35 protein-coding genes (1 of these 35 only partly in view) are annotated in these 41,963 nt (G+C 40.1%); 13 read left to right on the forward strand and 22 right to left on the reverse strand.

Annotation, left to right across the window (positions count from 1 at the left end; all coding sequences use genetic code 11):
• The 11 genes from ACTHN6_RS07735 to ACTHN6_RS07785 form a co-directional block, all read right to left on the reverse strand.
• Positions 1 to 688, reverse strand: partial view of a hypothetical protein gene (locus ACTHN6_RS07735; RefSeq protein WP_440435167.1) — the 5' end (the start) only. The gene continues 3,089 nt to the left of window position 1, outside the view; only the first 688 of its 3,777 coding nucleotides appear in the window; its start codon is at positions 686 to 688; its stop codon lies off the left edge, out of view.
• Entirely contained in the window at positions 688 to 1,095 is a 408-nt protein-coding gene (locus ACTHN6_RS07740) for a GPW/gp25 family protein (protein WP_440435168.1), read from the reverse strand. Before ACTHN6_RS07740 ends, ACTHN6_RS07735 begins: the two co-directional genes overlap by 1 nt.
• Position 1,096: 1 nt before the next feature.
• Positions 1,097 to 1,387 (reverse strand): PAAR domain-containing protein, encoded by a 291-nt coding sequence (locus ACTHN6_RS07745; RefSeq protein ID WP_440435169.1) that lies wholly within the window; start codon positions 1,385 to 1,387, stop codon positions 1,097 to 1,099.
• A 133-nt stretch (positions 1,388 to 1,520) separates the two neighbouring features.
• Complete coding sequence (gene vgrG, locus ACTHN6_RS07750; RefSeq protein WP_440435170.1) at positions 1,521 to 3,314, reverse strand: type VI secretion system tip protein VgrG; 1,794 nt, start codon at positions 3,312 to 3,314, stop codon at positions 1,521 to 1,523.
• Between the two features lie 3 nt (positions 3,315 to 3,317).
• The gene (locus ACTHN6_RS07755) at positions 3,318 to 4,052 is read right to left on the reverse strand and encodes a CIS tube protein (protein WP_440435171.1); all 735 of its coding nucleotides are present in this window, start codon (positions 4,050 to 4,052) and stop codon (positions 3,318 to 3,320) included.
• Complete coding sequence (locus tag ACTHN6_RS07760; RefSeq protein WP_440435172.1) at positions 4,052 to 4,222, reverse strand: DUF5908 family protein; 171 nt, start codon at positions 4,220 to 4,222, stop codon at positions 4,052 to 4,054. Before ACTHN6_RS07760 ends, ACTHN6_RS07755 begins: the two co-directional genes overlap by 1 nt.
• A 39-nt stretch (positions 4,223 to 4,261) precedes the next feature.
• A complete protein-coding gene (locus tag ACTHN6_RS07765; protein ID WP_440435173.1) occupies positions 4,262 to 4,786 on the reverse strand; it encodes a phage tail protein in 525 nt (174 codons plus the stop codon).
• Positions 4,787 to 4,789: 3 nt separating this feature from the next.
• Positions 4,790 to 5,221: a phage tail protein gene (locus tag ACTHN6_RS07770; protein ID WP_440435174.1), complete on the reverse strand. Its 432-nt coding sequence runs from the start codon at positions 5,219 to 5,221 to the stop codon at positions 4,790 to 4,792.
• Between the two features lie 38 nt (positions 5,222 to 5,259).
• Positions 5,260 to 6,771 carry a phage tail sheath family protein gene (locus tag ACTHN6_RS07775; RefSeq protein ID WP_440435175.1) on the reverse strand — a complete coding sequence of 504 codons (1,512 nt, stop codon included), beginning with the start codon at positions 6,769 to 6,771 and terminating at the stop codon, positions 5,260 to 5,262.
• Between the two features lie 25 nt (positions 6,772 to 6,796).
• Positions 6,797 to 7,972, reverse strand: coding sequence for a hypothetical protein (locus tag ACTHN6_RS07780; protein ID WP_440435176.1), 1,176 nt, complete (start codon positions 7,970 to 7,972; stop codon positions 6,797 to 6,799).
• Entirely contained in the window at positions 7,969 to 8,571 is a 603-nt protein-coding gene (locus ACTHN6_RS07785; RefSeq protein WP_440435177.1) for a DUF4255 domain-containing protein, read from the reverse strand. The genes ACTHN6_RS07780 and ACTHN6_RS07785 overlap by 4 nt, the downstream gene beginning before the upstream one ends.
• 275 nt (positions 8,572 to 8,846) lie before the next feature.
• On the opposite strand from ACTHN6_RS07785, the gene ACTHN6_RS07790 reads away from it, so the two are divergent.
• The 5 genes from ACTHN6_RS07790 to ACTHN6_RS07810 all read left to right on the forward strand — a co-directional run bounded on the left by ACTHN6_RS07790 (position 8,847) and on the right by ACTHN6_RS07810 (position 13,875).
• A complete protein-coding gene (locus tag ACTHN6_RS07790) occupies positions 8,847 to 11,324 on the forward strand; it encodes a glutaminase domain-containing protein (RefSeq protein ID WP_440435178.1) in 2,478 nt (825 codons plus the stop codon).
• 152 nt (positions 11,325 to 11,476) lie between these two features.
• A complete protein-coding gene (locus ACTHN6_RS07795; protein WP_440435179.1) occupies positions 11,477 to 11,887 on the forward strand; it encodes an OB-fold protein in 411 nt (136 codons plus the stop codon).
• A 46-nt stretch (positions 11,888 to 11,933) separates the two neighbouring features.
• On the forward strand, positions 11,934 to 12,329 hold the full coding sequence (locus ACTHN6_RS07800) for a c-type cytochrome (protein ID WP_440435180.1): 396 nt from the start codon (positions 11,934 to 11,936) through the stop codon (positions 12,327 to 12,329).
• Between the two features lie 17 nt (positions 12,330 to 12,346).
• A complete protein-coding gene (locus ACTHN6_RS07805; protein ID WP_440435181.1) occupies positions 12,347 to 12,898 on the forward strand; it encodes a YceI family protein in 552 nt (183 codons plus the stop codon).
• A 47-nt stretch (positions 12,899 to 12,945) separates the two neighbouring features.
• Positions 12,946 to 13,875, forward strand: coding sequence for a DUF5777 family beta-barrel protein (locus ACTHN6_RS07810; protein WP_440435182.1), 930 nt, complete (start codon positions 12,946 to 12,948; stop codon positions 13,873 to 13,875).
• 3 nt (positions 13,876 to 13,878) lie between these two features.
• Here the strand turns inward: ACTHN6_RS07810 and ACTHN6_RS07815 are convergent, their stop codons facing one another.
• On the reverse strand, positions 13,879 to 14,853 hold the full coding sequence (locus tag ACTHN6_RS07815; RefSeq protein ID WP_440435183.1) for a hypothetical protein: 975 nt from the start codon (positions 14,851 to 14,853) through the stop codon (positions 13,879 to 13,881).
• Between the two features lie 139 nt (positions 14,854 to 14,992).
• On the opposite strand from ACTHN6_RS07815, the gene ACTHN6_RS07820 reads away from it, so the two are divergent.
• Together ACTHN6_RS07820 and ACTHN6_RS07825 are read left to right on the forward strand one after the other, a co-directional pair.
• Positions 14,993 to 16,630: an amidohydrolase gene (locus ACTHN6_RS07820; RefSeq protein WP_440435184.1), complete on the forward strand. Its 1,638-nt coding sequence runs from the start codon at positions 14,993 to 14,995 to the stop codon at positions 16,628 to 16,630.
• Between the two features lie 85 nt (positions 16,631 to 16,715).
• Positions 16,716 to 17,105 carry a DUF1801 domain-containing protein gene (locus ACTHN6_RS07825; protein ID WP_440435185.1) on the forward strand — a complete coding sequence of 130 codons (390 nt, stop codon included), beginning with the start codon at positions 16,716 to 16,718 and terminating at the stop codon, positions 17,103 to 17,105.
• Between the two features lie 133 nt (positions 17,106 to 17,238).
• Here the strand turns inward: ACTHN6_RS07825 and ACTHN6_RS07830 are convergent, their stop codons facing one another.
• The 3 genes from ACTHN6_RS07830 to ACTHN6_RS07840 all read right to left on the reverse strand — a co-directional run bounded on the left by ACTHN6_RS07830 (position 17,239) and on the right by ACTHN6_RS07840 (position 18,658).
• The gene (locus ACTHN6_RS07830; RefSeq protein WP_440435186.1) at positions 17,239 to 17,784 is read right to left on the reverse strand and encodes a DUF2975 domain-containing protein; all 546 of its coding nucleotides are present in this window, start codon (positions 17,782 to 17,784) and stop codon (positions 17,239 to 17,241) included.
• 137 nt (positions 17,785 to 17,921) lie between these two features.
• On the reverse strand, positions 17,922 to 18,128 hold the full coding sequence (locus tag ACTHN6_RS07835) for a helix-turn-helix domain-containing protein (protein WP_440435187.1): 207 nt from the start codon (positions 18,126 to 18,128) through the stop codon (positions 17,922 to 17,924).
• A gap of 2 nt (positions 18,129 to 18,130) precedes the next feature.
• Positions 18,131 to 18,658 (reverse strand): DUF2975 domain-containing protein, encoded by a 528-nt coding sequence (locus tag ACTHN6_RS07840; RefSeq protein WP_440435188.1) that lies wholly within the window; start codon positions 18,656 to 18,658, stop codon positions 18,131 to 18,133.
• 128 nt (positions 18,659 to 18,786) lie between these two features.
• On the opposite strand from ACTHN6_RS07840, the gene ACTHN6_RS07845 reads away from it, so the two are divergent.
• Positions 18,787 to 19,224: a hotdog fold thioesterase gene (locus ACTHN6_RS07845; RefSeq protein ID WP_440435189.1), complete on the forward strand. Its 438-nt coding sequence runs from the start codon at positions 18,787 to 18,789 to the stop codon at positions 19,222 to 19,224.
• 91 nt (positions 19,225 to 19,315) lie between these two features.
• Here ACTHN6_RS07845 and ACTHN6_RS07850 read toward each other — a convergent pair whose 3' ends face one another.
• Complete coding sequence (locus ACTHN6_RS07850) at positions 19,316 to 21,688, reverse strand: TonB-dependent receptor (RefSeq protein WP_440435190.1); 2,373 nt, start codon at positions 21,686 to 21,688, stop codon at positions 19,316 to 19,318.
• 227 nt (positions 21,689 to 21,915) lie between these two features.
• Here ACTHN6_RS07850 and ACTHN6_RS07855 point away from each other — a divergent pair, with 227 nt between their 5' ends.
• Together ACTHN6_RS07855 and ACTHN6_RS07860 are read left to right on the forward strand one after the other, a co-directional pair.
• The gene (locus tag ACTHN6_RS07855) at positions 21,916 to 25,464 is read left to right on the forward strand and encodes a leucine-rich repeat protein (RefSeq protein WP_440435191.1); all 3,549 of its coding nucleotides are present in this window, start codon (positions 21,916 to 21,918) and stop codon (positions 25,462 to 25,464) included.
• A 215-nt stretch (positions 25,465 to 25,679) separates the two neighbouring features.
• A complete protein-coding gene (locus ACTHN6_RS07860; RefSeq protein ID WP_440435192.1) occupies positions 25,680 to 27,227 on the forward strand; it encodes a SulP family inorganic anion transporter in 1,548 nt (515 codons plus the stop codon).
• Here the strand turns inward: ACTHN6_RS07860 and ACTHN6_RS07865 are convergent.
• Both ACTHN6_RS07865 and ACTHN6_RS07870 read right to left on the reverse strand, forming a co-directional pair.
• Positions 27,224 to 27,937, reverse strand: coding sequence for a lysoplasmalogenase (locus ACTHN6_RS07865; RefSeq protein WP_440435193.1), 714 nt, complete (start codon positions 27,935 to 27,937; stop codon positions 27,224 to 27,226). The genes ACTHN6_RS07860 and ACTHN6_RS07865 overlap by 4 nt on opposite strands.
• Before the next feature lie 7 nt (positions 27,938 to 27,944).
• The gene (locus ACTHN6_RS07870) at positions 27,945 to 28,790 is read right to left on the reverse strand and encodes a hypothetical protein (RefSeq protein WP_440435194.1); all 846 of its coding nucleotides are present in this window, start codon (positions 28,788 to 28,790) and stop codon (positions 27,945 to 27,947) included.
• Positions 28,791 to 28,896: 106 nt separating this feature from the next.
• On the opposite strand from ACTHN6_RS07870, the gene ACTHN6_RS07875 reads away from it, so the two are divergent.
• Positions 28,897 to 29,235, forward strand: a complete 339-nt coding sequence (locus tag ACTHN6_RS07875) for a hypothetical protein (protein ID WP_440435195.1) — start codon at positions 28,897 to 28,899, stop codon at positions 29,233 to 29,235.
• 35 nt (positions 29,236 to 29,270) lie between these two features.
• Positions 29,271 to 29,744 (forward strand): FKBP-type peptidyl-prolyl cis-trans isomerase, encoded by a 474-nt coding sequence (locus tag ACTHN6_RS07880; RefSeq protein WP_440435196.1) that lies wholly within the window; start codon positions 29,271 to 29,273, stop codon positions 29,742 to 29,744.
• Positions 29,745 to 29,775: 31 nt separating this feature from the next.
• Here the strand turns inward: ACTHN6_RS07880 and ACTHN6_RS07885 are convergent, their stop codons facing one another.
• From ACTHN6_RS07885 to ACTHN6_RS07900, 4 genes are all read right to left on the reverse strand, one after another.
• Positions 29,776 to 30,801: a PorP/SprF family type IX secretion system membrane protein gene (locus ACTHN6_RS07885; protein ID WP_440435197.1), complete on the reverse strand. Its 1,026-nt coding sequence runs from the start codon at positions 30,799 to 30,801 to the stop codon at positions 29,776 to 29,778.
• Positions 30,802 to 30,809: 8 nt separating this feature from the next.
• The gene (locus ACTHN6_RS07890; RefSeq protein ID WP_440435198.1) at positions 30,810 to 34,442 is read right to left on the reverse strand and encodes a DUF7948 domain-containing protein; all 3,633 of its coding nucleotides are present in this window, start codon (positions 34,440 to 34,442) and stop codon (positions 30,810 to 30,812) included.
• A gap of 53 nt (positions 34,443 to 34,495) precedes the next feature.
• Positions 34,496 to 36,703 (reverse strand): ATP-dependent DNA helicase RecG, encoded by a 2,208-nt coding sequence (gene recG, locus ACTHN6_RS07895; protein ID WP_440435199.1) that lies wholly within the window; start codon positions 36,701 to 36,703, stop codon positions 34,496 to 34,498.
• 401 nt (positions 36,704 to 37,104) lie between these two features.
• Entirely contained in the window at positions 37,105 to 40,737 is a 3,633-nt protein-coding gene (locus tag ACTHN6_RS07900) for a DUF7948 domain-containing protein (RefSeq protein ID WP_440435200.1), read from the reverse strand.
• Between the two features lie 286 nt (positions 40,738 to 41,023).
• Between ACTHN6_RS07900 and ACTHN6_RS07905 the strand changes: the two genes are divergently transcribed.
• Positions 41,024 to 41,963, forward strand: a 940-nt coding sequence (locus ACTHN6_RS07905) for an aminotransferase class I/II-fold pyridoxal phosphate-dependent enzyme (protein WP_440435201.1), incomplete at its 3' end; no start/stop codon positions are given.

A 41,963-nucleotide genomic window follows, 5' to 3' on the forward strand; every position in this document is an offset into this window, starting at 1 on the left:
TGATGTCAATGTTGGGAATAATATCTGCAGTTGTATCAAGCGTAATACCCGGTGCAGTAAAGGAAGCGATTTGCCAGGATGGGCTGTTTAAACCGCTTATATCAAACTGTTCTGAGAATACAATATTATCAACAGGTATTTGCGGGTCAACATAATCAACACTTTCATTAATAAGATTTAATCCGCTTGCTTTAAAATCATTATAGTATTGCCATAAAGCATTTAATGGCAATGAAAGATTTGATGCGATAGCAATACTTAAATACCCTTTAAATGGAATATCATTGGTTAACTTAAACAAATAATTATCGAGATGCGTGGCTAAAGTAAATGCAAAATCGAATAATGTTTTAAAGAGGTTTTGTGCATCTGTATTGTTTGTTTCTGATTGCAGCGTGGCGGTTACATAATCCGTATATGGAATAAAATCTTTTGTTTTCCAGTTAGTGATCGCCGCAATTATTACAGCCGGATCATTACCCATAAAAGGCTGCCAGTCTCCATCAATTTCATTATTGACCGCGTAATAATTTAAGTAAGCAGCATAATTTTTAGCAAACAAAATAAGATCAGCAGGCGTTCTTTCGTCAACCGGTGCATAGCTGGCAGCCAATGCATCCAATATACGCTGCAACTGACTGGTGCCGCTGTATGCCAAAAGGTTATTATCTAAACAGGTATTTGCCATTAGCTTAATTCAGTTCCTTCGTTCATGTAATAAGGATAAACAAAATTGAATCTCGAGTTGGTGGTTCTTATGGTGTAATCAAGCGCAATAACAATCACACCCTCCGTTTGCCGGCTGTCATCGACCGCAACATTGTTCAGGTTTATACGCGCTTCATAGTAAATAATTGCCGTGCGTATCATTTCCCTGATGTAGGTTTTAAATGTTGTCGTCATTGGCTCAAACACCATTTCGTCGAGGTTGCAGCCATAATCGGGCTGCATTACACGTTCGCCTTTTTTTGTAGCCAGCAATATTTGCAGGCTGCGCTGTATATCCAGTTCATCGCTTGTTAACTCTACTGTTCCGGCAGCGTTATTAAATGCCGGCGGAAAGCTCCAGCCTGTACCAAGAAAAGATGTGTTCATATTAACCTCCTATAATTACGGTTGGACAACCCACCACAATCGTTCCTCCGTGTGCAGTTGTATCGCCCATTCTTGCGGCAGGTTTGCCGCCAATTAAAACTGTAGCAGAGCCTTTTACAATACTATCTGGTGGCCCGGCGCATACGCACATATCGCCAACACAGGCCGCAGGCAAACCGCCAATTAAAACCGTGGGTGCCCCCGGCGGAAGTACCGGCCCGCCTACATGCGGCGATGGCCCGTTAAACATGGGGCAAACATGCATATCAGAAATTCTCGCAGCTAAAGCCATAGGTTTAAATTTGTGTTTTTCAAGCCAGCTACGCTGTCTTTTTTATTTATATTTCATGGCAGTCCACCCGGCGGATCACTCCCTTGTACTGATGTAATTTATGGCAGCGGTTTCCTCGTTAATTTGTGAACTTTTAATTAATCATCACCACACCGCCTTTTATTGTAGTTGTGCCTGATCCTTCAACCGTAACGGATGGTGCCGACATTTTAGCGCTGCCGCTGCCTGCACTAAGCGATGCGCCCCCTGCACTCATCGAAAAATTAGCAGAAGGAGCAAGCGTTATATTCACGGCTTCTATTTTTAAATCGCCACCTGCTTTCAGGCTCATATTGGCTGCGCTTTCAATACTCACCGCAGTTTGCTCCATTGAAATTTTATTACCGTTCTCGTCTTCAAACTTCATTATATTATCAGACTCACTTATAGTAATTTTTTTACCGGCAGGCGTTTCTATTTTTAAAGATTTTTCATCATCGTTAAATATCATTTTCATGCCGCTGCGCGAAACATATCCTTTTTCATTGTTGGCATTGGCAGCTTGTAACGGCGCCGGTTTTGAACTGCTATTAACCATGCCCAGCACAACCGGATTGCGCGGATCGTTATTCAAAAAACCAACAATCACTTCATCGCCTATTTCCGGCCTGAAGAAAGTACCGCGGTTATTGCCTGCATCCAAACAGGCAATCCTGCTCCAAACACCATCTTCATTGGCATCAATAATCGGCAGGCGCACACGGATTCTGTCCTGGCTGTTTGGATCATTTTCAAGATCAGTAACTACGCCAATCTGTAAACCCTGTATGGCGGGCAGCATGTTGGCTGCAGGCGGTGCATTTACTTCCGGCTGATTGGTAAATGGTTCATTGGTTAAGCCAAACTGAACATCGGTTGTCCAAACGCCGTTTACTATTTCATGCCGAACGCCTGATACAAACACTTTACCGTTAAACCGCTCTCCCACTCCACCAATATTTATTAAATCACCCGGATTTATTTGCCCATAGCCTCTGAAACGTACGCGCCCTCTCAGGCGCGACATGCGGGCTTTAAGCAAACGCCCGTCGGCAAGGCTTTGCAGTTCGGTTTCCGTAATATCTTCTCCTGAAAACAAATCATATTCAGCGATCTTTAAAACGTTACCAAGATCGCTGCTTGGAATATTTCCATTTTCTTCAAAGCCGGGCTCTGCCGCATCAACAGACGTTACAGCCTGGTTTGAATAATCCCATGTTTTTGCCTTCAGGCTTTGATATTGATTGCGTGCATCAAGATCGGCATCAAACTCAAATATTGTAGCGCCAAATACAGCATCAAGCACAGTTGCCGAAGAAAAATCGGGTTTTTTTGTTGTAAGTTTTCCGCCATCAATAAAACATAGTTTACCATTTGCTTCCATGCGCGATACAATAAAATCCCAGTCGGTACAATTGTATTGAACAATGACTTCATGCTGCACACTGGTTGATTCTATGTCTGTATCAAGCTGGTAAGTGCCGGCAATCGTTTCAACAGCATCGCTGTCTGTTGTATCATTAAAATATTTGTTCTTTCTCGCCACCGTCATGGCAACAGCTTTATCGCGGCATTCCAGCATCAGCATCGGTGAGCGGTCGTTTCGTATTTTCAAACTATGTTTAAGGATAATGCCTTTGTAAATAAGCGTTTCATCTGAATGATAACCCGCATTAATTTCTATTTCTGTTCCGGGAACAAATGTGGCTTCATTACTTACGGCAAAATCCTGATCGGATGCATTGCCATCAAATATTACCAGCTTTGCCCAGGGGATTTTATTCACTTCCTTTGATACAGAAATGGATGCAACCTGGTACTGCGTGCTTAAAGGAGCTCCGTTAACTTTCAACGTAAAAGTTACAAGATCTGTTTGCTGCGTACCCGGCAATGATTGGCTTAAAGGCATTGCTTAATTATTGGCTAATGGCGGGAACAATAACTTCGCTCCCGTTTTTAAATTTTTAAAATCAATTAAATTATTAAACTGCGCAACCTGGTAGTAATATTTACTGTCGCCATATTCGCGGTAACACATGAGCGATAAAGTATCTCCTTCCTGCACGGTGCGTATGTGTGTAAGATCGGGTGACTGCCTGTTTTCAATTCCGGCCAGTTTCTTTTCATCAATAACCCCTTCAAAGCTGCAATCTGCTTCAGCACGCAATGGTGAGCCATCAGGCTTAAACAATTTAAAATTGATGGTCATTGTTTTCAGCTTGCAGTTATACAACAGCAAGCCCCATTGCAGTTGCACATATGGCGGCTCGTGCGTTTCACTGTTATAATCGTACACCACTTTCTTAAAATCAGAAAGCATTTGTGCCACATCAGGCGGATTGGCATTCAAGCCTGGTATAGCCAGTCCGGATGCAAGCCCCGACAATAAGCCTTCATCTTTTTTAATAACACCTGTGCCATCAAACAAAAATTTAAAGCTTAATGTTTGCGCAAGCCTGTTACGAAATGCACTTTGCGTCTCGCTGCTGCCCTGCGCCGTTTGATCTGTGCTTGCTGTGCCATACGTTATCGTATAGCTTTCGGGGTTTATTAAAACCTCGTAAGGAAGCAGGCCAGGCACCTTTGTTTGAAAGGTGTTATCTGTATAAGCAACAAGCGTCATTTTCTGTAACTGGCCAAGGCTCATCAGCGTTCATTTTTTCGTTCTAAAATTTCAAGCACCTGTTCCACGCAGGCCGCTACAATAGCATCGTTATCTGCTGCCGGGGAGGAAGAAGCACTGCTTGTTCCCTGTTGTGAAGGAGGTGTTTGCTGAACGGCAACTTTAATTTGCAGTTCACGAATTTCAATAGGCATGCCTGAAGTTTGTACGTTATAAAATCCCTGCTTAAATTATTATGGTACAGATATGCTTACACTTGCGCTTCCGCCCCCGAGTAAATCACCAACAGCGCTGATACCTGCTGTTACGGCTGCTGAAAGGTTAAGCGTAGTGTAATATTCATACCGTAAGGTCAGCGATTCAATTACTATATGATTTTGTTCTGCATTAAAGCCTGAAATATCATATTTGATGGGAATCGCATTCTTTATATACCACGATGATACCGGCAAGTGATCTTCATTTAAAAGCGATATCAACATGTTTGTTGGCTGGTAATTGAAATTCTGAATAGCATCAATGCACCAGGCTGTAACGCCTGAAACAAGCGTCATTCCGCGTTTCAAAACAAGGTCAGCGTATTTTGTTCTTCCGGGAAGACGGTGCACAAACCTGTTTTCGCCGCCTTCGTTATAAGTATCAAGGTTTATATCAACCGATAACCCTGTTACTTCCTGGAAACGAAAATCGTTTGGCACCTGCGGAAAGATTTCAAATACCACCAGAAAATGAAATCCAACAAAAGGATATTCAAACATGCATTAATCGTTTTGTATGGTTAACCCTTCGTGCGCAAGATCGAGTTGTTCTATTGCCACATCATTACCATCCGCCTTAAGATCGGTTGAGGTAACTTTTGTTGGCCATGCATTCTTCACCTTCCACACAATTACAGGATTGAGTGTTTCATCCAGCAGGCTTATAGTTATATCGCGGCGTTCAACTGTATTCATATTGATTGTGTTGAACCAGTTATAAAACTCATTGTCTGATTTAAATATGCCACGTTTCAAAACAATGTTGCTGAATTTGCGCTGTCCCGGCATTTTTATTTTATGATATTCTGGGCTTGCGCCGTCGCGGTATTCAATAATATCATTGGTTATATCAAGTCCGCTCACATCTGTAAAACCTATTTTGGTTCCGCCCCATTCTACCTGGAAGTGAAATTTGGGCAGTGGATAGTTTGCCATAGATTAATTTTTATTTGAAAGATTTTTTAAATCATTAATTAAGCCTGTTGTTGTATTTGTGAAAAACGGAGTATGATAAATTCTGCAGGGCGAACGGGCGCCATGCCTATTTCCACTATCATGCGGCCGTTAAGAATATCATCAAACGTCATGGTTTGGCCAAGCCCTACTTTTACATAAAATGCCTGTTCTGGTTTTGAGCCAGCCAAAGCGCCAAGCCGCCATAAATTGGTAAGATAATTTTCAATCATAGCGCGTACCTTAACCCAGGTGTTGCCATCATTCGGTTCAAATACAAATACATTGGCTGCTTTCTTAGCAGATTCTTCCACCATTATATAAAAACGGCGTACAGAAATATACCTGAAATCGTTGCTGTTACCATCCAGGGTACGGGCACCCCAAACCAAAATGCCTTTGCCGGTAAAAGCACGTATGGCGTTTACAGATTTGCCTGAAGTAGCATCAATATTCATATCGCCCTGCACCTCATCTGAAATTTGGAATGTGGTGGCGAATACATCTTTTAATCCAACATTTGCCGGCGCTTTCCATACACCGCGGGATGCATCAACAGAAGCATATACACCTGCAACGCCCGGTGATGGCGGCAATACAACAGGAAACTGTGAACTTAATGCCTGCTTAATGGCATTGTACGCACTCAGGCTGTAATAAGACGGCGGTGCAGGAGGTGAATCCGGCGGAGATGCAGGTGCAGGCAATGTGCCTATTTCGGCAAGCGAATGGCCGTCGAGCGGGCCTGCAGCGCCATCAACCGTGTGATTAACAATGGTTGATGACGGATCATAATCATAAGCGTAAGTTGTTTTCAGGTTCGGAAAATAAACAGCGCCATAGTTATTGCTTTCAGAAGCAAATCCATTCCTGAAATTGGAAATAGCTGTGGTTACGTCACTATTGGTAACTAAAGATTCACCGGTATCATAAACATCCATTATACAAAACCTGTCCTGCAAATTTCCGCATTGCGCCAACGCCTGGTTAAGCAAAGAATAATAACTGTTTTCCGGCATGCTTTGCCCTTCAGGGAAAACAATTAAAGTGGGTTCGTCTTCTTTGGCAAGCGCTTCCAAACCGTTGCCGGTTCCGGGATCGTAGAAGTCTGTAAGATCAAGCCCGCCGCTGTCAATATCGGTGTATGGCCCTACCGATACAATATAACAGGGGCCTCCGCCATTTGCATAAAAGAAACGAACGGCCGAATGCATGTTATGTTTTGATTTGTTGCCATCAAACTCAATAGAAATAGTGTCTGTAGTCGTTTTTCCAATAGTGGTTTGATCGTAGTTGATAACAATATTAGTTTCCGGCTGTGCTTTACCAAAATACAGCTCATACTCCAGCATGGAGGTAATACGTGTTGGCTTGTTGGTAAGATCATTTCCACGCATGTCCTGGGCAATTTGCGTGTAGCCTATAAACGCAGGTATGGCAGTAGCAACCTGTGCTATGGAAGGCGGGAACGAGGGAATTTCATTTACATAAACTCCCGGCGTTTTAATGGCGTTTTCGTTTATTTGTGACATAGATTAGAAATTTTAATGTTTATGATTAGTGATTTAAAAAAACTTCTGAACAGGCATATTTATCAGGCCCGTTTGTAAAACTGGTTAATCTTGATGGTGAGGGACAGGCAACATCAGGAACTGTTATGTTCACATTATCGTTATCAACAACCGTTAAGGCAAGACTTACATTCAAAGGTGTTTCATTCAATGGAATTGGCGATTGTGAGATAATAACATCCGATGCTGTTGCCGGAAAATCAAATCCTGCAGGGGTTATCGTTATTTTTCCTTTTGAAGTATTCTTCAAAATATATTTCCATATGGTTGCCCTGTTTAAAAAATTGATCGTGTATACCGGCGAGTTTAAAACATCTCCGTTCAATAGTTGATATGGTGGGGCAATACTGCTATCATTAAATATTTCAATTACACCAAAAACAGGTCTTGCACTTAACGCATCATTTATATAAATAAATTGTTCGTTACTATTGATTTTCAGCTTATACTTACCAGGGGCAAGTGAAGAAAGATCAAGTTTGAATTGTTTTGCAGGATCTTTAAAAGCAATGCTTTCTGAAATAACATGATGGGAAAATGCATTGTCAGCAAGGTTGAAAGCCCAGGCATCTATTGTAACATCTGGTTGCAATGTTTCGAAGGTGTAGGTTGAAATGGAAGGCATCCATTGCACAGCATCCTGTTCAGAAACATACTGGTTTTTGTCAATTTTCATCCAGTTGGTATCGTTGGCATCTGATGGTGTTACATTCTTGCACCCTTTTATACATTGGTAAATAGTTCCACCGCCAATTGCAATGTCTCCGGGCACATAATCTTTATTGTTATCATAGAGTACGGATTGTGAGATAAATTTTTTTCCATTAACGGCATTATTATTCCTGTTGGAGAAATAATACAGTTTGCCCGGTTTAAAAACAGAAGGCAGGTTAGTGTAATTGTAAAATAACCCGCTGTTTAATTGCATAAAAAAGGTTAGCTGCAGTTTATCAGAAGGCACCATAAAAGCTTTATTATCATCATCCGTTTGCAAAGCCGTGTATAATGTGTTGCCGTATTGTTTGGCAAGCATCTTATTGCCTTTAATTGCGGCCTGCGTTTCTGCTGAAGGTGTAATGATGAAATCGTTGCATAGATTGTTTGCAAAATATTTATGCAATAATTCTATCCTGAAAAAATAACTGTAATTAATACTTATCATTGCTGCAAGCTTTTGTCATTAATTGCAATCTTTTGTATTAATCCTGCATCGCCATAAGCAAAGTCTTCATTTATATTAATCATGCGTACTTTATACATTACAGAAGGCAAATACCTTGAACCGAGAATACCCCACAGGTTATTTAAATCCTGGTAAGAAAGGGTTACCAGGTCAACAATCAACTGGTCTGTGCCTTTTGGAATAGATGGATAATTAAGCGGTGTAAAAACATTCTGGTATTGAAAAAACTGTATGATATATGACAAGCGTTTTAATGATTCTGAATACGATGCAAGATTTACAGCAAATAAAATATACAGGTTAAGAAAGATCTTTGGATTCTTATATATTACGCCACCCTCAACTGAACGAACAAAATTTTCCGGTGATTTGCTTATGCGGTCTTCCTCCACATTAATAAGGCTTAAAAATGCGTTCTGCGGATCATTGGTTTCGCCGCCACTGTTTGGCTGCGTTTCATTTAACTGTGAAACATTAGACAATATAATAGCTATATCATCTTGCGGAGCCGGTTCCAGTTTGGTTAGCAGATAGCTGTTCAACTGCTTACAAATAAAATCAAGCGCTTTATCAATCATACAATTGATTTTCGATTTTATAAACGCATCAATATCCAAATCTTCGGTGCTGTTTGCTTGAAGTTAGTTTCAAGAAGACAGTGTTATCATGAGGTTGCTTGAACAAACGTAAAAAAACAATTTGGTATTTTCAACCAAATCCAAAAATAATTTTTCAATCCACTCTAATAATTTTCCTTTTATGTTTAAGTTATACAACTTAACGCAGTATCCCTTCTTATCAATCGGGAAAAAACTATTATGGAAAACATACTTTAGCAAAAATTATTCAGGACATGCATTTCATAAGGCGAAAGTTATTGGTGCAATTTTTTTTACTTTTTCTCGCAACGAACATTTCAGCACAGGTAAACAAAATGCCGGCTTACCCGCTCATAACGCATGATCCGTATTTCAGCATCTGGAGTTGTACAGATACGCTTAATCAATCAAACACAAAACACTGGACAGGCAAAGAGCAGGCTTTAACCGGCCTGCTGAGGGTTGACGGGAAAGTATATAATTTTTTAGGCGAATCATTATCAACATTGCAGTGGATATCGCCCCTTAGTAATGAAAAGGTTTATGCAGCAAAATATACAGTTGAGCAACCTGCTGACGGTTGGATGAATGAAGACTTTAACGATGCTGGTTTTACACCGGCCACTTTCCCGTTCGGTACCAAATACGGCAATCCGTCTACAGTGTGGAATACAAAAGAAATATGGGTGCGCCGCAATTTTGATGTGTTCGATACAAACATCAGCAACTTGTTTTTATACCTGAAAAACGATGACAAGGCTGAGGTTTATATAAACGGTGAGAAAGCGTTTGAGTGCACAAACGTTAATAACAGTTATGCTGAATATGAATTGCCACAATCTGTTATAAAAAATTTACACAGGGGCAGAAATTTATTAGCAATACATTGTACCAATACCGGCGGTGAAGCCTGGCTTGATGCGGGGCTTGCTACCAAAACAACATCTCCTGGCATACTGCAGGCAAAACAGGAAGCTGTGAGCGTTACAGCCACACAAACAAAATATTTGTTCAGTTGCGGTGCAATAAATCTTGAAGTAGATTTTTTGTCGCCTCTAATTGCCGGCAACATTAACCTGCTTTCACGGCCTGTTTCCTTTGTGCGGTTTGCCATAACAGCAAAAGATAAGGGCATTCATAATGTAAACATTCTATTTGGAGCAAACAGTTCGCTTGCTGGCAATACAGGCACGGAAATAATGAAAGCCGCTGCTTACCAAACAAAAAATCTAACTGTATTAAAATGCGGCACAGAAGCCCAGCCTGTATTACAAAAAAAGGGAGATGATATAAGGATTGACTGGGGCTATTTTTATCTCGCCACACCAAAACAAAAGCAGTATGAAGTGAAACTTACATCCATAGCTAATATTATAAAAGATTATGTAAGGAACGGTTTTTTTACAACATTATATAACGATAGCAGTGCACTTGATAAAGACATTTTACTTGCATCCAATATTTCTCTTTTTACGGGTATGAACAATAACAGCAACCGGGCTGTTGTAATGCTTGGATATGATGACATTTATTCCATACAATACTTTAATAAAAACCTTGAGGCGTGGTGGAAAAAGAATTATAAAACAATGGATGACCTGCTGGAAGCCTCCGCGCAACAATATCCTGCCATACAATCCACTTGTGATTCTTTTGATAATAAATTATATACAGATGCGGCGCAGGCGGGCGGCGAAAACTATGCAAAGCTTTGCGTGATGGCTTACAGGCAATCGCTGGCTGCACATAAACTGGTTCGCGGGCCAAACAATGAATTGTTGTTTCCTCAAAAAGAAAACTTCAGCAATGGTTCCATATTTACGGTTGATGTAACGTATCCTTCTGCGCCTTTATCATTGGTATATAATCCTGCATTATTAAAGGGCATGCTGAATGGTATTTTTGATTACAGCGAAAGCGGTAAATGGTCAAAAGATTTCCCGGCACATGATATCGGCACTTATCCATTGGCAAACGGGCAAACTTACGGGGAGGATATGCCGGTTGAGGAAGCGGGCAATATGATTATTCTTACAGCCGCTATTACAAAAGCAGAAGACAATACAAATTATGCTGCCAAACATTGGCAGAGCTTAACCAAATGGGTAAATTACCTGGTGAATGATGGTTTGGATCCGAAAAACCAGTTGTGCACAGATGATTTTGCAGGCCATCTTGCGCGCAATGCCAACCTTTCCGTTAAAGCAATTGTGGGCATCGCATCCTATGCAATGATGGCGAAGATGATGGGTGATAAATCGGTAGCGGCTTACTATGATTCTGTTGCGCATAATTATGCAATGCAATGGCTTGATCTGGCTGAGGACAATGATCATTATTCACTTGCATTCGGTGCAAAAAATACATGGAGCCAGAAATACAATATGGTTTGGGATAAATTATTTCATCTTAACCTTTTCCCGCAAACTGTTTATGATAAAGAGATCAGTTATTACCTCGCACACCAAAACAAATTCGGCCTGCCTTCAGACAGCCGCAAAACCTATACAAAAAGCGATTGGATATTATGGACTGCAACACTGGCTTCTTTTCAAAATAATTTTGAAGCTTTAATTAACCCTGTTTATTTATACGCAACACAAACGCCAACACGTGTACCGTTAAGCGATTGGCACGAAACAACAACTGGTAAACAGGTTGGCTTCCAGGCACGCAGTGTTGTTGGTGGTTATTTTATAAAAATGCTTGACTGGAAGTGGAAAAGTAAATGAAGAAACATTAGCTACTGACGCATGACTTTTGGATAAACTTCCGCCTTGTTTTACCAATCCGTTTTTCAATATAATTTTTTTATCGGCAATGGCAACCTAATTCTTTCTATGCCTGTTATACTTTATTCAGTAAAGAAAACAGGCGATGTTGTATGAAGCACTGGAAAAAAATTCTTATCGCAGTTATTTTATTGAGCGCATTGGCAGGTATAGGTTATGCTTATTATGTCTGGAATAAACCAGCAAGAAATGTTGCCAATGAGGAAGCAATTAAAATTACAGCAACAGCGCTTTATGATTCATTCGCGCATAATGAACAGGCAGCCAATGCAAGCTTCCTGAATAAAGCCGTAGAGGTTACCGGCATAGTAAATAGTATAAAGAAAAACCAGGCAGGCGAAACGGTTGTTTACCTGCAATCATCCGATATTGTATTTGGTGTGAACTGTACATTTAAACAGCCGCCGAAAGCTATTAATAAAGGAAGCACCATAACATTCAAAGGTATTTGTACAGGTTATTTAAGTGATGTTATTCTGAATGAAGGCATATTGATTAAATAGGCATTCCAACATATCAAATCTTTTTTTACAATTTAAAAAACTATCAATGAATAGAAGAAATGCTATTGCATGCACATGCATCATAGCCTGTGCATTAATTGTACAAAGCTGCGCCCATAACAAGGCTGATATTGATTACCCGGGGCAGCCCAACAATAGTTGCGATACTGTAAATATGCGGTACAGTGTTGAAATAAAAGCCATACTTGACGGGCATTGCAAATCATGCCACGATGGCGCTGCTATAACAGGATTTGATTTGTATGATTATGCTACCATATCAGGTTTAGCACTTGACGGAAATTTTACTTACGGCACCTTGCTTTCAGCGGTGATGCATAAAGGCGGCGCACCGGAGATGCCGAAGGGCGGGGCGAAATTATCTGATTGCGATATTAATAAAATTACAGCCTGGGTAAATGCAGGAGCGCCTAATAACTGATCTATAAAAACAAGCGCATGAAAAAAATAACAGCCTTAACATGTTTTGTTTTTTCTTTTTGGCTCACGGCTTTCAATCAAACTTACTTAACGCGCAATGGTAATATTTCATTCTATTCCCATACACCGCTTGAAGATATAAAAGCGCAAAACAATGAAGCTGTAAGTGTACTGAATGCTGCAACAGGCACTATTCAATTTAAAGTTGCCGTTAAAAGTTTCCATTTCGCTAAAACAGCTATGGAAGAACATTTTAATACAGATGATTATATGGCTTCTTCAAAATATCCAAAAGCCGGGTTTGACGGGAAGGTTGATAATATAGCTGCGGTTGATTTTTCAAGAGATGGAAGCTATGCTGTTATGGTAAGCGGCAATCTTACCATTCGCGATGTAACAAAACCTGTTACGGCAAAAGGCACAATTGTAATTAAAAACGGTAAGCCAACAGTGACGGCAACATTCACTGTGAAACGGAAAGATTATAATGTGACAGGCGAATCTTTTGTTCAGAAAAAAATTGCAGAAGACATCCAGGTAACCGTGAATTGCGAATATGAAGCTCAATAAACGGAAACCTGTTATAATTCTCCATAACTAATCAAAACAAATTAATAATGCAAAAACCTGCATGGTTATTTTTAATAGCATTCTGTTTTTCATTGAATGCATTTAGCCAGAATGTAAACCTTGATTCAATGCTTGACGTGCAAACGCAGGTAAAAGATACCGGCAAAATACAGCGCGCCGAAGCCACTTTTATTACAACAAGGTTAATTGACGGGCATACTGTTGAAACCACACAGGGCGGCGTGCTCGACTTGAAAATATCACATCGCTTCGGCCAGCTGAATGATGGGTTTTATAACCTGTTTGGTTTGGATCTTGCCAACATCCGCATAGGTATGGATTACGGTCTTACCAACAGGCTTACTGTTGGCGGCGGAAGAAGTTCGTTCGAAAAACAATACGACCTTTTTCTGAAGTACAGGTTGCTGCGCCAGGCGGAAGGCAATAAAGGCATGCCGCTTTCTGTTACATTGTTTACTTCTGCAATGCTGCAAACAGATACGGCATTGCTTAAAACAGAAAAGAAAACAGATGCCAAACTAAGCACGCAGGATAAGCTTTCTTATGCATACCAGGTTTTAATTGCAAGAAAATTTACACCGGGCTTTTCATTCCAGTTAATGCCTTCACTGATTCATGAAAACCTTGTTGACAGCAGCTTTAACTCTAATGATATTTTTGCAATAGGCGCAGGTGCAAAACTCAGGGTAACAAAAAGATCAGGAATAAGCGTTGAATATTATTACGTGCTGCCCGGCACCAAATTGCCCGGCACCTATAATACGTTTTCTATTGGTTATGAAATTGAAACCGCCGGCCATGTGTTCCAGGTGCATTTAAGCAATTCCACCGGCATGACAGAAAGGGCTTTTATTGCAGAAAACCCCGGCAGGTGGAAAAAGGGTGACATTCATTTCGGGTTTAATATTTCAAGAAATTTTACACTGCGAAAAGCAAAGAAGCTGCAGCAGGATTAATTATTAATTGTTATGCACAGCCTGGCTGATAAAATAAATATTCAGCCGGAGGTAAACTACGAGCAACACCTGTGCAATAATCATATCAAATTTGTTGGAATTATATATTCTTTTGTTTTGCTTCAAAAGCTGCAGCGACCATGTATTTGCCGCAACCACACAAAGTATAAAGAACAGGGTAATGCCGTGCAGTGTATCAACCAGCGTAAACGTAAGGCTTTCAGGCAATGATGCATCTACAATGTACTTATTACCTATAACAGCAAACAAAGCGCCCACGCTTAAGCTAAAGCGGGAATCAATGCTATCTGCATGAATATAAAAACATACATAGGCAATAAGAAAAGCTACATACATACCTATAAATAATTTCCAGAATAAGCCTATTGCATTGCGTTCAATGCTTACCCTTACCCTGAATGAGCTGTATTCTGTATGCGGCGTTGAAAGGCTTTCATCGCCAAAAGTGGTTTCATAAGCTTTGGTGGCAACCATTACGCGAAATGTATCAATCGTCCAGTTAGGCAAAGTAAAACGCGGGTCGAAATGCTTACCCAGGGTATCGGGTAAAAACACCAGCGCTTTCGAATCATATTGAGAGTTTTCTATTGAAAGCCTCAGTGTTTGTTTATCAAAAGGGAAATTGGTTATGCGCCACGAATCTTTCATTACGCATTGCAGTTTCATTAATATAGAGACCTTTCCTTCTGCAGTATCTACAGTTTCAAAATACCTGTCAACCGTTTTTGCAAGTGGTATTTCAAGGTTATGCGAAAAATCAAAATCAGGGTTTTTATATTTCAGCCATAACCAGAAGTCAACTGTATATTCCTGTTCTTTAAAATCTATATCATGGATACTCGTTACATAAATACCTGTTTTAACGGTATCAGGTGTGATTTGCTGCGCATGCAATTTACAGGCAAACAAAAAATGTAATGAGATCAGCAGCAGGAATGCAAAAAATTTCTTGCTCAATATATAGCTTTAGAAATGGCAAGATAAAGCAGATTTTTAATAGACTGTTATGTCAATAAAGTTTATGTTGAATGTTGCACAACATCCAATTCCTGTTAATATTGTATCTATGCATGCACAACAACGAATAACCAGTTTTATGAAAAATATAGCTTCAGCAGTATTGGCTGTTATCCTTTTCACAGCCTGTTCTTCCAAAAAAACAGTTGATCTTATTGTTTACAACGGGCAGGTTTATACGGTTGACAGCGCATTCAGCACGGTGGCCGCTTTTGCCGTGAAAGATGGTAAAATTATAGCCACAGGCAGTAATAATGATATCCTGGAAAATTATACGGCGGCCGATACAGTAAATGCAAATGGCCAGGCAGTTTACCCCGGCTTTAACGATGCACATTCGCATTTTATTGGCTACGGGGAATCCTTATATGCTGTAGATCTTTTTGATTGCAAAAACATGGATGAAGTTATCAGCCGTATACAAAAATTTATACAGGCAAACCCCGGTGAAGTATGGATACGCGGACATGGCTGGGACCAGAATAAATTTCCGGGCAAAGCTTTTCCAACCAATGAACAGTTGAATAAACTTTTTCCCAACACACCTGTTTTGCTGGAACGTATAGACGGGCATGCCATTTTAGCCAATGCGAAAGCGCTTGAAATTGCCGGTATAAAGCCCGGGCAAACCATTAGCGGCGGTTCAATTGAAACAAAGAATGGAGCGCTTACAGGAGTATTGATCGATAATGCAATGAATCCTGTATATGGAAAAGTACCTGCTCCTTCAAAAGAACAATTTCAAAAATGGCTGCAATCGGCGCAGCAAAATTGTTTTGCACAGGGGCTTACAACCGTGAGTGATTGCGGTATAAATTATGTTGCCGCCAACATGATAGATACACTTCAAAAAGAAGGCAGGCTTGATATGCGCATGTATGTTCTGCTGAGTGACGATAAACAAAACTATGATGCCTATTTGCCCAAAGGGCCATATAAAACAGACAAGCTGTTTATAAAAGGTTTCAAGTTATATGCTGATGGTGCGCTTGGCAGCCGCGGCGCCTGCTTATTGCATCCTTATAATGATAAACCGGGATGGTATGGTTTTATGATAAACAGTGCAGCACATTATGATTCGGTGGCATCGCTGCTTTCAAAAACTGACTTCCAGGTTTGCACGCATGCTATAGGCGACAGCGGCAACCGTGAAATACTGAAGATATACAACAAATACCTGCAAGGGAAAAATGATAAGCGCTGGCGCATAGAACATGCACAGATCATTAACCAGGCAGACTTTGAGTTGTTTGGAAAAACATCTGTTATTCCATCTGTGCAGCCCACACATGCCACAAGCGATATGTATTGGGCTGCAGACCGCATTGGAACAGAACGTTTGAAAGGAGGTTATGCATTCAAACAATTATTGCAACAAAATGGATGGCTGCCATTGGGCACCGATTTCCCGGTGGAAGATATAAGCCCCTTCAAAACCTTTGTGGCTGCGGTTTTCAGGCAGGATGCAACGGGTTTTCCCGCCGGTGGCTTTCAAATGGAAAATGCATTAAGCCGTGAAGAAGCCATTCGCGGCATGACCATCTGGGCGGCAAAGGCAGAATTTCTGGAAAAGGAAATTGGCAGTATTGAAGCCGGTAAAAAAGCAGATTTTGTTATACTGGATAAGGACCTGATGAAAGCCAACCTTGCCGATGCATTAAACACAAAAGTTATAGCTACCTATATTGATGGAAAGAAAGTGTATGGCAGTAAATAATACCTGTTTGATCAAAACTTAATTGCCGTCATCATTATAATACCAATGTAAAACATTGAATTGCTAACCCGTTTAAATAAAGCAAATGAACACAGACATCAAAGCATATAATAATGCCCAAAACAATGAGGACAAAAAGATATGCAATCTGCTTGCAAAAGAAATAAGCAATCATTTACCTGAAGCAGAAAATAAGATATGGCATGCACATCCGGTGTGGTTTTTAGATGGAAACCCCATTGTAGGTTATAGCAAATTGAAAGATAATGTGCGCCTATTATTCTGGAGCGGGCAATCGTTTGATGAAGCCGCTTTACAAAAAGAAGGAAAGTTTAAAGCTGCAGAAATGCGTTATACAGCGGTTCAGCAAATAAATAAAGATGATTTAAAACGATGGCTTGAAAAAGCAAGGCAAATTCAATGGGATTACAAAAACATCGTTAAGCGGAAAGGTGTGCTTGAAAGATTGAAATAAAGCTGCCTGGCCCTGGATTTTCGTGATGCAAGGATTATCCGATTGGTCGCTTCAATATCTTTAAATATTATTCCCTGTATGCGCTCTTGCTCTGTGCGAAATAACCAATTCATATTTTAAAATATAAATAAGCTCATATTGTTAACTCATTTTCCTGCTGAAGCTCTATTCCCCTCTTAAAAATTTGAGCGATCACAAAAAGTATAACACTCATAAACAGCCACACATCTGCACCGCCCAGATGCATGTATTGTATATCGGGCATTTTTATACCTTTTTCAATCAGCCAGGCCGTGCAATTAGCGCCTGCTTCAGAAAACAAGCCTATGAATAAAGCCAGGTAAGATAGTTTAAAAATAAAGCGCCGGACATCTCCACTGAAAGGTTGCGACAGGTTTAATTTTTTATTATGAAGCATTGCGATGATGCAGTAAAACAGCAAAGCCTTCATTACCGCTACAATACTCATAACCAGGTTTATTACAAAAAAATATCCGCGGTCGTGTTTAAAAAGATCAGATAAATCTACCTGCTGCCAGAGATATTTAACAACCGTTGGATCCTTTATTGCAAAAAAAGCATTTACTATAAAACCGCCTGCAACAATACCTAGTCCAACGAATATGATCCAGGAAAGGATATACAATACCCTCAATATTTGAATAGTACTAATTTTCATCTGTATAATTTTTTATTTTTTATTGTCAGATGGAATTCCCCATAAAATTTTCATCGCTTCCGGTATAAAGTTGCCCGAAAATTTTTATGGTTCATTTCATAATTGTTTGTTTTAAAATAGAGATTGATTTAATAGATTTAGTCAGCCACATATTCCAGTATATCTGCAGGCTGGCAATCCAGCACTTTACATATTGTATCAAGCGTACTGAAACGGATTGCTTTTGCCTTGCCCGTTTTAAGAATAGACAGATTGGCCAGTGTTAAACCAACTTTTTCAGATAGCTCGTTCAGCGACATTTTGCGCTTCGCCATCATTACATCAAGGTTTACTACTATTGCCATAGTTATACAGTTAATTCGTTTTCTGATTGAATTTCCATACCACGTTTAAATACCTGTGTAATTATAAATACCAAACCGGCCATAAACAGGAAATTATCTGCATCAATTATTTGCAGCAACTCCCCGCCTGTTCTTTTATTAACAAAACCGGCAAGTATATTATACAAAAAACCTGTTGCCCATATTGCAATCAAAACGTTGCTTACCCTGGTTAAAAACTGCATCATTTGCGGCTGAAAAGGGTTATCCATTTTTAAGTGCGATAACATATTCAGTACCTTTTGCCACACCTGCGCTTTTAAAGCGGCAATACTGAACAGAAAGATTACAGTCAGATAATAAGCCCAGTCTCCATAAGCTTTTAGCTGATGCAGGTCTAATCCTTTATAAATGTTTTTGGCACTATCAGGATTAAAAAAACTTACAATAAAAGATATAAGAATATTTCCTGCTTCAATAGTAAACCCAACAAAAGCAAGCAATGCAAGTAATCTTAAAACCTGAAGTATTACGGTTGTTCTAATTTTCATGATTCAGTATTTACAATGCAAATATCAATATATTTTTATCGAAAAACAATAAAAATATATTTTTTCTCAAAAAATTTTTATTAATAAGCTGATTTGCAGTTTACAATGCATTGTGTTTAATTTGCGATATGAGCATCTGGTACAATAAAGAAATTTCTATAAACGATTTCCAGGGATGGAGCAGGAACACGCTTGCAGGTCATCTCGGCATACAATTCACTGAACTTGGAAAAGATTTTCTCAAAGCTACCATGCCTGTAGATGAGCGCACGCATCAGCCTTATGGTTTATTACATGGCGGCGCTTCAGCAGCACTGGCCGAAACATTAGGCAGCGTATGTTCAGCATTGGTAATAAACAGGCAGAAGTTTATATGTGTAGGCATAGAAATAAATGCCAATCATATACGCAGTGTGAAGTCAGGCATCGTTACAGGTACTTGCACACCTGTACATATTGGTGGCAGCACGCACGTTTGGGATATTCGTATACACGACGAACACAACAGGCTTATCTGCATCAGCAGGTTAACGGTGGCTATTTTAAAGAAACTGCAAAAACAATAAGAAGTTATTAGAAATTTACGGACAGTATTTATTTGATCGTTTTCATTACAAAACTTTATACATCTTCTTTAATAAATTCTTTACTATATCTTCAAGACTTAGATGATTTATTAAAGATGCAATCTACTCTTAAGGTTACACCATACACTGCCGGGTCGCCAAGATGTGCAGCGCCAAAATCATACGCATAATCCACATAATGCTTGTTGAAAATATTTCTGCCCCACACATAAAAACCAATCTTAGAAAAATTAACGCCGGCCTGCACATTTACAAGGTTGTACGCATTTTGTTTTAACTGATTGGCCAGATCAAAGTATTGTTTGCCAACATACATCCATTCCGCTCTTGCGGTTGCCGTAACGGTTTTACTAAATACATAGCTGTATTGGGCTGCAAGGCTGGATGTTACATTGGGCGTAAACACCTGTTTATTGCCATCAAGCTTTACAGATTCTCCGTTTGAAGCAATGTTTAAAGATGTGTAATGCGCATCTGTATAACCAAAGCTATAATTTATATTAAGGCCTTTAACAGGCTTTGCACGCACTTCGGCCTCCACGCCTTTCGTAACAAGTTTGCCGGCATTTTTTGTTACAGTAATGGCATCAGGTAAAATCAGTGCCGGCACCTGTGCATCTGTTATATGGGTATAAAACGCAGCAATGTTTAACTGCAGTTTTTTATCAAGAAGATCGTTTTTCAACCCTATTTCATAATTATTGCTATGCTCAGGTTTATAAATAAATAAAGGAGGTTGTGACGGGTCTGAAGAAAGCTGGCTTATGCCACCGGGCCTGAAACCTTTGCTGAATGTGGCATACACCAATTGTTGCTGATTTATTTGATAGGATACGCTTAGCCTCGGTGAAAAGGCATTGAAATGCGCACTGGCGGCCGTATCAGGTTGCGTTATCATAGCCTCTGCCCCATCCGGTTGAAAAGCACCTTCCACGTTTTGCTTTTTATGTTCGTAATCATAACGGGCGCCAAGCGTTATTAAAAGTTCATTTGTTATTGCATAACCTGCCTGCGCATAAGCTGCAAGCCCGTACCCTTTTAATATATTGGTGTTGATGCTTGAAAAATCTGTAAGCGGTGAACCAACTGCAGCTGCATCTTTGCCAAAATGCGTTGCCTGTTTTACAGGATTGTTTTGAATAAATCCATATAAGCCGCCAAGCCACTTTAGTTTGCTGTTTCCGGAAGGAGAACTAAAACGAAACTCCTGCGTTCCTACTTTTACATTATTCCATTTATTGCCATAATTATTGATAATGCTAACAGCATCAAGCGGTGAAAAATCACCATCCAGCGGATCTGTATAATACCGGTAATTATTCTGATAAGCAGTTTGCGATGTGAAGTTGAATGCATGGCCTGTGTAACTTGCACTTAATGATGCATTGAAAGTTTTATCATGCATAACAGACGTTGCATCCTGGTTAATCATATATGGATCTTTCAAAGCTTCATCCATACCGGAAACCAGTTGAAAAGGGCCATGATTATTTACATCCAGATGTTTTGCATTCAGTGTAAAACTTAGTTTATCGCTGGCCAGGTATTTAATAAAATAGTTGCCCATCCAGCTATGCTGTTTGTCAAATTTTGAATCGTTATAAGTATTGGTATAAAAACCATTCCGCCCTTCATACATACCGCTGGCGCCTATAAATAATTTATTATTGATAACAGGCAATGAAAATCCTGCATTGTATTGCTGCAGGCCATATTTACCCGCATTAATTTCAGCAAAAACCCTTGCCTTATTCGTTGGCCTTTTTGTAATGATATTGATGATGCCGCCCGTTGAATTACGGCCATACAAACTGCCCTGCGGCCCGCGCAATACTTCTATGCGTTCCACATCAAGCAGGCGGGCAATATAAGTATCAAGGCCAAACTGGTTAACGCCATCAATATAAGTGGCAACAGCCGGATCGTAAGATGTAGTGGTAATACCGCGAATGGAAGTTATGTTCCTGTTGTCGCCGGGATTGGAAACATACATATCCGGTACAATAGCCGTTAATTGTTTTGTATTCCATAATTTATAATCAGCAATATCTTTGGCGCTTAAAGCCGTTATGCTTAATGGAATTTTTTGCACATCCTGTTCCGTTTTTTCTGTTGACACCACCACGTCATCCAGCTTATTTACGGATGGAGCAAGTTCTAGATTAACCGTAGTATCATTTAAAAAAGAAATGTTCTGTATGGTGGTTGCATAACCGGTATGCGAAACCTGTAATGTATATTTTCCTTCGTTTAAAGAAAGTATCGTATTGCCCGATGCTCCTGTAACAACGTTCATATTGGAATTAAGTACGTAAATACTGCAATCCGGAAGTTGCTGATTTTGTTCATCGTAAACGTTTACTGTTACCTGTTTGGTTTGCTGGGCCTTTGATAGAACGGGATAAAAAATAAGTGCAAGGAAAATAAGAAAAAAATATTTCATGAATGAAGTGCTTACTCAATTATAAAAAATAGTGATGCGTGTAAAAGTACAAGCTTGATTAACACTTTCATCTGCTGGTGAACAATAAGAGGAATTATATATATTTCTTTAACAATTACCTGATGATTGTGCCATCTTTCGCACCTGTAATAAACATCGCAATCAATTTTAATTACAAACAAAACATTTATAAATTAGCTGGCTAAACTTATTAAACCAGCTAACTTATGAGCAGTTATAATATTTCTCTTGCCGAACAGCTTATTGAACAAAATATCAGGAGCCGTTCAAAATTATTAGATCTTGGCAATTGCAGCCTGCACGATAAATCGCCGGAATTATTCCTGTTGCAAAAATGCGATCATATTGAAACGCTCAGTTTAGGCACTTACTATTATATAAACGACAAGCCTGTATTATCAGCAAACAAAGAGAAACCGAATTTGTTTAGCAGCATTCCCGAGCCATTGCCGGCATCAGTCAGGCAGTTGTACATAAATGAAACGAAGATCAGAGATATATCAAAACTGGATCAATATAGAAGCCTCACGCATTTTGATGGCTTCGGAAATAATATTGCACAAATAACCATAAGTGATGAACTTTCTAACCTCATTTCACTCGGATTAAGTAATAATGATTTGAATGTTACAGATCAACTGGAACTTTTTCCCAATCTTAAATATCTCTATATTGGCAATAACAGGATATCATTCTTTAAAAAGAACCTGAAAGATATTCTTCCCTATCTCGAAGTGTTGTATATGTATGGCAACTACATTACCAATATTTCCTTTCTTCAAAATCACCATTCAATCAAAAAGCTTGATCTGAGCAATAATGAGTTAACAGATATTGATGTGCTTGAAGGCTTATTCAATCTTGAGCAACTTGAGATAGGGAAAAACCCGGCAGCAAGAGAAATGCCGAAGGAAGTTTTGCAATCAAGAAATGCGGCTGAAATAAGAAGCCTGATAAGAAAAATTTCATTGCCACAGTTACTGATAGAAGACAGCAAGCCAAAAGAACAAAAGTTTTTAGACCTGGGAAATTGCGGGTTAACAGATAATTCTCCCGAGCTTAAATTACTTGCGCAGTGCAATCATTTAACAGGCCTGAGCCTTGGAATAGCATATTATGATGAGGCAGGTAAATACATTGAAAGCAGCAACAAGCAATTAGCCAATATTTTCAATGCCGTGCCGGCAACTTTACCACCTGCACTCACTGAGCTGCAAATAAGAAATACTGTTATACAAAATATTTCCAATGTAAATCAATTGTCATCATTAACGCTGCTTGATTTGAGTAATAATAAAATAAAGCGCATTGAAAATATAGAGCGGCTCAATTCATTAAATGAACTGGCTTTGCATGGTAATGAAATTACAGGTGTTAGTAATGTTCAGTTTCCTTCTAACTTAAAAACCCTGCACCTGAGTTATAATAAAATCACCAGCATTGATGGAATAGAGGCATGTAAAAACCTGGAGAGCCTTATCATATATAATAATCAAATCAGCAAGCTGCAACCCGTAATAAAACTGCCCGCGCTAAAAATGCTTAACATACAAAGCAATCCCATTACAGATTGCCCTTCGGATGTATGGATAGATAACGACATTAGCCAGATAAGAGCTTATTTTAATGAAATGAGCGTTTCTAAAAGCAGCAGCACATCTTTAGAATCTTTGGAAAAATTTAATTCGGAAAATATTATTACTGATGAAGAAATTCTTGATGTAAAACTCATCATACTTGGCAATAGTAATGTGGGTAAAACCAATTTGGTTAATTATCTGGAAAATGGAGAATGCCTTAAAAAAAGAAATTCAACACATGGGTTTGAAGTAAAAAGATGGAAACCTGACATTGCTAAATATCCAAAGCTAAAAAATGTTGAAGTAAGTATATGGGATTTTGGCGGGCAGGAATATTATCATGACACTTACAAATTATTTCTTAGTAATAACGCTGTTTATGTGGTTATGTGGAGTGCAGAATCTGATTTCAGTGATAAAAAAGAAGAGGTTTTACATGATGATAAGCCAAAACAGGTGATAGAGCATTTTGAACTGGCTTATTGGTTAGATACTGTAAAAAGCTTTAGAAATGATATTAATAATACGCCCTTATTGGTTGTTCAAAACAAAGTTGATGACCTGCGGCAAAAAAGAAGGATAGCACAGGATATTCATTCAGAATATGGCATAGATGAATCATTTCACATAAGCCTGCTGAACGGCAGCACGCAACCCGGTACAATACATGCAAGGAACCTGCAGGGCTTTACCGATTATTTAGCGGAACAACTACATGAGCTGGCTATAAAAAACAAGCACGCACAATTTTCAGAAGACTTTAAATATATACGTCAGGAAATATTAAACCTTAATGAAGAGGGCAAGCCTTCTATTTTTGGTAATGAAGATGAACTCTATATTGATAAGCAAACGTTTTATGATATATGCAAAAAAAGCAGGCCGGGCATAAATCCTGAACATTATCCTGTATGGCTTTACAACAGCGGCGCATTAATATATTTTGAAAAAAACAACTTGCTCAACGACCGGATTTTTATTAACCCACGAAAGCTGTCTGAAAAAATATATAATGTTTTAAACAACAATGTGCTGAAGAATTATGGAGAAATCCTGATAGATGATGACCTTAAAAAAAATCAGTTGATTATTGATGTAATGATAAGCCTCGGCATTTTATATCCGCATCCGGCCAAAAGCACCACGCATTACCTGGCACCGCAATATTTGCCGGAAGATCATCCCATAGAAGACCTGTTTAAAATTGCATCTTCCAATGCCTGGCAGGATTCATATTGGATAAAAGTGCCCATATTTTTTTATAAAAAATTAATGCATCATTTGCTGCTGTGTTTTATTGCAGATGACAGTATTGAAGCCCGTTACTTCTGGAAAAACGGCATTATGATCTTAAAGAAAAATAATATCAATAACGGGCAGGTTGTTTTAATAAAAGGCTTATTTCCCTCAGAAAAGAAAGGTATAATACAAATTAGCGTGGAAGACAACAGCAGCGACCTTCAAAAAGAGATCTTTGAAAAAATATACAGCTTTACAATAAACAATAACGAAAATGCGCAAAGCACAACAAACACTGATCAACAAAGTTATTTTTTGGATAAGCTGGAGCTATCGGTTGATAAGATGGAATATATAAAGTACAACCATTTAAAGGAACTTGCGGTTTCTTCAATTAATAATACCGATAACGAGTTGCTTAAGTTCAAACACATTGTTCCTTTTGAAGTAAAGGGCACAATGCCTAAAAACATATTTGTATCATATTCTCATAACAACACCATCTGGCTTGCCAAAATCCGCAACCATCTTGCAGGCTTAAGAAGAAGCAATTATATAAAAGAATGGACTGACCAGGAGATTATGGCCGGAGATAAATGGGATTTAAAAATTAAAGAACAACTTAAAAAGGCCGATATTTTTATTTTACTGTTATCGGCGGACTTCATTGCCTCTGAATATATATGGCAAACAGAATTAAAAGAAGCCATACAATCTAAAAAAACAATCATCCCTATTTACATTGAATCATGCGATTTTACGGCATCTCCATTTATACAGGGCGAAAAAATAAGTGATTTTGAAATTGTGCCCAAGTACGATAATCATTTAAAACCTGTTAGTCTTTGGGCTAATGAGGCAGAAGCTTTATCGGTTATTGCAATGAAAATAAGGCAGGTAATAGAAGAGAAAGATAAACCGCAAAGAGCTATATAATAAGCAACTGTGTAATTCCCCGCTTTTTTCAGCAGGCAGAAAATCCGCTTCTTTTAAATAAACCGTTACGGTTTATTTAAAAGAGTGGGGTTTATTTCAAAAGTCTAACCAAGTGTAAAGTTTAATAGCGCAGCAGGTTATTCAAAAGCTGATTTTCGTCATTTTTTACGCTGTTGCAAGAAACTACATTCGCACCCTTTAAAAACTTACATCAGTTGAGACGTACATTTAAATACTACCGGATCATGTTGGTTCGCCACGATTTATCCGCCGGCCTTTCGGTTTTTTTAGTAGCGCTTCCGCTCTGTCTCGGCATAGCTTTAGCCTCGGGCGCCCCGCTTTATGCCGGTCTTCTATCAGGTATTATCGGTGGCATTGTTGCCGGCAGCATCAGCGGTTCACAACTGGCTGTTTCAGGGCCGGCGGCGGGGCTTACCACGCTGGTAGCAGCATCCATTATTTCGTTTGGCGATTATAAAATTTTTCTGCTTATTGTAATTGTTGCAGGCGCTTTCCAGCTATTGCTTGGTTTATTGAAATTAGGTGCAATTGCAAACTATTTTCCTTCTGCGGTAATTAAAGGAATGCTGGCCGCTATTGGCATTATCCTCATCTCTAAACAAATACCGTTGGCTTTGGGGTATGACAGGCCGGACTTCTGGACAACCGGTTTCCCCGAATTATTCTCGTCAAAAAATATTGCAGGTCATGTTTCAGAATTTAATGATCATATTACACGCGGTTCTGTAATAATTGCAATTGCATCGCTGGCAGTTTTAATTTTATTGCAGCAGCCATTTGCAAAAAAACTAAGCATAATCCCTGCGCCGTTATTTGCTGTTATCACGGGCGTATTGATCAATGCAGCACTGAATGCCACCAATACTTTTCATCTTAAAACATCACAACTGGTAAATATTCCTTCCGATGTTTTTGCAAACATTTCGTTCCCGGATATTTCAAAAATATTTTCAAGTATTGAAATATGGAAAGATGGAATAACTGTAGGCATGCTCGCTACACTGGAAACTTTACTGTGCATTGAAGCCATTGATAAATTAGACAGGCATAACCGCATAACGCCCGTAAACAGGGAGCTTGTTGCGCAGGGCATTGGAAATATAACCTGCGGTTTCCTGGGTGCCATACCCATAACTGCGGTGGTTGTACGCGGTTCGGCAAATGTGGATGCCGGTGCTAAAACAAAAATGGCAGGAATAACACACGGCATTTTTTTATTGCTGGCCGTATTGTTTATTCCTTTTTTGCTTAATCAAATACCTTATGCTTCACTGGCAGCTATTTTGCTGGTTACAGGTTATAACCTTGCAAAGCCAAAGCTTTTTAAAAATATGTATAGCCTTGGATGGAAACAGTTCCTGCCGTTTATACTTACCATTATTATAATACTTGCAACTGATCTTTTAATTGGTGTGAGCATCGGGCTTTTATTATCAGTATATTTTATTATCCGGAATAATTTTAAGGCTGAATACAGGATTACAAAAACTGTTCGCAACGGCATAGAAACAGCGCTTATAAAACTTAACAGCAATGTTACTTTTTTAAATAAGGTAAACCTGAAGAAAGCTTTGGATAATGTGCCTGAATACAGCATGCTTACCATTGATGGAAGTGAATGCAATTTTATAGACTATGATATCTTAGAGATCATCAGCGAATTTGAAAACAAGGCAAAAGACAGGCATATAGAATTGCACACTATCGGTGTTAAAAAAGTGAATGTTACAGCTATACATTAGTTGTTATGGATATAGTCATTGCTAAACTTCATTGCCCCGTTCACAATTAAAAATTGTGCAAGGCAATAAGTGCTCATAACATAAAATCCATTCACGGGAGTGGAAAGATAAAATTTATTAAATGCAATAATTGAATCAGACAGAACAAATAAAGCAGCGCCAAAAACCAGGCTTGTTATAATTTTCTTTGGTACCCCTTTTTTGTTTATTAAATTCAAAGCAGTAAATAACATAGCGCCTAAAACCATTGAATATGTTACCACAGGAATGGCAAGACTTTGCTGTGTTATTTTTGGCCAGAACAAGAAATCAAGCAGCGCCACATAACCTACAATAGCAGCTCCGCTTATTAAAATAAATACACTATTATTTCTTGTAAACGGCTGAATGCGGCAAAACAAAATGATATAAAATATATGGGCAATAAGAAAAGCGGCAATGCCCAGCATGAAATAGAGACTGCCATCTTTCACCAGCAACACATCGCCCAAAAAAGAAAATAACAGCGCAAAACAAACGGGCTGGATATATTTTTTATCAACGGATGATGCCCCGTTTTTTATACCTGCAATAAAAAATACAAGCAGCAAAGGCATTAACAAACCTTTGCTTGCATAACGGAAGTTGTTATTATATGATGCAGCAATAAAACTATCAGTAATAAAATCAACAATGAACAATACAAGCAAGGCAGCAGGCAGGCGCTTCATACTATTTTTATTGTTCTATTTTCAACGCTATGTCCCGCATAAAAAATTTGCTGAGAGAATCTTTCATACGAAGAGTGTCGGCAATCTTTGTTTTTTGAAGAATATATAAATCGTAACGCTTGGTATTGTTATTTACAAAACTGTCGTAAAGCGCATTATTGCCAAAGCTTTTCAACTGGGCTGTTCTTGTGCGGGCCCGCAAACCGGAAGCCGTAATCTCAAAAATATAACGCACGTTCACACTATCACCGGGTGAATAACCTGCAGGCTGCTGCGCTGTTGTATCGGTAGTTTTACCGGTATCTGCAGCAGAAGCTGTATCTGTATTGGTAACCGTATTCGTATCAGCCACATTTGTTTTTTTACTTAAAGCCTGGTAAGCCTGCCAGCCCAAACCTGAAAGAATAGCAATCGCAATGATTAAACTTATAATCTGCACCACCGTGCGGCTGCTTTTTGCGCCGGCTTGTGCAAGCGGCTGCGTAGTTGTCTTTACTGGTTTTGTATTTATGTCAGATACCGGTGTAAATTCATAAGCACCGCTGTTATTTGCTTTTATAAAACCTATTTGCGGTATTTCGTAAGGCTTGCCAATGTTTATAAATTCCCGCACACCTTTTAAATGCGATTCAAGATCGGCGGCAACGAGACTTTTATTCTTACCGGTTTTCTCACTGATATATTCAACAAGGCCTGTTGATGTAGTTATTTTTTTATCAAAAATATAATCAACAGAAGCCTGCCTGGAATCAGGGCCTGCAAATGAAATAATTTTTATGTACCCGATTTTTTCGAGGGCAACTTCTCTATTTTCGTATAAATAGTCAGTTATGTACGAGTCGAATTTATTCACGTTGCAAATCTAATACAGGCAAATAAATAATTTTGCGTTTCTTATACAGGCATTGTTACAATTTATATATTACCTGTAAGCAGCGTTCATTCCAAATAAACTATCTATGCTTTCAGATAAAGAAAAGGCCTTTATTGAATATTGGGAAGAAAACCGGTTAAAAGAAAAATCCATCTATAAGCTGGTTTCTCCGGGCTTTTCAATTGGGTTATGCATAGGCATTGCCATTCTTTTGGCTTTTAATTCCGGCTGGTATGAAAGGGCGAATATGGCGGCCCAGGCAGAAAGCAGTCCCTGGATTCTTGTTATTGGCATTATTGCCATCGTTGTTTTCACCGGTTTTTTTTATAAAAAATTCAGGTGGGAAATGAACGAGCAGGCTTACCGGGAATTAAAAGCTAAAAATGAAGCAGAGCAAAAAAAGGCCAAAGACAATACTGAGTGATAATAATTTAAAGACTGACTGCATTGTACCGAGTTATGAAAAATTTACTGATAATAATTCTTAGCGTATTTGTTTTTGTGGCCTGTAAAAAAAAGAATGATGCATGTATGCCTGTTTCAGCAGCTTCGGAGGCCGACCAGCTTGCTGCATTTTGCAATAAATATTCCATTAACTATACAGTTGACCCAAACGGTATTTACTACGAAATTGTTGAAGCCGGCTCGGGCGCTTCGCCTAATTTAAATTCAATTATTACGGTTGCCTATACAGCTTCCACGCTTGACGGTAATGTTGTGGAAGATTATACTAACACTAATAATCCGCTTACATCGCAGCTTAGTGAATTTATAGAATGCTGGCGCATTGCATTACCCTATATACAAAGGGGCGGGCATATAAAAATGGTAGCACCATCATCCCTCGCTTACGGCTGCACAGGTTTAACTTCTGAAAATATTCCGGCCAATTCTCCTTTGTACTATGATATAGTTTTGCTTAATGTGGAATAACCAGTTGACTTAATCAACAATCAACTCAATCCTAAAACTTTATAGAAGGGCATTTAACATTGCTGCCAAACTCGGAAAACAAACCTGTTTTTGTAAGCGATATTTCATAAGCGCCTAATGTTTGGCTATACGTGCCCAGGCTTGAACTGGTAGCATCATAACTTACAGTTGCAGTAATACCGCTTATAACCACGCCAACCATTGGTATAATGGCGTCTTTTGCACGATAATATAAACCGCCGATTAACTGTGTTGTTCCATCTCCGCTTAAATTATAATGCGCATTCAAACCGCCAACAATTTCTGTTGACTTGCTCATCATACTGAAGTAAGCATTCGGGTTTATGATCCACTGGTTATTTAATTTAAAACTGCCGTTTACAAAAGCATTAAAACGCATAGGTACTTTTGCATCAGCAGTGGTGTTGCTGAAAAAAGATTCACGCGGCATGTTTATATGATTAACGCTGATGCCTGCATTCAGATACGCATTATCTGAAGGAAAGATGGCGTAATTCAGGCCTGCGTTTAAATCAAGATACCAGACGGAAGTAGCACTGAAAGTTTCATTGGAAGGAATGGTAACATCAAAGAATTTACCGTTCCATTGATCATTAAATGTGAGTTTGGTAATATCAATTCTTTTATTCACAGCACCAATTCCAAAGCCACCACTCAGCAAACTGTTGTAGCCAAGCATTTGATGGTATGCCAGGGAACCATACACTTTTGTACTGCTTAAGTCGCCGCTGCCCGCCACATCTTTCAACAAGGCAAGCCCTGCGCCTACCCAGCCGTTTTCAAACCGGTCATTAAACAATTGCGCATCGCCCCAGGCACTCATGGTTTTATAAGGATTATTTAAAACGCCTGCCCATTGATTGCGGTAATTAATACCAACCTTCCAGTCGGCATCGGGTTCAAAACCTGTATTGGCAGGATTGATTAATAACGGCGCATTAAAGTATTGAGAAAAGTGAAGGTCCTGCGCTTTTGCATAAGCGGCAGCCATAAACATCACTAATAACAGTAAAACACTTTTTATATTCTTTTTCATACCACCTCCTATCGTAATAAAGTTATATCACCTTTTTTTGAATATTTTGTTCCATCGGTAAACTGAACACTTAATGTATAAGCGTATACTTCCTGCGGCTGTAAAGCTCCTTTAAAACGGCCATCCCAGCCAAAATTTATATTTGTTGACACGAATACCAACTGGCCCCAGCGGTTATAAATTCTCCACGACATTTTATCAATGCCATATCCTTTTACAAATACAACATCATTAGCACCATCGCCGTTAGGTGTAAATGCATTCGGCACATCTACTACAGGCGTAACGATGGCTGTTACCTGCTGGCACGATGTATCTGAACATCCGTATTGATTAAACGCGATAAGGCAAACCCTGTAACTGCCCGCGGTATTATAAATATGTGTAACAGGCAGCATTGATGAAGTAATTAAAGAATCACCATCACCAAATTCCCATTTATAATTTATAGCGCCGGTGGATGAATTGGTGAATTCATAAGGCGTATTTTCCTTTGGCGTTGTGGGGGAATAGATGAAAGATGAAACAGGACCTTCATACACATTTATTGTCATTGTTGTATCATCAACCGGGTTACAGGTTAAATTATCTGTTACCGTTAATTTAATAGTATAAGTGCCTGGGTTTTGATATAAGTGTGTTGGATAAGCATCTGTTGAAGTTTCGCCATCGCCAAAATCCCAGAGGAAATTTTGCCCGCCCAGCGAAGTGTTGTCAAACACCGCATTGTAAGGTGCGCAGCCTGTTGCCGGTGTTTCAAACTGAGCCTTTAATGTGGAAGCTACCCTTAACTGATATACAACGGAATCGGTCGAATTGCAAAACATACTATCGTGCAGGTAAAGTTTCACATTATAAACGCCGCTGGTTGTATATTGATGCGTTAAAGTAGTGGCGTTGGTTGTTATTACCGTACCATCGCCAAAATCCCAGGTAAAATCATCGGCCTGGAAAGTATAACCGGAAGGTGGCACAGACGTATTGTCAAACTGGTAATTAAAAGATTCACAAGGCAGCAATTTGGTAACCTTCATGCCGAGTTTTGCTTCATTGCTTCTTGCTCTTATGGTAATATACGCCGTATCTGCAACGTTGCAGGATGATGAATCAATGCTGATCAGCCGCACCCTGTAATCGCCCACATTATTGTAAGTATGGCTTGCTGTTGGCTCTGTAGTGGTAGCTTGATTGCCATCGCCAAAATCCCACCTGTATAATTTACCCAATGCTATCGTATCCCTGAAATCAACGGTTAACGGAGTGCAGCCTATGCTATCCCGCGGCACGCCATTTATAGAAGGCTGGATGGATGCAATTACGCCTGACAGTTCAAAAGCTATTTTTACGGCAGCTTCATTACACATGGCTCCCTCCTGGGCCGGATTACCGGAACTCCAGGCGCCGGTAGTTGTTGGAAAAACACCGGTCTTATTACAGTTGGCGCAAACTGCCTGGTAAATAACGCCGCGCCTGTCAAACCGGCTGGTGCCGCCATCCACATGATCACCATACACGCCGGGGTCGGTACCAAATGTTCCGAAATAACTGCCAAACAACTGGCCCATAGCATCTTTCTCCAATACAAAAAAGTAAAAGTCATTACCATCAGTTTGCCTCGAGATGGCATTGGCCGTTGTGCTCATGCCTACTGTGGATTGGGTAGAGCCGTAATATTCGCTGTTTGCTTTTCCACCCCAGCCTGAAACATATACATTGCCGCAAATATCTACCAGGAAAGCCGTAGGCGATATATTGGGTACACCGCTCTTACTCCCAAAATTGGCTGAATAAATAACGTCGGTAAGATCAGGATTTAGCTTGGTAATAAACTGCTTGCCATCCTGCTGGCCACTCGTATTGTTAAATGTAGATTTATAAACAGGCAGGCTCACATTGGTAGTGCCTGTTATATAAGGATATCCAAACTTATCCGTTTGCACGCCATAAACAATATCGTTACCCTTTCCACCCACATAACAAATTTTAAGCAGGGTGGTCGCATCGCTGCTTAGGGCTGCAATAAAGCCATCCACATCGCCACCCTGGTAGCTATTATATAGCATACCCTGCGGCGCATTACTTCCCCTTACCGCCAGATCGGAACTTGATGTTCCACCGGCAATATAAATGGTGCCTGTGGTTGGGCTTATATTTAAAACAAACGCGGCATCATTACCCTTGCCGCCTATTAAAGTGCTGGTAAATACATTGCTGAGGTCAGGGGAAGTTTTGATAAATACACCATCCTGTGTGCCGCCAAGCGCTTTATCAAAAGCATTGGATGTGGTGGGAAAGTCTGAAGACTGCGTGCAGCTTGCCAGGTAAATATTATCCTGGTAATCTGTAATTACTTCACTTCTCGCATCATCGCCATAATTCCTCCTTGTGGTGGATACGCCGGATGAAACATATTTGGGAGATATATTAACGCCATCCGCACTTGCACCGCCAAACTTGCGTGAAGCCAGCAGCGTTTTACCATCAGGGCTGAACTTTACAAGAAAAATATCGAAACCGCCGCCCGGACCATACGTGTCGGCTGTAGTAGGGAAGTTGGTGGAGCTGGTACGGCCGGATATAATGAGGTTACCTTTTGAATCTGTTACAAGGCTGTGCGGCTGTTCATTGCCGCTGCCCCCAAAATAAGTAGCGTATAAAGCAAGCGAACCTGTAGGATTAAATTTAATTAAAGAAATGTCGTAGGCACCTGCCCTGCCCTCGCTTCCGTCTCCGCCATTAAATGTTTGGTCATAACCGCCAACATGCCGTGGATCGAAACCGTCATCAAATACAATTCCGCCCGCATAAAAATTTCCTTCATTATCATAAGTGGCCGTATAGCCCCAGTTATCAGAAAGACTGCCGGTGAAGCTTGAAAAAATTTCGGTGGGATCAATAATCAGTGTTTGGCTTCTATCATATTTATCCAGTTTAAAGCGAACAATATTTCCTTCAAGCTTAAAGGCCGCTTTCACGGCTGTGCGCACCGCTTTACCCAACTGGTATGAAGATGGGATGCTTTGATAAACTTCGCCCACAGAAGTTTTCATGGTGAGATTTCCAAATTTATTTACGAGCAGGCCATCAAGCCCGTTAAACCGCAAAGCCACTTTGCTTATATCTGCGCCTGGATTTATGATGATATCGTATTTAAGATTGCCGTTGTCTGAATAATACCTTACATCAACATTTTTATACACATTCTTATAGGTAATGCCATTGTAAACCCTGCAACCTGTTTTCCATTTACTGCTGTCTGAACCGATAAAATAATTATTAACGATGCTGAGTGGTTTATCGGGCACAGCAACAGCGTTTGAATCAGCATCTAAAAAACTTATTTCATAAGCGTGGGAATGTAACACAAGACTCGAAATTGATTTTAGTTTTCCTTTAATTGCGGTGCTGTCGAGGTGGCCGCCAAAGTAATCGGCGAGTTTTCTCATATCCTCCTTATCGTGTAATGCAACCTTATAACCGGAGGGTTTAAGATATAATGCGCCGCCTTTAAAATCTGATTTAAATTTTATAGAATTATCCCACTGGCCTTTATTTTCAACAAATTGCAAATACTGGGCGTTCAGCCTTTGTGTACTAAAGACCGTAAATAAAATGGCAACCAGTACAAGAATATGCTTCAAGCGAAAATTTTATTTAAGTTACAAATTAAACGCTTGTTAGTTTCAATTTGTTGTTAAGAAATTTTACTCCAAACCGTTTTTCCTTTTTGCGATATGAGAAAAGCCTTCAAACCTGCATTTTCAGGTTTATTCAATTCTTCGTCTGCCGATAAAACCGCATCTGCATAAAACCTGGAAGCGTCAAGCAAATCTTTATCATTGACCAGGCTCGCCAGCTTAAAGTTTAACATGCCGCTTTGCCTTGTGCCTTCAATTTCACCGGGGCCACGAAGCTCCAGGTCTTTTTCAGCAATTTTAAATCCATCGTTGGTAGCGCACATTATTTTCAGTCTTTCCTTTGCATCATTGCTTAATTTATAAGGCGTAAGCAAAACGCAGTAACTTTTATCGCTGCCCCGCCCTACCCTTCCGCGCAACTGGTGCAGTTGTGACAACCCGAATTTCTCCGAACTCTCAATTACCATAACAGATGCATTAGGGATGTCAATACCAACTTCTATTACCGTGGTACCAACGAGTATATGAGTGTCGCCGGATTTAAAACGTTGCATATTAACATCTTTTTGTTCCGCCGGCATTTTACCATGCACCATGCTGATGCTGTATTTATGTTCCGGGAAAAAACTCTTAACCTGTTCATAGCCCTGCATCAAATCTTCATAACTCAGTTTCTCGCTTTCTTCAATTAAAGGGTAAACAAAAAAAGCCTGCCTGCCCTTCTCTATTTCTGATTTCACAAAATCCATTACGCTCGCCCTTTTGGTTTCATAACGGTGAACTGTAATCACCGGTTGCCTTCCCGGCGGTAATTCATTGATAATACTGTAATCAAGATCGCCATAAGCCGTCATAGCGAGTGTACGCGGTATAGGTGTTGCCGTCATTACGAGCACATGCGGCGGCACTTCAGCTTTTGCCCAAAGCTTTGCACGCTGTGCCACGCCAAAACGGTGCTGCTCATCAATCACCACCAAACCAAGGTTATTGAACTGCACCACATCTTCAATCACGGCATGCGTGCCTACCAATATGTGAATATTGCCTTTCTTTAGCTCTTCCAATATCAATCTTCGCTCAGCCTGTTTTGTGGTGCCTGTTAGCAAAGCAATTCCCGCAGGTAAATCTTTCAGTAAATTTTTTATGTTATTGAAATGCTGTTGCGCAAGAATTTCCGTTGGCGCCATCAGGCAGCTCTGGTAATTATTATCCGCAGCAATCAGCATTACCAGCAAAGCCACAATTGTTTTACCACTGCCCACATCGCCCTGCAGCAAGCGGTTCATCTGGTGCGCTTTTGCCGTGTCGGCCCTGATTTCTTTAATTACTCTTTTTTGAGCGCCGGTTAATTCAAAAGGCAGGTAATCATTATAAAAAGCATTAAACAACTCTCCCACTTTTTCAAATACCACGCCGCGACTTTTACGATGCCGCCTGCCACGTATCATGCCCATGCGCACTTGTGCGAGAAAAAATTCTTCAAACTTTAAACGCCTTGCAGCCTGTTCATATATTTCAAAACTTTTTGGGAAATGAATATTGATAACTGCTTCGTAACGGGGCATAAGGTTTAATGCCTGCAATACATTCCCCGGTATATTTTCATACACATCTTTTTCTGACAGCATTGGAATTAAGGCTGATGTGAGCCTGGCAATTTGTCTTGCATTTAACCCTTTGGCTTTTAATTTTTCTGTGGTTGGATAAACGGGTTCCAAAAACGATTTACCATTCTTTAATTCAGCCGTAAACAATTCTATTTCAGGATGCGTTATCTGTGGCCGGCCATTAAAAAAACCGGCTTTACCATACACCAGGTATTCACTGCCTTCCTGCAACATTTTTTGCACCCAATGAATGCCCTGGAACCAGGTTAGTTCCACAATGCCTGTACCATCTTCAAGCCAGGCAACCATGCGCTTCGAGCTTTTCTGCCCGAGTATTTCTATACCGGTTATCCTGCCAGCAACCTGTATATAATCTGTTTGTTGGGTAATGCCGGCAATGGCGTCAATTTTAGTGCGGTCAATGTAGCGGAGGGGGTAATGGCTGAGCAAATCTTCAAACGTAAAGATGCCGAGCTCTTTTTTTAAAAGATCGGCTTTTAACGGGCCAACACCTTTCAGGTATTCAATGGGCGAACTTAATATGGAAGATGAATGATGAATACTGATTGTTTGGAGACAAATATCTGAATGAAAGCATAACCAGCAAACAGGCCCCGGAACTTTAATCTTAAAATAGGCTTTTGAATATGCCTCCATGTCTGACCCTGGCCATGCGGCTGTAAAACAGGTTAACAGCTCTTAAAAAGAAAGCGGGCATACAATATTAATTGCACACCCGCCTCTTATAAAAACGGAGGTAAGCAGGTTCCGTTTTACTCTTTCATCAGCATGATAGTTTTGGTTGTTTTAGTATTGGTGTGTTAGTACTGCTATATAACACCTGCTGATAAATTTATGACTGGCATTTGTTTTATGACCAGACTAAATTACTACAGGCAAAACCCGTACAAATAACAAGTTAGTGAACGCCTTCTTTTTGTTGGTGAATGAACCACAGGAAGTTGTGAACAGATGAGAAAACTTGCTGGCGAGCAAGCTTTCTCAAAATGAGACATAAAAAAAACAGTATGGGAAATTTATACTGAAGGATGATTGATTTATCTGAGCAAAGTAATATCCCCTTTCTTATTCAGCTTTGTGCCATCAGAAAATTCGATGCTTAATGTATAGGCATATACATCCTGCGGCTGCAAAGCACCTTTAAAGCGCCCATCCCAGCCGTTGTTGATACTTGATGAAGTGAATAACAATTGCCCCCAGCGGTTAAAAATTCTCCAGGTCATCTTACTGATGGCAAAACCCTGCACATAAATAACATCGTTTGTTCCGTCGGCATTGGGTGAAAAAGCATTGGGTACATCCACAACAGGCGTTACAATGGTTGTAACTGTAGCACAGGTAGTGTCGGTGCAGCCCTGTTGGTTATAGGCAATAAGACAAACGTTATATTGACCCGATGCATTATAAATATGAGAAACCGGCAGCATAGAGCTTGTTACCAGGGAATCGCCATCACCAAAAAACCATTTATAATTAGTGGCATTGATTGATGTGTTTGTAAACTGGTATGGCGTATTCTCTTTTGGCGTTGTGGGCGTATAAGTAAACGATGCGGTCGGGCCGCCATATACAGTAATTACCATGCTGGTATCATCTGTGGGATTGCAGGTAAAATTATCAGTGGCGGTTAATCTTACCGTATAAGTTCCGGGCGCTGTGTATTGATGTGTTGGCGATACGTCTGTTGAAGTGTTGCCATCTCCAAAATCCCAGGTAAAATTTTGTCCACCAATTGATGTATTGGTAAATGTAACATCAAATGGTGTGCAGCCGGATGAAGGCGCCGTGAAGTTAGCCGCCAATACCGAAGCCACCCTTAACTCAAACACAGCAGAATCTGGAGAGTTACAGAAAGAAGTATCGTTGAGATAGAGCTTCACCCTGTAAGTGCCCGCAGCCACATACTGGTGTGTAATTGAGGCGGCATCGGATTGAATGACTGTTCCGTCTCCAAAATCCCAGGTGAAGGTGCCCGGGTTAAAATTATAACCGGCAGGCGCCACGGAAGTATTGCTGAATTGATAGTTGAACGATTCACAGGGTGGCAGCTTAACCACATTCATGGCAACCTGGGCTTCATTATCTTTCGCCCTGATAGTGATATATGAAGTATCCGCAATATTGCAGGAAGCAGAATCAATACTTATCAGCCTTACTTTATAAGTACCGATATTGGTATAAGTATGACTGGTGTAGGGAACGGTGGTTGTGTCCCCGCTGCCATCCCCAAAATCCCACCAATATAATTTCCCCATTGCCACGGTATCCTTAAAATCAACGGTTAACGGAACACAGCCACTGCTATCCCTTGCTACACCGTTAATAGAAGATTGCACGCCTGAAAAAATGCCCGATAATTCAAAGGCAATTTTTACAGCGGCCTCATTACACTGGTTACCTCCCTGCGCAGGATTGCCCGAACTCCAGGCGCCTGTTGTAGTGGGGAAAGTGCCTCTTTTGCCACAATTGGCACATACAGCCTGGTAGATAACCCCGCGCCGATCGAAACGGCTGGTTCCACCATCTACATGATCAGCAGCATCAGCTGCTCCCACAGAACCAAAGTAGCTGCCGAACAACTGGCTCATTGCATTCTTTTCCAATACAAAGAAATAGAAATCGCTCCCATCCGTCTGCTTCGAAATAGCATTGGCGGTAATGCTCATCCCGGAAACGTTTTGCGTTTTATAATACTTGGCATTCCCAATACCACCCCAACCGGAAACATAAGCATTGCCGCAAATGTCAACCAGAAAAGCAGTAGGCGAAATATCAGGAATGCCGGAGCCCTTGCCAAAATTTGCGGAATACTCCACGCCAGATAAATCAGGTTTAAGTTTTGTAATAAACTGTTTGCCGTTTACCTGGTTATTATTGGCATTAAAGGGGGAATTAATAACCGGAAAGCTATTGGTGGTTGTGCCCATCACATAAGGGTAACCAAACTTATCAACCTGTACGCCGTACACCATATCGTTCCCCCCTGTGCCTATATAACAGGTTTTGAGCAGCGCTGTACCGGCCGGGCTCAAAATAGACAGAAAGCCATCCACTTCCCCTCCCTGGTAAGCATTATGCACAATGCCCTGCGGTGCATTATTGGCGTTAAATGCCATATCAGGGCTGGCTGTTCCGCCGGCTATGTAGATGTTACCTGTTGTATTACTGATGGCCAGCACAAAAGCAGCATCAGCCTCTTTCCCTCCTAACAGCGAACACATGTAAATATTGCTCAGGTCTGATGATGTTTTAATAAAAACACCATCCTGGAAACCACCCAATGTTTTTTTAAAGGCGTTATCGGTAGTTTTGAAATCGGTGGATTGCGTACAACTTGCCAGGTAAATATTATCTGCAGCATCCACTATTACTTCGCTTCTGGCATCATCGCCATAATTCCTGCGGGTGCGGTCTATACCTTCGGTTACATATTTGGGTGAAATATTTACGCCATCAGACCCCGTACCGCCAAATTTCCGGGAAGCCAGCAAAGTCGAGCCATCCGTACTTAATTTGGCAAGAAATATATCAAATGAACCGCCGGGCCCATACGTTTCGCTGGTTACAGGGAAATCGGCGGAAGTTGTTCTGCCGGATATTACAAGGTTGCCTTTTGAATCGCAGACAAGGCTGTGCGGCTGTTCATTACCGGCGCCGCCCAGATACGTTGCAAATAATGCCTGTGTTCCGGTTGGATTGAACTTGATCAAAGCAATGTCATATCCACCAATGTTGCCTTCACTGTTATCACCGCCGCCAAAAGTTTGATCATACCCACCTACGTTACGCGGATTATAACCATCACCAAAAACAATTCCGCCGGCATAAAAGTTACCTTCATTATCATAAGTAGCCGTATAGCCCCAATTGTCCTGCAGGCTTCCCGCAAATGTGGAGAAGATCATGGTAGGGTCAATCACCAGCGTAGCCGTTTTATCATATTTGCCTAAATTGAACCGGACTGTATTCCCTTCCAGTTTAAAAGCAACCTTGACATTCGTTCTGCCTTTATTTAAAATCTGGTAACTCAAAGGAATACTTTGGAACACTTCGCCCACTGAGGTTTTAAGTGCAAGGTTGCCGTATTTATTCAGCGATAAACCATCGAGGCCTTTAAACTGCATGGCAATTTTGGACAAATCAGCGCCGGGGTGAACGATAATATCGTATTTCAGGTTGCCGTTATCAGAATAATATCTTATATCAACATTCTTATAAATATTTTTATAAGTTACAGCATTGTACACCCTGCATCCTTTGCGCCATTTAGTGCTGTCTTTCCCTAGAAAATAATTATTGACAAGCTGCGTTGGCTTATCCGGAACAGCAATTGCTTTTTCATTGGCATTTAAGAAAGTTATTTCATAAGCATGAGAATGCAATTTCAGTTGCTTTAATGTTTTGGCTTTAACAGCCTCCCCTGTTTTGCCCGTATCTGTCCCGGCCTCCTGGTGGCCGCTGTAAAATTCAGCAAGGTTTTTCAAATCGGTTTGGTTGTGCAAAACCACCCTGTAGCCGGAAGGTGTTAAATTGAGCAGTCCGCCTTTGAAATCTGTTTTAAATTTTATCGAACTATCCCACTGCCCTTTGTTTTCAATAAATTGAAAATATTGAGCAGATGCTTGCCTCGCCGTCAGAATAAAAATTATAAATACTAAAAGCCGCTTCAAATAAAAAAATTTATGTATTAAACGAACCGTGTTGTCAATTGTTGTAAAACCATAGAAGCTGTTCAAAAAAGATTTTATTAAATACTTAACGGACTATCAAATAAAATCTATGCCCCCATGGCAAAACATTTAACCAGCATCCTGGCAACAGCAATAATAGACAACAAAAACAAAATACTATGCAAAACAATTGACAACCATTAATGCAAAACCGTTGGCAACTTCATCCCCTGCATGAATAAATTTAATTGAAACATCTTCTTAGCTTTGAACCATACAAAGTGCGATGTACGACGATTCTTTTCTTGCAAAAAAAATAAACCAGCGAAAACAACAAAATGCTTTCAGGCAGTTAAAGATGCCTGCAGGTAAAATCGATTTTTGTTCCAACGATTACCTTGGCATTGTTCATAACAATTTATTGTATGATAAAATAAAGGCCGGTTTAAAAACAGGCGCTGCCGGTTCGCGGCTGCTTGCAGGCAATTATGAATTAATGGAAGAAGCCGAAAAGCAAATTGCCTTATTTCATAAAGCCGAAGCGGCTTTGGTTTTTAATTCAGGTTATGATGCCAATATCGGTGTGCTAAGTTCCATTCCGCAAAAAGGCGATACCATTTTATACGATGCGCTTTGCCATGCATCTATCCGCGATGGCATCCGCCTGTCGTTTGCGCAAAGCTTTTCATTTGCTCATAACGATATGGCAGAACTGGAAAAAAAACTAAAAACAGCAACCGGAACCATTTTCATTGTTACAGAATCGGTATTCAGCATGGACGGCGATTTTTGCCCGCTGCAAAAAATTGTTGCCCTTTCAAAAACATACAATGCACATGTAATAATTGATGAAGCGCATGCCATTGGCGTTATTGGCGAAAAAGGCGAAGGCTTATGCCAGTCTGAAAACCTGGAACAGGAAATATTTTGCCGGGTTTATACATTTGGCAAAGCCTGCGGCTGCCACGGTGCAGTTGTTTGCGGTTCGCAGCAACTGAAAGATTATCTTATCAATTTCGCAAGAAGTTTTATTTATACAACAGCTTTGCCCGAGCATGCAGCAGGCGTTATACAGGCAAGCTATAACACCTTTCCTTTTTTAAAAGAAGAAAGGGCGCATTTACAAAGGTTGATTGAATATTTTCAGCAGGCTGCTATAAAATTCGACAAATTACCTTCGGCAACGCCCGTTCAAATTGTGATGATACCCGGTAATGCGGAAGTGA

The organism is Parafilimonas sp., assembly GCF_051953455.1.
Classification (GTDB): domain Bacteria; phylum Bacteroidota; class Bacteroidia; order Chitinophagales; family Chitinophagaceae; genus Parafilimonas.

Bases quoted from the DNA above. Each gene is read 5' to 3' on its own strand.
- ACTHN6_RS07845 (WP_440435189.1), top strand. From the start codon at position 18,787: ATGAGCATCTGGTACAATAAAGAAATTTCTATAAACGATTTCCAGGGA.
- ACTHN6_RS07810 (WP_440435182.1), top strand. From the start codon at position 12,946: ATGCAAAAACCTGCATGGTTATTTTTAATAGCATTCTGTTTTTCATTG.
- ACTHN6_RS07785 (WP_440435177.1), bottom strand. From the start codon at position 8,571: ATGATTGATAAAGCGCTTGATTTTATTTGTAAGCAGTTGAACAGCTAT.
- ACTHN6_RS07765 (WP_440435173.1), bottom strand. From the start codon at position 4,786: ATGTTTGAATATCCTTTTGTTGGATTTCATTTTCTGGTGGTATTTGAA.
- ACTHN6_RS07820 (WP_440435184.1), top strand. From the start codon at position 14,993: ATGAAAAATATAGCTTCAGCAGTATTGGCTGTTATCCTTTTCACAGCC.
- ACTHN6_RS07745 (WP_440435169.1), bottom strand. From the start codon at position 1,387: ATGGCTTTAGCTGCGAGAATTTCTGATATGCATGTTTGCCCCATGTTT.
- ACTHN6_RS07795 (WP_440435179.1), top strand. From the start codon at position 11,477: ATGAAGCACTGGAAAAAAATTCTTATCGCAGTTATTTTATTGAGCGCA.
- ACTHN6_RS07840 (WP_440435188.1), bottom strand. From the start codon at position 18,658: ATGAAAATTAGAACAACCGTAATACTTCAGGTTTTAAGATTACTTGCA.
- ACTHN6_RS07850 (WP_440435190.1), bottom strand. From the start codon at position 21,688: ATGAAATATTTTTTTCTTATTTTCCTTGCACTTATTTTTTATCCCGTT.
- vgrG (WP_440435170.1), bottom strand. From the start codon at position 3,314: ATGCCTTTAAGCCAATCATTGCCGGGTACGCAGCAAACAGATCTTGTA.
- ACTHN6_RS07800 (WP_440435180.1), top strand. From the start codon at position 11,934: ATGAATAGAAGAAATGCTATTGCATGCACATGCATCATAGCCTGTGCA.
- ACTHN6_RS07835 (WP_440435187.1), bottom strand. From the start codon at position 18,128: ATGGCAATAGTAGTAAACCTTGATGTAATGATGGCGAAGCGCAAAATG.
- ACTHN6_RS07740 (WP_440435168.1), bottom strand. From the start codon at position 1,095: ATGAACACATCTTTTCTTGGTACAGGCTGGAGCTTTCCGCCGGCATTT.
- ACTHN6_RS07875 (WP_440435195.1), top strand. From the start codon at position 28,897: ATGCTTTCAGATAAAGAAAAGGCCTTTATTGAATATTGGGAAGAAAAC.
- recG (WP_440435199.1), bottom strand. From the start codon at position 36,703: ATGGAGGCATATTCAAAAGCCTATTTTAAGATTAAAGTTCCGGGGCCT.
- ACTHN6_RS07865 (WP_440435193.1), bottom strand. From the start codon at position 27,937: ATGAAGCGCCTGCCTGCTGCCTTGCTTGTATTGTTCATTGTTGATTTT.
- ACTHN6_RS07760 (WP_440435172.1), bottom strand. From the start codon at position 4,222: ATGCCTATTGAAATTCGTGAACTGCAAATTAAAGTTGCCGTTCAGCAA.
- ACTHN6_RS07830 (WP_440435186.1), bottom strand. From the start codon at position 17,784: ATGAAAATTAGTACTATTCAAATATTGAGGGTATTGTATATCCTTTCC.
- ACTHN6_RS07770 (WP_440435174.1), bottom strand. From the start codon at position 5,221: ATGGCAAACTATCCACTGCCCAAATTTCACTTCCAGGTAGAATGGGGC.
- ACTHN6_RS07855 (WP_440435191.1), top strand. From the start codon at position 21,916: ATGAGCAGTTATAATATTTCTCTTGCCGAACAGCTTATTGAACAAAAT.
- ACTHN6_RS07755 (WP_440435171.1), bottom strand. From the start codon at position 4,052: ATGAGCCTTGGCCAGTTACAGAAAATGACGCTTGTTGCTTATACAGAT.
- ACTHN6_RS07775 (WP_440435175.1), bottom strand. From the start codon at position 6,771: ATGTCACAAATAAACGAAAACGCCATTAAAACGCCGGGAGTTTATGTA.
- ACTHN6_RS07885 (WP_440435197.1), bottom strand. From the start codon at position 30,801: ATGAAAAAGAATATAAAAAGTGTTTTACTGTTATTAGTGATGTTTATG.
- ACTHN6_RS07805 (WP_440435181.1), top strand. From the start codon at position 12,347: ATGAAAAAAATAACAGCCTTAACATGTTTTGTTTTTTCTTTTTGGCTC.
- ACTHN6_RS07790 (WP_440435178.1), top strand. From the start codon at position 8,847: ATGCATTTCATAAGGCGAAAGTTATTGGTGCAATTTTTTTTACTTTTT.
- ACTHN6_RS07780 (WP_440435176.1), bottom strand. From the start codon at position 7,972: ATGATAAGTATTAATTACAGTTATTTTTTCAGGATAGAATTATTGCAT.
- ACTHN6_RS07880 (WP_440435196.1), top strand. From the start codon at position 29,271: ATGAAAAATTTACTGATAATAATTCTTAGCGTATTTGTTTTTGTGGCC.
- ACTHN6_RS07825 (WP_440435185.1), top strand. From the start codon at position 16,716: ATGAACACAGACATCAAAGCATATAATAATGCCCAAAACAATGAGGAC.